Source organism: Anaerorhabdus sp. (genome assembly GCF_036641015.1).
GTDB lineage: Bacteria > Bacillota_I > Bacilli_A > Erysipelotrichales > Erysipelotrichaceae > Anaerorhabdus.
The window spans coordinates 1-57,671 of the sequence record NZ_JAVWFO010000004.1; the positions used below are offsets into that span (position 1 = coordinate 1).

A 57,671-nucleotide genomic window follows, 5' to 3' on the forward strand; every position below is an offset into this window, starting at 1 on the left:
AAAACTCTCTTTTGCGAGCCTCAGCAAGGGTTCCGTTGCGAGAAACTTGACGTTTAAAACGACGTAAAGCGTCATCTAGTCCTTCGTTCTCTTTAAGTACAACTCTTGGCATTTGTTAACCCCCCTTCTGATGCATGCATTGATATTATACCGAATCACATATTAAAAAGCAATATTAATAAGCATTATTTTGAACTTTTTCACCTTGTAAAAGACTTACACCGCTACTTGTTCCAATTCGGTCGGCACCAACTTCAATCATTTTGATTAAATCATCATAGCTACGAACTCCACCTGCAGCTTTAACTTTACATTTATTTTGAACCGTTTCTTTCATTAATTTAACATCTTCAATTGTTGCGCCTGATGTTGAGAATCCAGTAGATGTTTTAACAAAATCTGCTCCAGCTTCAACTACAGCATTACAAGCTTTCACTTTTTCTTCATCAGTTAATAGGCATGTTTCAATAATAACTTTTAAGCAATGATTTCCTACTGCTTCTTTAATTACCCTAATTTCATTAACTATATAATCCATTTTATTATCTTTTAATGCCCCGATATTTAAAACCATATCCACTTCATCAGCACCAATTTCCACTGCATTTTTAGCTTCAAATACTTTTGATGCGGTAGTCATAGCTCCTAAAGGAAAACCGATAACTGTACATACACCAACATCTGTTCCTGCTAATTCTTTTTTACAAAATTCAATCCAGCATGGATTTACACATACTGTTGCAAAATCATATTCCTTTGCTTCTTTACATAATTGTAATAATTGTGATTCAGTACTGTTTTGTTTTAATAATGTGTGATCAATTGTTTTATTCAATTTCATTTGTAATATCTCCTTCACCATAATAGTATTTTTTTATCATTTCTCTTGCAACTCGATGATCACCTAAATAAGGTTCTCGTCCAAACTCTCCGTACATGAATATTTCATCACCCTTACCAAGAATTAATATTGTATCATTTCTATTTGCCATTTCAACTGCTTGTCGTATTGCATCAAATCGACTTTCAACAATAATATAGTTTGTTTTCTTAATACCCAATGCAATTTCTTGCGCTATATCATATACTCTTTCATCACGAGGATCATCTTCCGTTAAGATAATCATATCGCAATACTTGTCAGCAATCTCACCAAATACTGGTCGTTTCTTGAAATCACGTTTACCAGCAGAGCCAAACACCGCAATAATTCGATTTTCTTTTGGGGTGATTCTAGCACCATACTCCATTACTTGCATAATACCATCTGGTGTATGAGCAAAGTCAACAATTACATTATAGGGTTGTCCCTCATCAATTCTTTCCATTCTACCTTCAATTTGCTCAAAGCGATTTAGTTTTGGTAGAATCGCATCCATAGCAATCCCTTTCGAATGAAGTGCTGCAATAGATGCCAATAAGTTATAAATATTGAATGTTGCAACTAAATTAGTTTCAACACGATATTCATCATTGTGATTTTTTAATGTAAAATTCGTTCCATTCTTTAGTATTTGAATATCAACAGCTTGATAGTCAGCTTCTTTATTTATACCATACGTAATTACTTTACCCTTAGTATCTTCTACAATTGCAAGTCCATATGGATCATCAGCATTTGTAATAGCAACTCCAGATGACTTAAGTTTATCAAAGAAGCTTTTCTTAGCAGAAAAATAGTTTTCCATAGTACCATGATAATCTAAGTGATCATGTGTTAAGTTAGTAAAGATAGCAACATCAAAATCAATTGTATCAACTCTTCGTTGTTCTAATCCAATACTACTTACCTCAAGTGCACAGGCTTTCATACCTGCTTCTACCATATCATGCAGTACACCATGTAAATCATCTATTTCCGGTGTAGTTAATAATGGAGGTAGTTTTACATTACCATATTCTATTGAAATAGTTCCAATATATCCAGTGGGTACAGTGTCATTTAATATATTACGAATTAAATTGGCAACTGAACTCTTTCCATTTGTACCTGTTATTCCAAAAATAACAAGTTTTTCTGATGGTCCATCATAAAATATATTAGCAATTTGATTATATGCTGTTAATACATCTTTAACCCTTACATATGTTATTGATGGATCTATATTTTCAATTGGATCACTATACACAATACATACTGCACCATTTTTAATTGCTTGATCAACAAAGCGATGCCCATCATTCATCATTCCTTTAACGCAAAAGAAAATTGAATTCGGTCTGCGTTTTCTACTATCAGACATTAAACCTTGTATTTCTAATTCTGGTGCATTTTCAAATATTGAATTTAATTTCATGCAACAGTCACCCCTTTACTTTTCCAATAAGCTCATCATTTATTAAATGAGTTACTACTACATCTACAAATTGATTATGCGGATGTATACCTTCAATCGTTATTGGTAAATATTCACTTGAATGCCCAAACGATTTATCTCCCCTATGTTCCTCAATTAATACTGAAACTTCCTTATTTATAAACGAAGCCTTATATGTATAGTATAAATTTTTTGATAGGTTACTACAAGTTTGTACTCGCTCTTTTTTAATTTTATCTATTACTTGACCCTTCATTTTCTCAGCAACCGTTCCAGTTTTACTAGAAAATGGGAAAACATGCATAAAAGAGAATGAACAATCATGAATAGTTTTTATAGTCTCATTGAATTCTTCCTCACTTTCTTGAGGAAATCCTACAATTAAATCAGTACTAATTGATACATGTGGTAGTTCATTTCGAATTTCATTTACTCGCGCAATAAACTCTTCTTTCGTATATGGTCTATTCATTCTTTTAAGTGTTTCATTACATCCAGATTGAATCGGTATGTGTAAATGCCTTGCAATCCTGTTATCTTGCTTCATTAATTCAATTAACTCATCTGTAATTTCAGTAATTTCAATCGATGATATTCGAATGCGCTCTAATAATGGTGCTTGTTTTAATACTTCCTTTAAACATTTTGTTAAAGTTAAATCTATATCATGTCCATATCTACCAGTATGAATACCCGCTAATACTATTTCTTTATGATTAACTGATAATTTTCGAGCTGTTTCTACAACTTTTTCTAAAGGATATGAGCGTTCTTTCCCTCTAGCATATGGAATGATGCAATAACTACAAAATTGATTACATCCGTCCTGTATTTTCATATATGCACGTGTTTGATGTTCAAAATGCGATAAGCTTAATGTTTCAAAATCTGCATTTTCTCTTACATCTTCTACTAATACATGTTTTTCTTTCTTACTTAATGTTTCTTCTATTAGTCTTGGTATATCTTGTTTATGGCTTGAACCAACAAGAATATCAATGTGTTCATTTTCCTTCATGTTTTCGGCATTAATTTGAACATAACATCCAACAACACAAATAATAGCATCCTCATTTAAGCGAATAGCTTGATTTATCTTTTGTCGTGATTTGCTTGCTGCCGTATTCGTTACTGCACAAGTAAATATTAAATATACATCTGCTGTTTCTTTAAAACCCACTTCAATATATCCCTTTAATTTTAAAGACTGACTAATACTCTCAGCTTCATATGTATTAACCTTACATCCTAAACATGATATGGCATATCGTATCATTGGTTCACCTTCCATACTATTCTATAATTGCATCAATAGCACTAAGTGCATATGTTGCCGCAGTTTCCGCTCTTAATATTCTTTTCCCTAATGAAATACAATGAAATCCATCCTTTACTAATGAATCTATTTCATTTTGATCAAAACCACCTTCAGGCCCAATAACTAATGTCACTGAACTTGTTTCTTTTAATAAATCTCTTAATTTTTCACCAGTGTATTTTGCATCTTCATATGCAACACAGTTTAAAGTTTGTTTATATTTTTTAATATCTTTAAATGATATTGGTTCTACAATTGTTACGATACCATTGCGTTTCGATTGCTCTGATGCTTCTTGAACAATTTTATTCCATCGTTCTAACTTTTTTGATACTTTCTCATCTTTTGCTTTTACAACCGTTCTACTTGATTCAAATGGCACAATACAACTTACTCCTAGTTCTGTACATTTTTGAAGTAAGTAATCCCACTTTTCTTTTTTAATCAATCCAACACAAAGTGTTACCTTGCATTTCATTTCAGTATTATTAGGATCAACTTCATAGACTGTACCCATAACTTGCTTATTTTGATATTGTATCTTAGCGAATCCTGCATCTTGTTGTTGATTTACAAGGCGTACTATTGTACCCTCTTTCATTCTTAAAACATCTTGAATATGATGGCTTTGTTCCTTATCAAACTCAAAAGTCGAATTAACAGTTATTTCTCCTTGTACAAAATATTGTTGCATACACTTCTCCGCTCTTTTATTACCTGTATAGTGTACCAAATTTACTACAAAATAAAAAGCACGAGGTTTCCCCCGTGCCACAAAATCATTATTCTTTTGGTAAAACTAGGTTTAAGATAATTCCAATAGTTGCAGATAAAGCAGTACCACTTAGTGTAACAAACTTACCAAGAGGAAGTAATGCCCCGCCTAAACCAATAACTAACATTGCACTTGCAATGATTAAATTTCTTTGTTTTGTAAAATCTACATTATTATCAATCAACACGCGTAAACCATTTGAAGCAATAACACCATATAATAGAATGCTCATACCACCTAATACAGCATTAGGTATAGTTTGAATAAACGCCGCAACGATAGTACAGCAAGATAATACAATTGCGATACATGCTGCCCCAACTGTAACATAAACAGATGCAACTTTTGTCATTCCAATAACACCAGTATTTTCACCATAAGTAGTATTTGCAGGTCCGCCTAAGAATGCTGATATACTTGTCGCAATACCATCACCCATTAATGTTTTATCAAGTCCTGGATCTTTCAAGAAGTTACGTCCGCAAATTTTACCTAATACAGTGTGATCCCCTATATGTTCAGAAATAGTAACTATTGCTACTGGTAAAATTGCAAATGTTTCAGGTCCAAAATACAAATTATATGTTCTAAAATTACCAAATTGGAATGGTAAGATGAAATCTGGTAAAGCAAAGAACTTACCTGATTCTAAAACTGTTGTTACTTGAGAGAAATCAACAATCCCCAAAGCGCAAGCAATTAAATATCCACAAATAATTCCACAAAGAAACGGTATTATTTTAAAGAATCCTTTTGCTTTAGTACTAATAAATGCTGTTATTACAAATGTAAGGATTGCAACTAACATTGCTTTCCAATCCCCACCTTCAACAAAACCTGCATTACTTACAGCATTACCTGCTAACCCTAATCCGATTACCGCAATCATAGGTCCAATAATAATTGGAGGTAGTAATTTATCAATCCAATCTTTTCCAACAAATTTAATAATAATTGCTACAACAACATAAATTAACCCTACTAACATCAATCCCGTTTGAGAAGCATCTACACTTCCACCCATTGCTTCTACCGCGATTACAACCGCACTAATATAAGCAAAACTTGATCCTAAATAAACTGGTACTTTAAACTTTGTAATAATTGAATAAATAATTGTGCCAATTCCTGAAGCAAATAAAGCTACCGAAATTGGAAATCCTGTAAGGATAGGTACTAAGATTGTTGCTCCAAACATTGCGAATACATGTTGAAAACTAAGTAGTGCCCATTGTGCTGGTTTTGGTTTCTCGTTTACATCGAGAGTCATTTCTACTTTTTGTGACATTTTCTGTCTCCCCTTTCAAATGGTCTTTTTTTTCATGAAAAAAAGACCCCTAAGGATCTTTAGATTGTGCAAATTTTGCTTTATCTTTCTGACATCTCGTGTCAATTTAAAGAATCCTTGCGCTCATTATAGCACAAGCTTATTCAACGAAAAAGCCTTTACTTGTTTTTTTCTTCTCTTTTTCATCTTCATCTACTATTTCATTTACCGTAACTTGAACTTCAATTACTTTTCTAGCATCAGATCTAGTCACTTCGATATCTAAATTCATATAGCTAAACTTCTCTCCAATAGTAGGAATATGTTCAAGTTTATGAATTACCCATCCTGAAACAGTAATCATTTCAAACTCTTCTTCTGTTCTCACATCAAATCTTTCAAACATATCTTCAAGTTCCGCATCACACTCAACAAGGTATACGTTATCACTTAATTGTTTATAATATTCAACGACTACATCATGCTCATCCCAAATATCACCAACTAATTCCTCTAAGATATCCTCTAAGGTAATAATCCCTGATGTCCCACCGTATTCATCCAACACAATCGCCATATGAGTTTTAGAACTTTGTAATTGTTTTAATAGACCAGATATTTTAACGTGCAAGTTCGTAAATATTAATGTCTTAATAATAGATTTTAATTGACCTTTTTCATTGTAATACAAATTATAAAAATCTTTCTCATGAATAAATCCAACAATATTATCAATTGAATTTTCATATACTGGTAAACGTGAAAATGAATTAAAACGGAATACTTTTTCAATTTCATTAAGAGGACTTTTAATATCAACCGCAATTAAATCAACACGTGGTGTCAAAATATCTTTAACATCCAAATCATTGAATTCGATTGCAGCACTAATAAGATCACTCTCATGAGCCTCTAAATTACCTTCACTCTCTGCTTCTTCCACCATTGTCAATAACTCATCTTGAGTATCTGTATCTTCTTGTTTAAATTTAAACAACTTCTTAATTAAATTTTTCCAACATGTAAATAGTATGTTTAACGGAACAAAAATTACAATTAACACTTGTATAAAACTACTACTGAACATTGCGAATTGTTCAGGATTTTCTTTTGCCATACTTTTAGGTGTAATTTCACCAAATATCAATACAACAATTGTCATTACTAAAGTTGAGATTGACGCTCCTGTATCTCCATAAATTTTAGTAAAGATAACTGTCGCTATAGTAGCACTCGCAATATTTACAATATTGTTTCCAATTAAAATTGTTGATATTAAATTATCATAGTTATCCAATTGTTTTAAAACACGACCAGCAGTTTTATTACCATTATTCAACATATTTTTTAAACGTATTCTATTTGAACACGAAAAAGCTGTTTCCGTAGCACTAAAAAATGCAGAAAACATTATTAAAACGATTAAAATTATTAATAAAAATTGTACATGACTATCCATTTTTTCTCTCCTCTATGTAACCTCAATACTAAATAACGTACTTAATTAGGCACGCATAAAATGCAATCTTTGCTTTATATTGAGTTTTTCAAGGGAAATAACAAGATAGTTTTCCCTAAGCCTAATGGGTATAGGTGAATCGTCCAATTTTCACACATCCTTTCAAAATACTGGAATTATTATAGCACCCCAGTTACTTTAGTGCAAATTTGTAATGATTTAAGCCTTTGATTATAGTATTTTGCTGCAACATCTTCCACTCTGTTTTGCTTCATATAAAACTTTATCCGCACGATCAAATAATTCCAAACTTGACTTATCAGTATCACGTTTATATGTTGTTCCAACACTTATTGAAGTCGTAATTATCTTGCCATTATACTCTAGTTTAATATCCTTAATTGCTTTAACACATTTATTCAATATTTCTTGAATTTGATTTTCTGTTTTATTTATATGCAAAATTAAAAACTCATCGCCACCATATCTACCTAGCATAACTTCAGATGGTAATATCGATTCAATGGTACTAGCTACTGTCTGTAACATCAAATCTCCAGCAGTATGGCCATAGTTGTCATTAATCGTTTTAAAATAATCAATATCAAAAATTGATAAAGCAAGACTCTCATTCGTTAAATGCAAGAAATAGTTATCCAGTTTCTCCATAAATCGAATTCTTGTCGAACATCCTGTTAATACATCTTTATACGCAATATTAGACAAGCGTTGATTTAATTCAAGTGTTTTGTTAAACTCTCTTAAATCTCGACTATACGCTACAATAATATCTTCAGTCTCAAGTTTAAGTTTTACTAATGTTACTTCCGCTGGAATTTTATCCCCATTCTTTGAGTTATATACCCACTCAAAATTGTTAACACCTTTACGAAGAACTTCTTCAAACATCTTGTCCTTCTTAATTAAGCTATATTCGCCATCAGGTTGTTTCATAGGCATAAAACTTTCAAAATTATCCAATACATCTTGCTTACTATCAGCGCCAAGTAACTCTATTATAACTTTATTACAGTCAATTAGTTTTAAATCAATAGTCCATAATATACAGGCAAGAGGCATAGAATCTAATACCGCTCTAATTCTTTCTGAAGTTTGTTGTTGTATTCTCTCTACAGCTACTTGAGTTCTAATATCACGCGTAAATCCAGCAACTAATATGCCTGACTCATCATCTATTGCCTCCATACGAACTAGAGTAATTTCAGATTCAATTATTTCTCCATTTAACTTACAATGATGCCACTCAAATCGTGAAAAACCATATTCAAAAGCTTCCGCTATTTTTTCAACGGCCATTTCATCGCTTAATCTACCATTTTTTTGATATTTTGGTGATAAATTAAAGAAATTATCAATATATTCTTTCTCACTATTTAAATCAAATAATTTGACTGCTTCTTTATTACACATCGTGTTTTCAAACTTCGTGTTCCATAAATTGATACATAACGGTGTTGCATCTAAAATAGCCTTAAGTCTCAGATTAAACTTTGCATTCTTTTCTTCTAACTCAATTTGTTTACTCATGTCTCTAGTAAAACCAGCTACTAGAGGTTCACCATTATCTCCTAAGCCATCAATTCTCACCAAATTGATCTCAGCAGGTATTTTCTTACCAGACATATTTTGATGCATCCAAAAGAAATTAGAATAACCTGTTTCAAATGCCTCTTTAATTTTTCTAATTGATTTCTCATTTGTATCTGACCCATCTGGTTGAATTGGAGGTGATAGTTCAAAGAAATGCTTTGTATACGTTTCTTCATTATCTAAATCAAATAATTTGACCGCTTCTTTGTTACACATTGTATTTTCAAAATTTTGATTCCATAAATTCAAACATAGCGGAGATGCATCTAAAATTGCTTTTAATCTACTACTAAATTTTTTAATGCTTTCTTCCATTTTACTTTGCTCACTCATATCACGAGTATAGCTTAGTACAACGTAATCATTCATATATGGAATCCTAACAAAACGAATCTCCACTGGAAATTCTCTTTTACATTTATCTAAATGTTTCCAATAAACTTGAACAGGCTCGCCATCAAAAGCGCGAGTAACATACTCACCCATCTTATCTATACTTAACTTACCATCATCTTGATATTTAGGAGATAACTCAAAATAATTAGCGCTAAATTCTTGATAAGAATCAACATTGAACATATCAAGAACACGAATATTACACGCCATTATTCTTGAATCACGATTCCAAAAAATCAATGATAATGGTATTGAGTCAATCATCGCTAATAGAATATCTTTATCTTTGATTAATTGTTCATGAAATAATTTAGTATCTGGTGTAACAACTAATTTATCGTTTGCCATTGGTTGTAAGATATATTTCTCATAGAATTCAGCCTCAACTATTGGCTGAGCAACATAAAATCCTTGAATAAAATCAGAATTTAATAAACATATATACTCCTGCTCACCTCTTGTCTCTACACCTTCGATGCATACTTTCATACCTGCGTTATGACATAGTCGTATAACCGAATCAACAAAATCATAATTATACTTACTCTTATTTAATGATTTGATAAATGAGCGATCAATCTTAACAACATCTACATTAAAACGTGCAAGACTCGCTAAGGATGAATAACCAGTACCAAAATCATCCATCGCTACTTGTAAATGTAAGTTTTTTAAATCTTCCAATACTTCATTCACTTTTGATGCTTCAGTAATAAAGTAACTTTCCGTTAATTCTAATGTTAAATGTTTAGAATCTAATTCATATTTATCAAGTAGAGACTTAACATTTTCACAAAAATTCGAATCATAAAGTTGTAGATAAGAAACATTAACATTCATCACAAAGTTAGGTAAAAAAGCAACCCACAACTTGCATGTTTGAATAGCTTTCTCCAAAACCCATAAACCGACTTTACTTATTAATCCGTTCTCTTCTAACACTGGAATAAATGTGGTAGGACTTACTACTTCTTTTCCTGGTATTTCATATCTTAATAATGCTTCTGCACCTTTAATTTTTAAATTCTGTGCAAAACAGATTGGTTGATAAACAACATTAAAACCTTCAAAGTCATGATTAACACTGTTTGCCAAATCATTCTTTAAAGATTGTTCAATCATACGTTTAATTAGCATTTCATTTTTAAAGATTGTACATTGATTTTTTCCATTACGCTTAGAATACTCAAGAGCGGTAGATACAGCTTTTTCTAACTCTGCCCACGTATCCCCATCATTAGGAAATGATGCAATCCCTGATGAAAGAGTAAATCTATATGATAAGTTATCTAAATTATGTGGAGTATTTGTATATTTATTTATTTTTTCATAAAGATCTACGAAATCTGTTATTGAACATTTACTAGAAAACAAAATTAATTGATCTCCATCAAATCGATAAATTAAAACATCTTCTGGTAATAAATTCATTAATTCTTGAACTGTAATCCTTAATACTAAATCACCAAAATTATGATCATTTAATGTATTGATTAACTTAAAATTATCAATACCAATTAACATTACCGTTCCTGTTAAATCAACTCCATTTTGCTTTAACAAATCAAAATGTTCTTCTAACTTCTCATGCATTAATAACCCTGTTACATTATCAATTATTCCTTCTCCTGATAAACTATGCAAAATACCGATAATTAAAACAGGTTCTTGCTTACTATTATAATTAATAAAAGTAGTTTCCTTTAACCATATTTCCATTCCTTGGTTAGTAGTAACTTGATAAGTGCATTCCATTTTATCTCTTTTATTAGTTACACCATTTTCAATATAATTATCAAGAATACTTAAATCCTTTTTATGTATGAAAGAACTCCATTTATCATAAAAATCTTTTCCTTTTTTATCTATTGCAAAATCTTCAATCATATTATCTGATAAGTAGTAATCATTATCTAAAAGATTAACAATATAAATATAGTCAGAATTATTACCTATTAGTGTTTGGAAAATGAATTCAGGAAGTAAGTTTAATGTGTTTTCCCCGTCCAAATAACACACCTACCTTTCTATTAGAAACAAGATATCCTTTTAACTTCTTCTTTGTATATTGTAAATATACAACATATTGTATTCATTTTAAACACCATAATAAGGATATACCTCTAAAAAGTGAAAAAATGTTGATTAGTCAACATTTTCTTCGTATTTATTTAGTAGTTTAATAAATCTAGGTTCTTTAAGCAAATCCACTTCATTTATTTCACTTGCATATTTAAGTAACATTGATTGGATCATTTTTTTATCAAATTTACCATCTTTTAGTGGTACATGATCATAAATTATTCTGTTATAAACAACAGGTTTTTCAAGATTTTCAAAATATTCTTCTAATTGAGACATAAATGCTTCCATATCATTTATCTGCATCCCTTTAGAAATCTTTGCGGTCAGAATTATAAGATTGTTAATCCCTAATAAATCATTAAAATCATTAAGTAATTTTTTATAGTATTCAGCTTGTTCCAAATCATTTAATTCTTGTTTTATTTGATATCCCATAAATATATAGTTTTCAATTTTGTTGGCTAATAACATGATTTCTTTTTGAATGATCTCAGTTGCTTCATCATATTTCTTTTGATTTGTATAACATGTTATTTCTAGTGGTTTTGAATCAATCCGTTGTTGTGGTAAACGCTTCAAATGTTCTTCTACTTGTTTGTATTCCTTATTTTTTAGCGCATCTACTGCAAGCATATGTGATGCATAAATTTTAATTTCCGCATCATTGCTTTCTTCAAGCAACCTTAATAAGTCGTAAAGATGCTTATCTTTATCTTTTTCAATTTCTTGATTACTCAATGATTTGCCACCAATAAGCATTACTACAAGCATATATATTAGCTTATTACAATTTGGGTATTCACTAATCATATCCATAGCTTCATCATATGCTAAATTAAAATCTGTATAACATTTCTGAGCAATTTTTTCTGACATCGCAGCAATTTCTTTATCACTCAATTCTTCTTTAAATGATAATAATGTATTCAAATCTACTTTTAATAATCGAGCTAAAGGTGCAACTAAAGTAATATCAGGATAAGTAACTCCTGATTCCCATTTGTTAACAGCTGGTGTCGAAACATTTAAGCATTTCGCTATCTCTTCTTGTGTTAATCCAAGCTCTTTTCTTTTTTTCTTAATTACTTCATTTATTTTCATTTTTATTCTCCATTTAGTCAAAAGTCTTTTGATACTTAAATTATACTAAACATCTCCATTTATACAATTGAATCAAAATTAAGTTATAATAATTTTTATTAACTTCAAGTTAAAAGGATAAACGACCGTTTATCCTTCTAGATCAATATATCTTTTGACTTAAATTCACGATGAACGCTAGCTACTACTCCATGATAAATTATCTTATCATCAGTTTTTTCAGTTAATGTCGCAACAATAAACACAGGATGTAGTGAGCCATCATTAGCAATTAAGCGATAGAATATTTCTACCCTATCTTCTGCAATCTTCATTCGCTTTATACCTTCAATAACATCCCTTAAGTCATCTTCAAATACAATAGCATATGGGTTATTCTCTTCCATATTATTAAGTTCTAATTGAGTATATCCAAGAAAACGAGCAACCCAATTATTGCAATGCACTAACGATAGATTATTATCCGTAATGATGATTTCCAATACACCTGTCGGTATAGTGTCAAGCAAATTTGATAACCGTTTATGAGCTATTTCAATTTCTTGTTTTAGCTTAAACAATTCTTCTACATCTGTTTCAATACCATGAAATATAATTTCATTTTTAGTTCTTTCTGTCATCGAAGCATCAATTGCCACATGTACATAACTACTATCTTTTCTTTTCAATCTAAAAATCGAATGAACTTCATCTAAACCACCATAGATTTTACTAATAATTTCTTTTAACATCGGCTGATCATCAGGATGCGTAATACTCATAATATCATCTTTTTGTAAATCATTTAGTTCTTCAATTGAATATCCTGTAAATCTACTTGTCCATTTATTTACATGCATAATTCTAACTCGATCAGTAAACGAGAATATAAGTACACTGCCTGGTATGTTTTCAACAAGTACATCATAAGGAGTTTTTCCCTCAACTTTATTTATTTTACCATTATTGTCTATAAGAGTTTGTAAAGAAATAATATCATTTGAACTATCAAAAGATATTTGTTCAAAATTAGTATCTACATTAATTGCGTGATAACAACATTTTCCACTTTTTTTAGATCTATATAAAGCAGTATCTGCCATATGATATAGTTTTTCAAAAGTGACATGACTTTTTCCATATGCTAGACCTATACTAACTGACACTGGAATAATTTCTTTGTCTACTTCAATCGCTATTGATGATAATAATTCTTCTGCTTTGCGTTGCAATAAACGTTGCGAAAAATTACCATTTAGCATTACCATAAACTCATCGCCACCCATACGCCCAACAGCATCACTATTTCTAAATATTTTTTTCAATGTGTTCGCAACTTGTCTAAGTACTAAATCACCAATGGGATGTCCTAGATTATCATTAATTTGTTTGAAATCATCTAAATCAATCATAAATAGAGCTGTAACATTTTCTGGATTATAGTTTTGTAATAGTTTAGTTGCTCTCGCTTCAAAACCTTCACGATTTAATACTTCCGTTAATCCATCACTAAACATTTTATATCTAATACGATCTAAACCTTCATCAACACTTTGATAATCTATTTTACTCAATGAACCAAAACTTAATGGCATAATTTGTGTAAAAATTGTATCCCAATTATCATTCAATTTATACGTAATAATGGTTTGAGTTATGCTATGTTTATTAATCATTTCAAGATCATCAACATAATATAGTTCAACTTGCCCAGTTAATAATGCTGAATTATCATTTAAATAATTAATTTTATAATTAGAAATAGAATAATTTAAAAATCCAGGAGTTGTTGTTCCTTCATCATTATTTACAATTAAGATACCATCTTGGAAATTTTCTTTTAATCCACTGTCAATTATTTCTAAAATATTATCTTTATTAGAAGCTATATTTTTTTCTAAATTTTCTTTGAAAAGTGTTAAAAATTCTTGTTTACTAGCCATACATATAGCCTCCACTAGTTCCATCAAATAAAAATTAACTCTAATTACATAGTATTTATTAAGTTTCTACCGCTTTAAATATACTCAATTTAAAGCAAAAGGTAAACAAAAACATATAAAATCAACTATTTACTCTATAAAAAGAGTACTTTCCTATACGAAAAAATACAGTGTACACTAATGCACACTGTATTATGACTAACTATTCAGCTGGGATAACTGATCCATCACTATAAGTATCAAGGATGAATTGTTTAACTTCATCAGACTTTAATACTTCAATTAAAGTTTTAATTGCAGGATCATTTTCACGACCTTCTTGTACTGCAACGATGTTTACATAAGGATTTGTAGCATCAGCTTGTTCAAGAATTACTGCATCTGTAGTTGGATTTAATCCAGCTTGAATTGCATAGTTACCATTGATAGCAACTAAATCGCCTTCACCTTGTTCAAATACTGTAGTAAGAAGTTCAGGTTTTACTTCTTGGAATTTTAAGTTTTTAGGATTTTCAGTGATATCTTCAATTGTTGCGTTTTGTGCATCAACACCCTCAGCTAAAGTAATAACTCCTGATTTTGCAAGAATTGATAAGATACGTCCATGATCAGCGATAGAGTTAGAAATAATAACTGTTGCACCATCTTTAATTTCATCAACTGATTTTACTGTTTTTGAATAGAATCCAAATGGTTCAATATGAATACCAGCAGCGTTTACAATTTTGTAACCATTTGCTTCAACTTCTCCATCAAAGAAAGGAACATGTTGGAAATAGTTAGCATCTACTTCACCATCATTTAAAGCTTTGTTGAAAATATAGTAGTCATCTAATACTTGAATTTCAAGTTCAATTCCTTTTTCAGCAAGGATTGGTTTTGCGAATTCTAAGATTTTAGCATGTGGGTCTAATGTTGCAGATACAACTAATTTAGTTGTTTCACCTGTTGTAGGTTCAGTTGTTTCTGGTGTTGCTTCTGGTGCTGGTTTGCTTGAACAAGCAGCAAGTCCTAAAACTAGTAATCCAGCGAGTAATGTTTTTAATACTTTCTTCATTTTCTTTTCCTCCGATTTATCGTTTGTCAATTTTTTTGACGATATAGTCACCAACACCTTGTATTATAAATACAATAATGATGACAAGTACTGTTGCACTGAATAGCACAACATTATCTCTTCTAGCAAAACCATAGAGATATGCAAGATTTCCTAAACCTCCTGCACCAATGGCACCTGCCATTGCTGTATAGGAAACTAATGAAATTCCTGTAACACAAATACCTGAAACTAAAGCGGGTAGCGCTTCTGGAATAAGTACTTTAGTAATAATCTCTAACTTACTTGCTCCCATTGCTTTACTTGCTTCAATCGTTCCTTTATCAACTTCCGTAAACGCAATAACCGCAAGTCTTGCATAAAAGGGAGTCGCCGCAATGACGAGAGATGGAATTGCTGCTTTGGCCCCAAGCATTGTTCCAACTAACATCTTTGTAAACGGTATAACTAAAATCAATATAATAATGAATGGTATCGCACGCAGCACATTAATAATAAAATCTGTACCTGCATTCAATACTTTATTCTTGTATAACCCCTCCGATTGAGTACTGAATAAGAGAACACCAATAATTAATCCAAAGATGACTGATAGAATTAAGGATGTAAAGGTCATGAATAATGTTTCATTTAATGCTACAACAAATTGATCAATATTTATTTTTTGTAATAGTTCTGTCATAGAATATCAACTTTTACTCCTTCCTTTTCTAACAGTTCCACAAACTGTTTATATTCTTCATCACTTCCGTTTGATGCATGGGCATAGATGACGCCCATGGGTCCCACCTGTGAGTGAGTGATATTTGAATTTACGATACTAACTGGTAGTGTTGTTTTACGAATAACCGTTGCGAGTATTGCTTCATTACTAATATCACCAGTAAAGTTCAAACGTAACACTTGTCCATAAGGATATAATTTCTTTAACTCTCTACGTATAACATCAATATTTTTACCTTCTACAGTTTGTACAAATCGTTTTGTAACATCATCTTTTGGATGTTCAAATATTTCTTTCACTGTCCCCAGTTCAACAACTTTACCATCACTCATAACTGCAACTCTATGACAAAGTTTTTGTACAACTTCCATTTGGTGAGTAATCACAATAATTGTAATGTTGTATTGACGATTTATACGATCAAGTAATTCTAAGATTGAATCTGTTGTTTCAGGATCAAGAGCTGATGTAGCTTCATCACAAAGTAGAATACTTGGATTATTCGCAAGTGCTCTTGCGATACCCACTCTTTGTTTTTGCCCTCCTGATAATTCACTAGGATATGCTTTTTCTCTTCCTTCAAGACCCACAAGATTAATTAATTTTTGTACTCGTTCTTTTCTTTCGATTTTTGAAATACCTGCAATTTCCAATGGAAATTCAATATTTTCTTCAACTGTTCTTGACCACAATAAGTTAAAGTGTTGAAAGATCATCCCAATTTTTTGTCTTTTCTTACGAAGTAGTTTCGTACTCAATTGACTAATATCTTCTCCATCAATGATGACTTTACCACTACTTTGTTTTTCTAATTGGTTAATAATTCTAACTAAGGTACTCTTACCTGCACCAGAATAACCAATGATTCCAAAGATTTCACCATCTGCGATTTCTAAGTTTGCACCTCTTACCGCATGAATATCTTCACCTTTAGATGTAAATGTCTTTACAATATCTTGTATTTGAATCATATTCTAGACCTCCTTATATACAAAAAATCCCGTCCCTATACAAGGACGAGATATATATTCCCGTGTTACCACCTTTATTCGTAATTACCTCACAGTAATTACCTTATCAAGTACAACTATACTTTATCACGTTAACGGGTGAATCCGTCATAGCCTAAGTTTCCCTCGGTATGCAACTCCAAGACCATTTTCATCTCAACTTCCATTATCCCTTTTCAGCTACCAGGACTCTCTAAGAATTTAGGTTGACATTACTTTTCTCTTCAATGTCTTTAACAGTACTTTACACTCTCAAATGTAAGATGTCAATATCTTTTTTCTGAAAATGTTTACAGTTTGATATATTTACTTATTTTATCTTCGTTGTAATTTAATACTAAATCATTTGGAAAATCAACTTCTGCTAATAATGCATCTGTATGATCAGTATTACCAACATCAAATGAAATATGCGCATCACTATCTAAAACTATCATACAGCCTACTTTTTTACATGCTTCTAATATCTTACGACAATTTTCTATTCCATTCACACGACTTGATATTGGACGTAATGAAGAATTATTAATTTCTATTAACGTATTTGTTTCTAGTGCCATTTTTGCCAATTGATCAAAGTCACATGGATAACGATCATCATCTGGATGTCCAATAACTTGAATGTATGGATTATTACATATCGCTTTATATGCACTCATATTATCTTCCAACGTATGTGTTGTGCTATAGCAAGGTGTATGAAAAGAAGCAACGCAATAATCTAGTGACATAAGAACATCTTCATCTAAGTCAACTATTCCATTTTCATCTATTATATTTAATTCGCATCCTCTTAAAACTCTTACCCCATCAATCATCGGTGGAATTACAGATAAGTTTTTAAAATGAAAAAAGTGTGTACCACCAGGAATCCCTGGAGCATGATCACTCATACCATAATATTTTAATCCTTTATCTTTAGCTGCTTTTATATTCTCTTGTAGTGTACTATATGCATGACCGCTACTTATTGTATGTGTATGTAAATCCAATATATTCTTCATCTTATCCCCCACTTAACTTAACTATTATAGAACTTTACTATTTTAATTACAAGGATACCTAACTCATCCATGTACAAACAAAATAAAATAATTAAAAATTAATTATGATATAATATTCAAGAAAGGTTGATGATTATGAAACTAAATACAACTTGTAATAGTATTGATTTTGATGATTTTGTACTTAAGCATAATTTAGTGCATTATACAAAAACATCAATGTGGGCACAAAATAAAAATAATGAAGGAACCCCTGTTTATCTTGGGTTTGTAGATAATAATCAACTAATTGGTACTGCCCTTGCATTTAAACGGAAATGGCATAACAAGACTTATTTTTATATCCCTTGGGGTCCATGTTTAAATACCAACAATCTTGAACAATTTAAAGAAGCCCTTCAATTATGCATCCAATATGCGCGCAAAGAAAATGCTTTCTTTTTAAGAACTGACTTTAATATCCAAAGAGTATCTAGAGATATTGATGGTAATCAAATAGATGGAATTAATAATGAACATATCACTGAATTACTGAAAGAAATTGGTTTTAAACATAAGGGATATGGTTATGCATATAATGGTAGTTGGGTAAATCGCTATACCCTAATTGCTAATTTAGATAAGCCTCTTGATGAAATATTAAAAAGCTATCATAAAGCTAGACAAACCGCTATTAAAAGACATTCAATCATTGGTGTTACTACCCATTTAGCAACGCAATCAGAAATATCTTACTTAATGGAATTTGAAAAAGAACTTGCCGAAATACAAGGATTCAAACCACACACACGCACATACTTTGAAAATATCATGGATAGTTTTAAAGATCATGCTAGATTTTACATTACCGAAATAGATTTAAAACAAATGGTTGCTGGTTTAGACGAAGAAATACATTCCAAAAAGTATGCAAAGGATAAAGAAGCCCTCGCATCAAAAGAGAAGGAATATAACGAAGCTGTTTCTCTTCATTCTAAATATGGTGATAATGTAGTTATTGCAGCTGGATTGTTCTTGTATGTTGGTAACACATCTTATGATTTATATACTTATAATCGTAAAGAATTTAATTTTGTTAAACCAGTAGATAACTTACATTACTTTGCTATGAATGATATGAAAAATTTAGGTGTACTTAAATATGATATGTGTGGTTTTTCTGGAGTCACTAATTCTGATGATCCTTATTATGGTTTATATAGCTATAAGAAATCATTTGGTAGTGAGTTTACCGAATACATCGGTGAGTTTGATTACATATTAAATGTAAAAAACTATACACATTTTATTAAATCAATAAAACTAAAAGGAAAAATTAAGCGTAAACTTAATTCCATCCTATATAAGAAAAAGAATTTGAAGTAATTTTCAAATTCTCTTTAAAATATAAATGATAATAAAGCAAGTACAATAATTCCTAACACAAAATACAACCAAAAGTTACCTTTTCTTTTACCACTAGAATAATTATTTTGATCATCTTTATAATTGTTATCTCTTAGATTTCTCGCATCATCTCTTTTGATATTGTTCATCTGTTGATTTTTAAATAGATCCATTATTTGTCCTCCTCAATTATGTCAAATCTTTCGCAAGAAGTATTAAATGAAAACCTACCTCATATGCATTTGATTGAATCCCTATCACTTTAAATCCATGTTCAAGATACCATAGATAGTCAACACGGTCACATTGTAAGTTTTTAATAGCGTGTGAAATATCCATAATTTTTTGATTATGAATGTTAAACCCTATTGAGCTAATCCCACTGCGTAATGTAAGATAACCTTTACTTTTAGCATATTTTTCTGCAGTTTCAATCAAATCACCTAATTTATGTTCAAGTTTAAATTCGCCATGATCATCATATCCACAACACTCAAGTTCTAAGGTGCGATAACCAATTAATTCTCTACACAATATCCATCCCCTTGGATGTTGCCTATCTTCACCTATAACCCATCCCACAGTTTTAATTGCTTCATTTATATCATAGAGTTGTCCATAGGCTTCTTCCCTAGTTGGCCACCATTCAGGTTTAGAATGAGTCATTAAAGTTGCTACATAGTTAATTGAATCATTATCCAACTCAAATATTTCCATGTAATCACCTTTCTTTCTTACTTGAATTATAGCATAGAAAAAAAACATCCTCACGGATGTTTTTGCTATTTAGCGTAATTTGAAGAATCCAGGAATTTGGTTATCTTCTTCTTCAACGATTACTTCTTCCTCATAATCGCGTGCTGCATATCCAGATTGTGGAGTAACTGGCTTACCTTGTGTTGGTATTTTTGCCTTTGGTAAATCAAATCCAGTAGCAATAACAGTTACAATAATTGCATCACCAATTTTTTCATTGATAGCAACCCCAAATATAATATCGATATCATTACCTGCAGATTCACGAATGAATTCAACAGCTTCACTTGCATCATATACTGAAATTGAAGCACCACCAGTAACGTTTACAATTGCATTTTTAGCACCTGTAATTTGAGCTTCTAGTAATGGTGATTGAATAGCCTTTTGAGCAGCTTCTTGTGCTTTGTTGTCACCTTGTGACATACCAATACCAATTAATGCAGATCCTTGACCTTCCATAATAGAACGAACATCAGCAAAGTCTAAGTTCATTAATGCAGGAACAGCAATTAAGTCAGTAATTGTTTGTACACCTTGACGTAATACATTATCAGCTTCTTTGAAAGCTTCTTCAAATGGAATATGACCAATAACTTCTAGTACACGATTATTTGATACAATGATTAAACTATCAACGTATTCTTTTAATTGTTCAAGCCCTTCTTCAGCTTGAATCATACGACGTTTACCTTCAAAACTAAATGGTTTAGTTACGATACCAACTGTTAAAGCACCCATTTCTTTTGCAACTTTTGCAAATAATGGTGCAGCTCCAGTACCAGTACCACCACCAAGGCCTGCAGTTAAGAAAATCATATCTGCGCCTTCCATAGCTTTTTTAATGTCTTCTTGACTTTCTTCAGCTGCTTTACGTCCATTTGCAGGATTTCCGCCAGCTCCAAGACCATCTTTACCTAGTACTATTTTATTTTCAACAGGTGAAACTTCTAATACTTGTAAATCTGTATTTGCGATAAAGAATTCAACTCCTTGAACTCCCTCTTGAACCATTCGGTTTACAGCATTATTTCCAGCACCACCGATACCGAATACTTTAATTTTTGCAACTTGATTATAAGCTAAATCTGCCATCTCTATTCCCTCTTACTTTCTTGCTTCAAAAAGCATACCTTTCAAACGTTTTGTAATTGATTCTTCTTCTGAATCAGGATTTTGTTCTTTATAGTGAACAGTCTTACTAAATTGCTCCATATCAATACTATTTTCATTTTGTCCATTAATAGGAAGCTGATCTTTATATGCAAAGAATAAACCTAAACATGTCGATAAACCACTGTATCTAACACCTAATGTTTCTGGTGTATAATTCTTTACTTCAACACCTAGTTGTTTCGACAGTAAAGTAGCTAAACCTTGAAGTTCTCCACCTTCTCCAGTAATCATAACAGTCGTCTTATTTGAATTCAAGATAGGAAGACAAATAGATTTCATATCGCTCAACCACTTTTGAACATCTTTTTCAATACAACCACATAATTCTTTCTCAGACATCGTGAATGTTTCACCATGATTTGCCCAAATATAAATAGGCGAATTTGTGTATGATGTCTCATCCAATCGAGCATTATATTTCAATAAACGAGAAATAGTCTCATTGGGTAGGTCAAATTTTTCTTTGATTGAATCAATCCATGTATCTATACCATTCTCAAAGATATCACTATTCATTAGTTTTCCTTTTGATAGTAAACCAAGTGTTGTAGTTTGTCTTTCAAGTTTAATAACAATTACATTTTGATCCATTGTTTGTTCGAATAACGCCGCTTCTTTTGCAAGTGCAAACGTATCCAAATAAATATCCATAACACTTAATCCTGTTTCTTCTACACAGCGTACTAAGTCAAATGCTACATCACGATCAACACATAATAAATCAATATCAATTGTTAAATCCGAACATTTTTCATTTAGCGGCATACGTCTTGTTGAAATACCATTGCATGTGTATTTCACGCAAACTGCTTGTACCATAGCCAAAGAATCATCAATTTTAGTAGCCATTGCCTTTTTTACAGAACGACGAATATCTTGAATAGTCACAACATTCTCAATTGATTCTACTCTTGTATTCACTTTAAGTGGGTAACGATGCATATTAACTGAAGGAATACACAATAAAACACGCTCAATTTTTGCTCCTACTGTACGAGTAGCATTATCAACCGCTTTTTTAATTGACTCTTGAATCGCTTCAGCGTCAGATATTCTGTTATTGCTTATCCCAAATGCTGGCACTCTTTCCACTTTGATAATATTAAAGCGAGTATTAAAAAATTCGCCTAAAATTAATCTAATTTCGTGATCTGCTATTTCTAGGGCAGCAAAGATTTGTTTATCCATGTCCTTAGGAGACCCCCTTTTCAAATTCACAATGTTATAATAACACATATATTCCATTATAAAAAGAGATTACGTAATAAAATGAATAATTTTCATAAGAAAATGTCGTCCAAATACTTGCAAAGAATGAATAGGTATGTTATAGTTTACAAGCGAATTACGAAATTAGAGAGGGGGTCTACGGTATGTCAAGAGTTTGTGCCGTATCCGGTAAAAAAGCATTATCAGGAAATAAACGTTCACATTCATTACGTGCAACTCGTCGTAAATGGAATGTAAATTTACAAAAAGTTAAAGTGATGATTGATGGGAAACCGCAAAGAATCCGTATTTCCGCTCGTGCATTAAAAACATTAAAAGCTGAGCAAGCAGGAAAATAAAAAGAACTGAAAAGTTCTTTTTTTTAATCATTTGTTTGCATCGCAAGCAATCTACCATTTTGAACATGAATAATACATGTTTCACCCAGAATCTCATTGGATAAACCGATGAGATTTTTTGTATCCATAAAATAATCCGTTAAAACATACTTAACATTTTCAAATGTAACAATTGCATCCTCAATAGCAAACAATGATAAATACTTATAATTATTTTTACTAATTGAATGTGTACCTACATCTAAGCAAAATATTTTATTGCGATCATCCATCAATACTAATTCAATGCCATTTTCTTGAATGCACATTTGTTGATTAACATAATGATGATCAAGTCGTCCACCAATAGAACCAAGGAATAATAGTTTTTCATATCCTCTTTTTTTACACTCATCAATCGCTGCTTGACTATCACTAAAATCTTTCATTGCTTCAAGTTGAATAACATCATCACTCATTTGATAAATAAGATTGCGTTCTTCAATTGATACCGAATCAAAATCACCTACCGCAAAAGTCATACGTATACCAGACGAAGCTAAGTACAAAGCTCCCCTATCAACACCAACAACATCACCTACAACTTGCGATAGTGATGTTTTAATATTCGCAACAAGCGTAACTTGTTTTAACATAAACTAGCTACTGCATCCTTAATATTATTTTTAAATACGTAACTACCTGCAACTAAAACATCTGCACCAGATTCTTTACATAACTTACCTGTTTCTTGATTTATACCACCATCAACTTCAATAAGTGTTTCATAATGATTATTAACAATTACATCTTTAAGTTTTTTAATTTTATTTAATGCTTCTGGAATAAATGATTGTCCTCCAAAACCTGGTTCAACAGACATAACTAAAACTAAATCAAATTCATTAACAATATCAAGAATTGATTCTACATTTGTATTAGGTTTAATACTAATTCCCGCTTTACAACCTTTTGAACGTATACTACGTGCTAATTCAATACATGCTTCTTTATCTTTGCACGCTTCATAATGAAAAGTAATCATATTAGCGCCCGCATCAATAAATACATCCGCAAAGAAAACTGGATCACTTACCATGATGTGAACATCTAAAAATAGATCTGTCATCTTACGAAACGCTTTTAAAATATCAGGACCAAATGTTAAATTAGGTACAAAATGTCCATCCATGACATCAAAATGAATCCACTTTGCATTTGCATCTTCCACTTCTTTAAGTTGTTGGTTTAAATTACAAAAATCAATTGATAATACCGATGGTGCTATAATCATATATTTTTCCTCCTATTTTTTCATTAATGGTAAACATTGTAGATAATTTTCATAGCGGATAGAAGATACCACATGATTCTCTACTGCTTTTTTTATCGCACATCCAGGTTCATTTAAATGAATACAATCTCTAAACTTGCACTTACCTAAATAAGGTTTAAATTCAAACATTGAATTACATAATTCAGTAGGTGTTGTTTTAGAAAAATCAAGAGAAGAAAATCCTGGTGTATCAGCAACCCATCCCCCTGCAACCTCATGAAGTTCGGTATGTCGTGTCGTATGTTTTCCTCTACCCAGTGCTTTTGAAGTCTCTTGTGTTCGTAACTCAAATGTAGGATCCAGCGTGTTAAGCAAAGTGGATTTACCAACACCACTTTGTCCTGTTAATACCGTTATTTTATCACATAAAACTGCCGCAAGCTCTTGATCTACATTATCTTTACCACAAAGTAGTACAACATAACCTGATTTACGATAATCATCAACAATTGTATAAATCCCATCGTCGCTTGCTACTAAATCCATTTTAGTAATACATATTACTGGTTGAATATTAGCAATTTGAATTAGAAAAGAAATACGATCCACTAACGTAGCACTAAATTCTGGATCTTTACTAGACATCACAATAATAGCTTGATCAACATTAGCAATCGCTGGACGTAGTAAAGAGTTCTTTCTTTCAAGAACTCTTTCAATACCAACCTTATCATCATAAAACTCTATTTCTACTAAATCACCTACTACAGGAGTAGTTTGAAGACGTACCTTCCCCATAGCTACACAAAGAAGTCTTTCTTTGTTTTCAGTTAAAACAGTATACTGATTTGAAACTATTTTAATAATTCTAGCTTTCATCACATCTCCTAATAGTAATATAAGATAATATACGATCCTTCTTCTTGTGTATATGCACTACCTAATACTGGTGATGTATCAATTACAACACCATATGATAAACTAGCTTTTTCTTCATCCGTTAGTGAACTAGTATCTAATGTTCCCAATCGAACATCCGCACCTAATTCTTCCATCATGCTTTGAGCTTGATCAATTGGCATGTTTTTCAAATCAAATGGGATAACAATAGTTGGATAATTAGAGTAAACTAAGCGAATCTCTGTTGCTGATTCTGGATTGAACTGTTGCCCTGCTTGAAGTATTTCTTGTCTAATTACTTGTCCTGCAGGAACATCAGCATTTTCCTCTGATACTGTATAAATACGCATATTCTTATACTGACTTAAATCCGCTTTTGCTTCTTTTTGATTCCATCCTGTATAATCTTTTACCTTTACTCCAATACCACTTGAAACTGTAACTTGAACGCGTGACCCCTTTTCAACATCAGTTCCAACCTCTGGATTAACTGCAATGATTTGTCCTTTAGGTGTATTATCTGTTAATTGATAAGTTATATTTGACGTATCTAAATTTAAGTTATTCTCTGCGCAAATATCATTAGCTTCCGTTATTGTTAAACCAACTATATTTGGTACTTCATAATTTCTAATAATTGGATCTAATACTCCTGTTAAGGTAATCAACATATAACCAACTCCAAGAGTAAGCAAAATGATTAGTCCTGCAATTAACTTTGGTAAAATTGATTTCTTTTGTTTAATTGGTTTCTTTTTCTTTGTTACTTTTTTATTTGGTTCTTCTTCAAGTTGATTAAATGCCATTGTTCTATTGTCATCGGCTTTAGATGTAAATACTAATTTTTTATCTGCAGCATGATCTGGCATTAAACATTGATTCAAATCATTCAACATTTCCAAACATGATTGATAACGATACATTTTATTTTTAACAGTCGCTTTAATAATAATATTTTCAATTGATTGTGGTAATGAAGGATTAAATTCTCTTACAGATGGAATTTCATTACGCATATGTTTAAGTGCTACTTGTACTGGTGCATCAGCTTGGAATGGTAATTCTCCTGTCAACAATTCAAAGAATACAATACCTAATGAGTAAATATCACTTTGATTTGTTGCGGATTCTCCCCTAGCAAGCTCTGGTGCAAGGTAATGTACTGAGCCCATAACTGAGTCAGACTGTGTTAACTGCAATGCTCCTTGAGCTAAAGCGATACCAAAGTCCAACATTTTTACTGTTCCATCCGGTTTTATAATTACATTTTGTGATTTAATATCACGATGGATAATCCCTTTACGGTGTGCTTCTGCGGTTGCACCAATTAATTGTTTCATAATCGCAATAGCCTCTACTTTATCAAGAGCCCCACGTTGATTTATTAATTGTTTTAAAGTCCTACCACGGATATACTCCATAACAATGAAGTGTTTTCCTTTATCTTCCCCAACATCATATATATCTACAATATTAGGATGAGTTAATGCTGTCGAGGCACTTGCTTCACGTTGAAAACGCAATAAATTTACAGGATCATTGCTTAAATCACCACGAAGTATTTTAATCGCAACTTCTCGATTGAGGATAATATCAACCGCCACAAAAACATCAGCCATTCCACCCTGACCAATATGTTTAGTTAATATATATCGATTTGCTATAGTTTCATTCATCGGTTGTCATTTGCCTCCAATTCTATCAAGATAATTGTAATATTATCAAATCCACCTACTTTTAATGCTTTATTAAGTAAATTTCTAACTTTTAAAGTTGTGCTTAATTCTTTACTAAGCATTATCTTAGTAATGATTTCATGTTCAACATATCCATACAAGCCATCACTACAGATTAAGAAAGAATTAATTCTCTCAGGATGTTCATCAATATCAATTCTAACATTGTCCCAAACACCTAAAGCATTTGTTAAGACATTTTTCTTAGGATGAAACTCTGCTTCTTCTTGTGTAATTTCACCAGATTTAACCAAATCATTTACTAATGTATGGTCTTTTGTAATTGGAATAAACCTTCCATCAGGATAAGCACAATAAACCCTACTATCTCCTATGTTAACAATGAATCTTCCAATCTTACATATTAGAACTCCCACAAAAGTTGTTCCCATACCTTTATAAACATTAGATGTAGTAGACTTAGAAAATATTAAATCATTCGCTTTTAATATATGGAAACGTATCCAACGAATTACATCTTCTTCATCAACAAATCCTTTATTTTCACTAAATACTTTAGAAAAATAGTCAATGGCAATTTTTGAAGCAACATCACCAGCGCGTCCTCCACCAATTCCATCACAGACAATAGCAAAAACATCACCCACCTCGTTTGAAGCGATGACATAATTATCTTGATTAGTTTTGCGAACTAGCCCTTTATCTGTTACTCCATAATAACGCATCGAGCAATTAACCCCTTTCGTGTTTTGCGCGTAATTGACCACATGCTGCATCAATATCATCACCGTGTTTTGCACGTAGTGTTGCTTTTACTTTATTCTTCATTAAACTATCATAAAATCTTAATGCTGATTTTGAATCACATGTCTTAAATCCATGTTCATCTACTTGATTGTATGGTATTAGATTTACATAAGCATTCATACCTCTTATTAAATTTGCTAAGGTACGAGCATCTTCATCACTATCATTAACACCTTTCAATAATACATATTCAAATGTTAATCGGCGATTATTTTCTTCACTATATTTACGTAAAGCTCCCATTAATTCTTTCAATGGATAAGCATGATTAATTGGCATTATTTGATCTCGCAATTCATCACTTGGTGCATGTAAAGATATAGCTAAGTTATATTGTACATGTTCTTTAGAGAACTTTTCAATCATTGGAACAATACCACATGTACTAATTGTAATGTGTCTTGCACCCAACGCTAATCCTTTGTCATGATTTATCGTACGACAAAAATTCATTACATTGTCGTAATTATCAAACGGTTCTCCAGTTCCCATAATTACTAGATTAGAAATTCGTTTATCTTCTAAATCTAATTCTTTTTGAACATATAGAACTTGAGCTACAATTTCACCACTTGTTAAATCTCTTTGTTTTTTTAGTAATCCAGAAGCACAGAATTTACATCCCATGTTACATCCTACTTGTGACGTAACGCAAATGCTTTCTCCAAATTCATAATGCATTAAAACAGTCTCTATTAAAGCCCCATCTTGAAGTTTAAACAAGTATTTAGCGGTTTTATCTTTCGCAACTTGTTTCGCAACTAATTCAAGAGGGTTAATACAATATTCTTGTGACAATTTTTCAATTGCTTCTTTTCCTAAGTCTGTCATTTCATTAAAATCAGAAATACGCTTACGATAAAGCCATTGAAAACATTGATCAGCTCTAAATTTTTTCCATCCAAAACTTAAAAATAATTCTTCTAAGCCTGCATAACTATAATCATAAATTGTTTTCATTTTTTCACCACTGTACTATTCTACCACAAAATGCTAGTTTTTTAACATCTTCGCCACATAGAAACCATCTTTTGTTGTTTCTGTAGGCAAGATAGTTTTTTCACAAATTAACTCGAATTCTGGATGAGTTTTTATAAACCCTTGTATTTGCTTATCATTTTCTTTTTTATTAAGGGTACAAGTACTATAGACCAAATAGCCACCCTTTTTCAATAAATTACCAGTTGAATCTAAAATATCCTTCTGCAATTGCACTATTTCATCAATGTTTTCTGGTTGAATCTTTTGTTTTATCTCTGGTTTTCTACGTAAGACCCCCAGTCCTGAACATGGTGCATCAACAAGAATTCGATCAAATGATTCTGGTGGATACTTTTGATTTAATTCCATAGCATCCCCTACAATAACATTGGTATTGGTAACTCCTAGTTTTTTCATTAAATCTTCCACTAGTTTTGCTCGATGTTCATGAATTTCATTAGCAATGATACTCCCTGTATTATTCATCATCATTGCAATTTGAGACGTTTTTGTTCCAGGAGCACTACACGTATCTAATACTTTCAATCCTTCAACTAATTCTAATTCTTTGGCAACTTGTTGAGAGGATTCATCTTGAATAATAATCTTACCTTCTCTAAATAAATCATTTTGTACTAAGTTAAAATCCGCAACAAATGCTACATCGTCTAAAAAATGTATTCCTTCAACTTTTTCTAATTCTTCCTTACTTATTTTTAAGGTATTTATTCTTCCAACTACTAAAGCATCTTGGTTATTTGCTTCTACAATTTTTTCCATTGTTTCAGAACCATAATGAGATTTCCATAAATTGATTAGCCAATCTGGATGACTGGTGCAAATACCTAAATCATCACTTTCTAATTTACCACGACTTACCACTTTTCTTAAGACTGCATTAACTAATCCTTTAACAGATTTTGGTGCAAGGTCTACTGCTTCATTAACAATTGCATACGTAGGTACTTTATCCATAAAGAATAATTGATATACACTCATATCTAACAAAATAGCTACTTCTTCACTACACTTCTTTTCCATCAAATCTACCCATTGAAAACGACAATAGCGATAATTTCTCAACGTACCATATACAATTTGAGTAACTAATCCTTTGTCTTTTTCTTCAACATCCTCTATTGCCTTGCGCATCATTAAATTAGCGTATTGACCCTCAATACCTATTTTACATAAACATGTATACGCTACTTTTCTTGCGTTCATTCATTTATCTCCTCATTCCAATATCATTGGATTTACATCTACTTTAACTTGTGGACATCCACTTTGCTGAGTAATTTTTTTAACTACACTACCTACTTCAATTTTCATTTGTTCTAAGTTTTTACCTTTAATTAAAATACGATAACGATATGTATCTTTTATACGAATCAATTCAGATGGACCCAATACTTTGTAATCACCATTTAATTCTTGTCGTATTTTTTTAGTCCATTCTTTTGTTTTGTTTTTATCTTTATCTAAAACCATAACTGAAATCATATAGTTGTATGGAGGATATCCTCCCACATGTCTAAATTGCATTTCATAACTAAAGAATGCTTTGTAATCTTGTTGTAAAGCTGTTTTAATCGCATAATGATTTTCATCAAACACTTGAACTACAACCTCACCCGGTTTATCGCTTCTTCCGCTTCTACCCGATGCTTGTACTATTAAATCAAAAGTTGCTTCAACACTACGATAATCACTACGATTTAAGCCCGTATCTCCGTTGAGAACTCCTACTAACGTAACATTAGGATAGTCTAATCCTTTTGCTATCATTTGAGTACCAACTAAAATATCTGCATTGCCATTTGCAAATGTTTCCAATAAACGTTCATGACTATTTTTACGCATTGTTGTATCAGCATCCATACGAATAATTTTTTTATTTGGATAACGCTTAGTTAATTCTTCTTCTAAACGCTGTGTACCAAATCCAAAATTAGAGAATCCTGATTTTGACTTACATGATGGACACTCATAAATATTTTGGATTACCTCACCACAAGTATGACATTTTAATGTTCGATCACTTGCATGATATGACATCGCTAAATCGCAATGAGGACACATTACTACCTCTTGACAAGCATTACATCTAAGAGTAGTGCTATACCCTCTACGGTTCAACAATAAGATTACTTGTTGTCTATTCTCTAAACACAAGTCAATTTTCTTAAGTAATAAGTTACTAAGAATATAAGATTCGCCCTTTTTCATCGTATCTTTTAAATTAACACAATGAATAATAGGCAAATTGTTGTTGATTCGTTCATTCATTTCCACTAATTCATATACCCCTTTAACAGCACGCGCATATGATTCTAATGATGGGGTTGCACTTCCTAATATGACTTTACAACCAAATGTATTAGCACGATGTATCGCAATCTCTCGGCAATGATATTGTGGCGTATTGTCTTGTTTATAGGATGGATCATGTTCTTCATCCATGATAATTAAGCCAAGTTTAGTAAATGGCATAAATACAGCAGATCTAGTACCAACAACTACATGAACTCTATTTTCCTTAACAAGTTTAAACTGCTCATATTTTTCCTGAGGATTTAAACCTGAATGATATATCGCAACATAACTACCAAAACGGCTTTTAACACGTTCAACCATTTGTGGAGTTAAACTGATTTCAGGAACTAAAAATAATACTTGTTTACCTTCATTAACAACATCTTCTGCAAGTTGTAGATATATTTCAGTTTTTCCACTACCCGTTAACCCATGCAACAATGTTACATTTTTATCACTCTTTTTAATTGCTAACATCGCATCATTTTGACATGTGGATAACTCTAGTTTAGGTTTAAGTAAAACTAATTCATCTAATACTGCGCTAGCTTCTTTTTCAAATACTATTAACGCTCCTTTATCAACACAAGTTTTTACTGCTGAACCAAATTCCTTACGTAATTTAGATGCTGACATTTCTTTGTTTTGTTTTACTACTTCTACCAATTGATTCTGTTTAGGTGTCAATACGCACACCTCATCACTAACCTTAACCCATTCTTCCATTTTTATAGTTTGTTTATTAGTTGAAGGTTTAACTTTTGATGGAAGCATTGTCTTAAAACAAGTTATTGTTGGTGATATAGTATCACAAGCCATCCATTTAGCTAATTCTAGTAACTCATCTGTAAGATACGATTCATCATCTAACACGCTTAAAATAGGCTTACAATCAAAGCCTTTTATTTTATTTATCTGATTTAAATCATCATACTTAGTAACTGACTCAACAAAGCCAATTATTTCTCTATTATTAAAATTAATACACACTCTAACACCAGGAACAATCGAATCATCTTCTGATACATAAGAATATGTTTTATCAAGTTGCAAAGTAGGATGTTCTATCCAACATTCAATAAGATTCATAAGACTATCCTCCTAGTTTATTAATTTTAACATAAAATAAGCAAGCCACCCAAAGAAAAAAGACACCGAAGTGTCCAAATTAATTCTAATTTGAATATTGTTCAACTATTTGAAGATATTCATCTACAACTACAATATCGTCAAAATAGAATCCTTCTAAAACTTTATCGAATGGTCCAATAGGTTGAACCCTAGTATGTTTAGCTAGATCAATCATTGTTTCCGCTTGATCCATTTGATAAATAGACAGTCTCATTGATACTACCAATTTCTCATTTTCTTTAAAGGAATTACAATGATCCATAATGAAATCATTAGAAACATTCATATCATCACTACTAATAGTTGTTAATAACTCACCCTGTGGTAAATCCACAAATACTTTATCATTTAATTCTAATTTATTTTGTGTATAAACTTCAAAATAAATATGATTATCATCCATTGGTCGAACAAGTGCACAAGAATTCAACGAATTGTTAAATACATCATTAGTCAAATAGATTTCATCATGTAAAATGACGTAGTCTTGTATAACACTATTTACACTGTCACTTTGAGGATGTAAGGAATACAATAATTTACCATTTTTTGAATATTCTTCTGATAATCCATGATGTTCATTTGTTGTATAAATTAAATCCAACAAGATATCTCCTGTTTGCTTATCAACAAAACTAAAAACTATATCACCCTTTAAATAATCATCTCTATCTTCAAGGATAATCTTAGGTGCAGACATTTTAAATAAGTCATTATCTAAAACCTTTACACCAAATTCTTTATCATAGATTTTAAAGTAATACTCAGTCCCCTCTGTTGTCTCAAGTTTATCAATATCGTGATTAGAAACTCCACCAGAAATCTTACCATTTGAACATGATGCAAGTAAAAAACTACTTATTATAAGGAGAATACTATTTATTAATATACGTCTTTTTAATTTAGCTAAGTTTATATTCACAATAACTCACTACTTCCTTTTTCTAAATTCAATTTTATCACTTAGATACAATTTTTGTTCATGATGAATCTCTGATTCTTCTTCACTATAATAGCTCAAATCATAGCTTAAATCACCATTAGAGTTTACAATACGATAACCATTGTCAAAAGAAGCAACTAGATTTCCAGTATATATATTGCTTTCACAGCACGAATACGCTGCATTAAATCCTTTATCTATAACAAAAGGATAAATCTCCTCAAAGAATCCAGGTTCAACAAAACTCTTAAAATAAATCCCAAAGGTATTATTATTACCATTTTGCCCTACCACAACATGTTCATTTACTTCATCGGGAATTAAGATTTGAGCAAAATCATATTCACCTTGTAAAGTATATACTCGTTTACCATCTTCAACTATATAATTTAACTCTTGTACATTCGGATAACCTGGCCATTTTTCAAAGGGTGCTGCATTTTCATATTCTGAATCAACAATAACATTTGAAATCAAAAATGTTTCTCTTTGTTTCAACTGGTTATAAATACTTACTTCGATTTTTTTAAGTTGATTCACTAACTCGTCTATATTTGTATTTTCAAGTGATACATATGTTTGATATGAACTAGAATCTTTATCTATTGTATCAATATTACAATTCTTATATATTTCTGTATCAAATTCAAATACATTATTATAATCTCCATATCCCAATGTATCACTAAAGTTTCTAAAATCAAAATTATAATTCGCCCATGAAGTATGTGGGTATGCCATAAGTATTCCTATGAATGCTTTATTATCATCACTAGGTATAACCACTGTACAACTTTCAACTTTCTTTAAATCATTTTTAACAGATTGTAATTGGTTATGAATTCTAACTTCCAAACTTCCAAATACTTTTCCAACATTTTCCTCACTTAGTTCATTTGATACATCTAACGAAATTGTTGCATCATCATATACAACTAAATATTGAAAATAGGATGCCGCTATATATCCCCTAGAAACAATAATTCTAGTTATCTCCTCCTCGGTATTTTTATCTAAAATTGTAACTAGTTTTGATCCCATTAAATTATCATCATATCCTGTTATTGTTTCATCATAACTTTCAATATTGAACATTTCTTCTTCACTTATTGTATGAACTTCTCCAATCTTTATTGGATTATCTTCATTATATGAAAGTGTAACTAATCCATCAAAAAAATCATAAATACTTCTATTTTCTTCACTTATCATTACAACATCATGATCTATTTGTATTCTGTTTTCATCTATTTTTTTACTACAAGATACAAGTGTTGAAACAAGACATGTTAAAACTAAAGAAATTATTATAAAGCTTCTACCTTTTGATTTCTTTTTCATATCTACTAAGTTCAATAATCGTTCTTTTAATGTTTTCTTATCTTGATTAAATCTTGTTGATAAAACAGTATTACTATTTTTTATTTGACTACGCAAAACTTGAAGAATTGTAGCGCCATAATCTTTGCGATAAACTAAATCTTTATTTCTTAAAACAATTTCATCACAAGATAATTCAATATCTTTGTCTGCTTCCTTAAGCATTATATAAACTAATGGGTTAAACCAGTGGATACAGCAATTTAACATGAGAATCCATTTAAACAAAATATCATGTCTTAAGTAATGCACATATTCATGCTTTAAAATCATGTTCATTTGATAATCATTTAAATTAAGATCATTAATAATTATTTTAGGATGTATTAGTCCCACTAACATCGGACTCGATACAAGCTTACTTTGAACTATTTTTATTTTATCTTTTTTATCAATGTTCTTTAAAATTGCTAATACATTTTCTTCTATACTTTCTTCACTGGTTCGAATTAGATGTTTAAAGCGAACATATTTAACTATTTGTACAGTAAGCATCCATGTAAATCCAACTAACCAAATTAGTATTACTGATTCCATTAAAGTTATCGTTTTACTATTTGTATCTATTTCCAAATCAACTGGTGCATCAACAAAAAAGGAAGCTCCCATACTTGTTGTCTCAGAACGACTTAATTCATTTTGGGTATTATTCGCATTCAAATAAATTGTTTTATTTGGTATTTTTACTTGATAGGAACTAGGCAAAGAAATATTAAATGGAAGTAATAGCCTAACAGCGATAAATAACCAAATAAAATAACGTACACTAGTTGCATAATGATGTTTACACAATGGTTTGATTAACATTAAAAAACCAATACATATTGCCATCGTAACTGAAACCTCAATTAACATTAAGAACATTTTTTCCATAGTTGGTCTCCCTTTATTATATACAGTTATTTTCCCGCTTTTTTAAGTATTTCCTCTAATTCATCAATATCTGACTTACTTAACTTAGTCAAATCTATTAATGAAGTTACTAAACTCTTTACTGAATTATTATGTACTTTTGTCATAAACCATTCCGTTTCACATGATTTATAATCCTCTTCTTTTACTAAGGGTTCATATAACTTTAATCGACCTTCTTTTTTTAAAATTACAAAATTACGCTCATATAATCTAGCAAGTAAGGCTTGTATTGTAGACATAGTCCAATTATTATCTTGGCAGAATTCCGCAATTTCACTTGTTTTTAATGGTTTCCCTTGTTGCCATAGGATATTCATAATTTCTAATTCTGATTCTGGTAATCTTTTTAGATTCATTCTTCATCACTCCTTTAAATAATTTAGTTATCTACATTTGTCAATTTAAATATATATTTCTTCTCTACGTTTGTCAATATAGAAATTAAAACAATAGAGATTGTCATTCGACAATCCCTAGGAAGTTACTTCATTTTACTTAAAATAGATTCTAATTCATTTAACTCATTATCATCTAACTCTTCTGTTTCAACCAAAGATAATATAAGTGATTTAAGTGATCCATTATGGATTTTATTATAAAGCCAAGTAGTTTCTAACTTCTTATATTCTTCCTCTTTTAAAATACTATAGTAATATTTTAATCTTCCCTCTTTCTTACTACCTACATATCCTCTTTCTTCTAACCTTGTTAATAACACTTGAACCGTTGACATCGTCCAGGACTTATCAAGTTTCTCTAGAATTTCACTAGTTTTAATTGGTTCTTTTTGTAACCACAAAACATTCATAACATCAAGTTCAGAATCTGGTATTTTTTTTATAGCCATCATTATTTTTACCTTTCTAATTAATCTTGTGAAATTGATATATTAATTACACCATTTATAAAGTCACTTGCAATGTCAAAATATGCATCTTTATCATCTTGATTAGTTAATAAATTATTCTCATATCTATAAGTTTTCATTTCCTCTGACTCACCTTTAAATTCAAAATAATATGTTTGTAATAAATCATTAGGATTTTCTTGCTTAATATAAACTAATTGTTGTTTTGTATTAGCAACACTACTCTCATAGTATACATAAATACCATTACTATTATCTACCGCTATTTTAAGTCGAGGATCATAATTTGCTGGAACATTGATCGATATACCATTGACTCCTGTCTCATATATAGTGATATCTTCTTTTTGTAACATTGTTTCTTTTCCATCTATCACTTTTAATTCATTTGGAACTGAATAATAGTATCCAAAATCAGGTTCAATTGGACTAATATTAAATTTATCATCTTCATTTACAATAATTTTGCTTGTATTAATATTATTCACATTCATATTAATTCCATAAAATTGATAATTAGTTTTGTTTATTTTTTCAATTACATTTTCTAATGAATCATAATCTGAAACTTGAATAGTTGTAGAGTTATATCGATTAACATCAACCTGAAATCCACATTCTTTGCTTACTTCTTGATTTAATTCATAATTCTTTAAACTTATTTTTCCATTAAGTACATTTCGAATATAACTATCATCAACACTACTCATATAATATGAATTAAATTCCTTGTTATTTAATTTATTATCAGTAGAAAAAGTAGTAACATCCAAATTATTTTCATCTATTGGTGTTATTAATGTACAAATATTTTTTAAATTCATTAACGTATCATCATTTATTAGAGTACCATTAAGTTTATACTGCACATTTGAATACACACGGTTTATATCAAGTGTTTCAAATGAAATTATACCAATCGCATAATTTCCATAATTAAAATAAGTCTGATCGGGATAACCAATGTTTAATTGTTGATTTACATCATTTGTTTTTGTTATAAATGATTTTGTGGATAGAATAGCTCCATCATCATATTTAAAATTCATTGCAAACTCTACTTTATCATAATCATTTGTTGAAATTAAATTAAAATCATCTATATAGTAGTAACCATCATCTGTTGAAGGATTCAATACTAATTCAATTTCATTAAAGAATTTATATACAGTCCTATTATCATTCTCTATTTTAGTAACGACATCATTTATTTTTAATGTATTACTACACGATACAAGGGACGTGGTAACCGCAATTAATAGAAGTGATATCACTATAATTTGTACACCTTTTGACTTTTTCTTTGTATCTGCAAGTGTTATAAATCTTTCTTTAATATTTTTCTTTTTACTACTAAAACTCGTTGTTAGTATTGATGTTTGTTTTTTAGTGTTACTTTTTATAAGTGAAAGAATTGTATTCCCATATTCTTTTCGGTAATTCAAATCCTGTCCTTTTAGTACTTCTTCATCACATGAAAATTCAATATCTTTATCTATTTCTTTTTCCATTAAATATACAAAGGGATTAAACCAGTGCAAACTTCTTGTGATTAGAATTAGTACTTTGAATAATAAATCATGACGTTTATAATGAACAAATTCATGTTCAAGTATCATCTTAATTTGCTTATCCGTTAAATTTACTTCTGTAATTATGATTTTAGGATGAATAAATCCAATCAACATCGGACTAGGTAAAAATTCATTTTGATAAACTTGAATATTAGTATTGTATTGGTACTTACCTTCTATTTCTGATAATAACATTTGAATATGATTATCACATTTAACACTTGATTTAGAAACCATTCTTGAGTAATAACTATATCTTATTATTTGATATATAAGAGTTATCAATAGAACACTTATCCAAATAACAAACATAACTTCAAATAAAGATATCGTTTTAGAATCCTCAATTACCAATTCTTTTGTTTCCAAATTCGTTTCTGTAAAATCCTGATTTAACACTCCCTCTGGATGCGAAACCATTTTTGTATCTGGAATGATAAATACCGTTCTATTTTGAGGTGTGTTTATATCTATTGCTTTAGGAAAAGAAATGTTAAATGGTAATACTAAACGAATAACTATAAAAAGCCATATGAAATAACGCATTTTAATGCCATATCGTTTATTAAATAATGACTTCAATAATAACATTAACAAAATTAATACCGTCATTGATAGTGATACTTCAAGCAACATCATTAATATTTTTTCCATATTTCCTCCTTCACCTACATTTGTCAACATCATCGTATTACCTTCACCTACATTTGTCAATATGAAATATACAAAAAACAAGAACTAATCTGTTCTTGTCTCTTCTTTATCTATAAACATTGCGGTAAAACCCACTAATAATAATATTGTACATATTATTATTGCATGTTGCCCAAGTCCTTTAATAAATATATTGCCTATAATTGCTCCTGACACAAAGAATACTATCAGTATTATAAACAGGAATCCCTTTTCTAGTTCTTGCGCATTTTTTGAATAAAAATACTCACAAAAATATGTAGTTGCGCTTCTAAGATTTCCGATACACATCGTAGTTGATGCTCCTAAACCATGAATTTTTTTAAAAGATTCTACTTGTAATCCACATCCTAATGAAATTAAACTATTAGCTAATAAATTACTTGATTGAGGAATAAATGAAACAACAAATAGTACTATTGCTTCAATTAGTATAGCTACCTGGCGCCAATGAACTTTACTACTATCTAGAAATTTTTTTCTTAAAACAAAGGCACAAGCAATTCCAATCATAAATGCAATTATTGGAACTATGTAACGTATACAATCATTCCATTCTCCTTCGAACATATGCATTCCTAACAGTAATAAGTTTCCAGTTTGAGCATTCGCAAATACTTTTCCACGGAACACATAAGAATAAGCATCCATAAAACCACCATTTATCGCTAACAGTAACCCAAGTCGTACTGAATCTGATATTTGAGTCGATTTATTCATGAAACTACCTTCTAGAATTCAGAGTATTCAGTAATAATTTTATCCATCGCAACATCGTGTGCTGAACAAATAAAGTTTTCAACTTGTTGGTTTGCAAATGCAATACCAATATGAGGTGCTGATACTTTATCTAATATTGAATCATAATATCCCTTGCCATATCCAATACGATGTTTAAGTGAATCAAATCCTACCATTGGCACGATCATAAGTTCTACTTTATTTAAATCAAATTCTTCATTTGAAATAGGCTCTAATAGTCCAAATATACCCTTTTCTAAATCATCAAATGATTTCATTTCAACAAATATTAATGATTTCTTAATTACTTTTGGAACAATTACTGTTTTTCCACTATCTATTAATTCTTGAATTAATTCTTTTGTATCTACTTCATCTTTGATACTTACATAAAGTCCAATCACTTGCTTATCTTGACAAAGTTTTTTAACTTCAGTTTTAATTAATCTACTTTTTTCTAATCTTTCTTCACTACTAATTTCACTACGTTTTTTTAATGCAATTTCTCTTAGTGTATGTTTCTCCATATGTTGTCCCTCACTTGACTATATTATAACACATACAAAAAAATAAAGGACCAATCTTAACCGATTGATCCTTCCATATCTAATTTTAATAATTGATTTAATTCAACTGCATATTCCATTGGTAATTCTCTTGTAAATGGTTCTAAGAATCCCATGATAATCATTTCTGTTGCTTGTGATTTAGTTAAACCACGAGACATTAAATAGAATAATTCTTCTTCTGATATTTTCGATACCGTTGCTTCATGTTCAATTGTACTTGTACGATTATTAGCAACATTTGTAGGGATAGTATCACTTGCAGATATCTTATCTAGAATTAATGTATCGCATTCTACTTTAGATTTCGCATATTGGGCATTCGGTCCATGAGACACTAGACCTCGATAGTTTACAGCACCACCACGTCTTGCAACTGATTTAGATACAATTGTACTTGATGTATGTGGAGCTAAATGAATCATTTTTGCACCCGCATCTTGTATTTGGTTTTCACTTGCAACAGCAATCGAAATTGTCATACCTCTTGCGTATTCACCAGCTAAAATACATGCTGGATATTTCATTGTAATTTGTGAACCAATGTTTCCATCAATCCATTCCATAGCTCCATATGCTTCAACTTTAGCACGTTTAGTTACTAAATTTAAAATATTACTTGACCAGTTTTGAACTGTTGAATAACGACATTTAGCTCCTTCATCGACAAATATTTCAACTACAGCAGCATGTAATGAATCTTTAGAATAGTTTGGCGCTGTGCATCCCTCAACATAGTGAAGATCTGCTCCCTTATCCACAATAATCATAGTTCTTTCAAATTGTCCCATTCTTTCTGAGTTAATTCTAAAATATGATTGTAGTGGCTTATCTAAGGCTACTCCTGGTGGTACATAAATAAATGATCCACCTGACCATACAGCTGAGTTTAGTGCAGCAAATTTATTATCAGCGCTTGATACAATAGTACCAAAATACTTTTTGAATAAATCAGGATATTCTCTTAATGCACTATCAGTGTCTAAGAAAATTACTCCCTTATCTTCTACTTCTTTTAACATATTGTGATAAACAACTTCAGATTCATATTGAGTTGATACACCTGATAAAAACTTTTGCTCAGCTTCAGGTATACCCAAACGATCAAAGGTGTTTTTTATAGTTTCTGGAACATCATCCCAGTTGCTTTCTTTTTCATCACTTGGGCGAATGTAATAAGTATAATCATCAAAGTCTAATTCTTTTAGACTAGGACCCCATGTAGGCATAGGCATCTTCTCAAATAAGTGGAATGCTTTTAAGCGATATTCTAACATCCATTCAGGTTCTTTTTTAATCTTAGAAATTTCTCTTATTGTATCTTCAGTTAAACCTTTTTTAGTTTTGAAGATACTTACATCTTTATCTTTAAAGCCATACTTATACTCATCCTGTGTTTTTAGTACATCATCTTGGCTCATGAATTATTCTCTCTTTCATCAATCATTTGGCGGATAGCCTTCCAACCTATGGTTGCACACTTAATACGATTAGCTTGTTTAGATACACCTTTAAGTGCAATAGCTTCTTGTATTATTTCTGGATCATATTCTTTTTCATCAATCATTGCATAATAATTATCAATAATTAAAATAGCTTCTTCAATTGTTTTACCAACCAATAATTCAGTCATCATTGATGTTGATGCAGTGGCAATAGTACAAGCTACCCCATCAAAACAAATATCTTCTATTTTATCATCAACAATTTTTGATTGAACGGTAATATCATCAATACACGAATCTGACGCCATATGCAAAGATGCATACGTGCTATCTTCTTTTAATGCATGATGCCTTGGATATTGATAGTGATCCATGATAAGTTCACGTAGAACTTGTGGATCATCAAGTAAACCTGCCATAGTTACTCCTCCTTTTAGAAAAAGATTCCCACACAGTTTTCAACTGTAATCTCTTTACATGCTTCTACAAAACGATCTACTTCATCCTTTGTATTATAGAAATACAATGAACAACGAATTGTTTCTGATGCTTCAATTAATTCAATTAATATTTTTGCGCAATGATTTCCTGATCTTACTGCCATCCCTTTAGTATTAAGGAAACTTGCAGCATCTTGTGCAAATACATTCTTAACATTAAATGTAATAATTCCGGTTGATGCATTTGGATTATAGATAATTAGATTATCTAATTCCCTAAGTTTATCAATAGCATATACACGTAATTCATGTTCATATTTATATACATTTTCCATACCTATTTTTTCTAGGTATTCAATAGCTGCACTTAATCCTAAAACGGCTTCGATTGCAGGAGTACCCGCTTCAAATTTATATGGTGCATCTTTTAGTAAGATATTGCCACATATATCAAATCGAGCATTACTTCCACCACCTAACATGAATGGATCCATTGCTTGTAGTAAATCAAAACGACCATAAAGTACACCAATACCGGTAGGTCCACACATTTTATGTCCACTAAATCCTAAGAAGTCTACTCCCCACTTTTTAACATCAGTTGGTACATGTGGTACTGATTGAGCACCATCACAAACAACTATTGCTCCATATTCATGAGCAATTTTAGTAACTTCTTCAATCGGTTGAATATATCCCAATACATTTGATACATGAGCCATAGCAACTACTTTAACTCTATCATGCATTGCTTTTTTAAAATCTTCTACACTCATTTCACCTTCACTTGAAAGTGGAATATATTCAATCTTAGCACCTGTTTCTTCACATACCTTAAACCAAGGTAAAATATTAGAAGCATGTTCAGCTTCCGTTGATAAAATAACATCGCCTTCTTTTAGGAATTTACGTCCATAACCATAAGCAACTAAGTTTAAAGACATACTTGCTCCTGAAGTAAATACTATTTCTCTAGTATCGGCATTGATAAAGCGCGCTACTGTTTCTCTTCCCTTTTCATAATCTTCTGATACTTGATATGATAAATCATAATCTCCACGATGAACATTTGATGTCTCATGGGTATAGTAATTAGTAACTGCATCTATCACGCATTGTGGTTTGAATGTAGTTGCTGCATTATCTAAATACGCAACATCATTGTTTTGAATCATTGGAAAGTCTGTTCTTACTTTATTTACATCGAACATGACTCGACCACCTTACTTTCTATTTCTTTCTTCAATTTTTCTTGCAACTCTTCATTATCAATAAATTGTGCTACTGGCATTAAATAACCAATTGTAATTAAACTTAAAACTTGTTTTTGTGTTAATCCACGTGATTGTAAATAAATCATTTGGTTTTCATCTATTTGTCCAACACTTGTCGCATGACTTGCTTGTACATCGTTTTCATCTATTAATAATTTGGGAATAATCGTTGCTTTTTGATGCTCATCAAATGTTAATGCACGAGATGTTTGATGTGATGATGAACCATAGGCACCTTTTACAATTTTGCCTGTAGCCTCCATTTTATAATGTGCACCTTCAAGTACCACACCATAGTTTTCCATATTACCAGAAGTATTAGGAGCATGTGAGGTACATGTAATATTAAATAGCTTATCATTTTTACAAAGACTAGCACTTTTAATAACTGCTGTAGCACCTGATTCTTTTAATGATACATTTGTATCTCTAGTACTGTTTGCTGCATTACATTCACCATACGCAAGATTCAAATAGGAATTCTTATTAACAATATACTTTTCATTAAATGTAATACTTGTATTTGTATTATTCCAAACAAGCATTGTACATCCAGCATTCTCAAGTACATTCATCGTAATTGAAAGAGTAGATGATTGCTTTACATTAATAAAAACACTAGAAAAGCCATCACAAGTTAAATCCAGTGTTAATGGGTCGCTTGTATCGATTATCCATTCCAAATATCCATCAGAAATGACTTCGTTAATTCTTCCACCAACATCGATTAATTTCATACTTGAGTTCCCTTTTTAGGTGCAGCACAAGTTCCTAGAGTAAATGTTTTATTTTCTTTTACTTCTAATACTGGTTGAATATTATATTCTTTATATAACCAGTCATAACCTTCAGTATCAATCTTTGTTACTAATTCTTCATTGCCTTCAGCAACTATTTTACCATCAACTAACACATGAGCATGTGTTGGTTGTAATAATTGATAGAATCTTTCATAATGTGATACCGCCAAAACACCACAACCAATTTCTTTTTGTAATGCTACAACACTACTTGCTACTATTTTAAGTGCATCTACATCTAATCCACTATCTATTTCATCTAACATTGCCATACTTGGTTTAAGCATTCTCATTTGAACAATTTCATTACGTTTCTTTTCTCCACCAGAAAAACCCTCATTTAAGAATCGGTGAGCTAAATCTGGTTTCATTTCCATATCTTTAATTGTCTTTTCCATTTCTTTTATAAATGAAAATAAAGGAATTGGTGTATCACGGCGAGCATTAATAGCTGCACGTAAAAAATCACTGTTTGTAACCCCTGGTACTTCTTGAGGATATTGCATTGCTAAAAATAAGCCTGCACGACTTCTTTCATCAACACTCATTGTTAATACATCAATACCATCCAATGTAATACTACCACTAGTTACAATATATTTAGGGTGTCCCATAATTGCAGACAAAAGTGTACTTTTCCCATTACCATTAGGTCCCATTAAAGCATGTATTTCATTTGACTTTATTGTAAGAGATACCCCTTTTAGAATCTCTTTTTCTTCAATACTTACATGTAAATCTTTTATTATTAATTCTGACATATAGTTCTAAACCTCCTCAAAGATTATAGCATATCTTCATCTTTTTGGAGGAAAATAAGCACTTTTTAGCCAAGATATGCGTATTCACATAAAATTCAGCTAAGCATCACACATTAGAAATTGCAAAAACGTTTGAAATACCCTATAATTAGTAAGCGTTTCAAAGGAGGAAAGACATGAAAGACATGTTCAAAAAATACGGAGTCGTAATTCTTATCAGTGCATTTTTTATCGGAATTATCGTTTACTTCGGTTATGATCAAACAAAAAACGTAATACAAGGTAAAAAATCAAATGGTGAAGATGTTATCTTTTCAATTAATAATGAAGATGTAACAGCAAATGAATTCTATGATTTATTATATAGTGATTTAGGAATTCAAGCAGCGTATTCACAATTCGAAAAAGCTGTAGTAAATGCTGGAGTAGAAGTAACAGATGAGATGAAAGCTGAAGCAGATGAATATTCAGCTAATATTATCGCTAACTTCCAACAACAATATGGTACAGGTTATGAAGAACAATTAGTTACTGCTTTAAAATCATTAGGTTATTCATCAGCTAGTGATTTAAATACTTATATGCTAGATGGTTTAAAGAAAAACGCTTTAATGGAAGATTATGTAAATGCCAATAAGGATGCTGTTTATACTCCTTATGCAGAAGCTAAACAACCACGTGTAGTTAGTCACATTTTAGTTTCTATGGCTGATGTAGAAAACCCTACGGATGAAGAAAAAGCTAAAATGGATTCAGTAAACGCTGCTTTAGCTGAAGGTAAAGCATTCACTGAAGTTGCTACAGAATTCTCTGATGATACAGGTTCTGCTGTAAATGGTGGTGCTTTAGGTTTCATGGATGCTGATACACAATATGTACCAGAATTCTTACAAGCTGCTTTAGCTCTTGAAGCAGGTCAAACAAGTGAATGGATTAAGTCACAATATGGTTACCATTTAATCGTATGTGATGCTACTGACTATGAAACACTTGCAACATACCCTGATTTATTTACACAATTAACAACATTTGCCCCTGAAACTCAACCTAAAGCTGTTTGGGCTAAAGCTCAAGAATTAGGCGTAGACTTTAAAGAAAACGCAGAATTAAAAGCAGCATTACTTGAATACATGGGAATTAGCGAATAGGAGGACTAATCATGAAGAAAATATTACTTAGTTTATGTGCCCTACTCCTACTTGCAGGTTGTAGCGACGCTTATGGAAAATTAACTGATGGAAACACTGAATTATTTACAATTGGTGAAACATCAATTACAAAAGATGACTTATTTCAAACAATGAAATCTCAAGCATCAGGTTACGCTGCTTTATCTGAAGCAACACGCGTAATTTTAGAAAATGAAGTACCTGTTACTGACGAACTAAAAGCAAGTGCAGATGCTAGCTTACAAACTTATAAAACAACATTTGGTGAAGGTTTCACAACAGCAATCCAAAGTTATGGTTTTAAAGATGAAGAAGACTTCTATAACAACTCATTATTAGTTAATGCTCAATTAGTAGAATTAACTAAAAAATATGTTACTGACAATTTCGATGCTTTAGTAACAAAGTATGATCCAAAAGAAGTAATCGTCTTAACATTTGCTACTGAAGAAGATGCAAAAGCAGCAAAAACTGATTTAGAAAATGGTACTGATGCATTAACAGTAGGAAGTAACTACAATTCAACATCTGCCGGTGCAGAAAGAATCGTAACTACTGAAACAGATTTAGATACTAATGTTAAATCATTTATCCAAAATGCTACTGAGCCTACTATTTCTGATGTAATTATTGGTGCTGAAGCTGAAACATTCTCAATTGTTCAAGTTACTGAAGCAGATGCTAATAACATTAAAGATGAAATAACTACAGTATTAGCAAATCTTGATACAATGGCATCAGAAAGTGATGTATATTACTTTAAGAAATACGGTTTCAAAATCTATGACAAAGATTTACACGATAACATCGAAGTAAATTATCCTGATTATTTATTTTAATCACTAAGGTGCAAGCAATTGCACCTTTTCTTTTGCCTTAACAAACCCTATAATATAAGTTATAAGGAGATAAACAAATGACAAAATCAAAAGTATATTTTACCGATTTTAAAGCAAATCTTGAAGATAGCCATTTAAAGAAACTAACGCGCTTAGTTACTAAAGCTGGAATCAATACTATCGATATGAAAGATAAGTTTGTAGCAATTAAGATTCATTTTGGAGAACCAGGCAACTTAGCATTCCTAAGACCGAATTATGCTAAAACAATTGTAGATGTAGTAAAAAATAATGAAGGTAAAGCATTTTTAACTGATTGTAATACACTTTATGTTGGTGGACGTAAAAATGCCTTAGATCATATAGACAGTGCTTATTTAAACGGATATAGCCCTTTTAGTACTGGATGTCATGTAATTATAGCGGATGGTTTAAAAGGTACTGATGAAACACTAGTACCTATTAATCAAGAATACGTACAAGACGCTAAGATTGGTCGTGCTATTATGGATAGTGATATCTTAATCTCACTCACTCATTTTAAAGGACATGAATCTACTGGATTTGGTGGTGCATTAAAGAATATTGGTATGGGATGTGGATCACGTGCTGGTAAGTTTGAAATGCATAGCAATGGCAAACCTGTAGTTGATGAATCAATATGTAAATCATGTGGAATGTGTATTAGACAATGTGCACATGATGCATTACATTTTAATGAAAACAAAAAAGCTCATATAGATGTTAATAAATGTGCTGGATGCGGTCGTTGTATTGGCACATGTGGATTTGATGCTATTTCAACACTTGAATGGGAAGCAAATGATATCTTAAATAAGAAGATTGCTGAGTATACTTTAGCGGTTGTTCAAGATAAACCTTGTTTCCATATTAGTATAGTGTGTGACGTATCACCTAACTGTGATTGTCACTCTGAGAATGATATTCCTATTATCGCTGATGTTGGAATGTTTGCATCATTTGATCCAGTTGCATTAGATCAAGCCTGTGCTGATGCTTGTTTAAAGTCACCTATCATTGATGGTAGTGTTCTATCTCATCAAGATCATCACCACCACGATCCATTTAAAGATACTCATCCTGATACAAACTGGGAAGTATGTTTGGAACATGCTGAAAAAATTGGTCTTGGATCTCGTGATTACGAATTAGAAATTGTTAAATAAGGTATATTATGTGTATATTTTGTAAAATAATAGCTGGTGAAATACCTTCAGCTAAAGTTTATGAAGATGAATATGTTTTAGCTATCTTGGATATATCACAAGTAACTTATGGACATACTTTAGTACTTCCTAAAAAACACTGTACTGATATTCTTGATGTTGATCAAGAAACAATGATGCATATTGCTTCAATACTACCTAATTTAAGTAAGAAAATTGTTTCTAATACTAAAGCACTTGGTTGTAATATTCTTAGCAATCAAGGGGAAGTAGCTGGTCAAACAGTTAATCATTTACATTTTCATATTATCCCAAGATATGGTAGTGATGATTCAATTGTAATTAACTTTAATGAATCAAAGAAACAAGACTTAGATGAAGTCCTAAAAACGATAAAAGGTTAAGCACACGCTTAACCTTTTATTTATAATCTTCCCCTGTAATACTTCTATTTGGGTTATCGATACATAATTTTCTTGCAACCTCAGGTGATATCTTCTTTTCTAGTATCTCATAGATGTCATCTAATGCATTAATACGCATTCCTATATAAGAATGAGCATCACTTGCAATTACATCACAATATCCCTCTTTAACCATGCGCCAAGCTACATCTTGGACATATGCCGCTTCTCCAAATTGAATTAAGCTTGTACGGTTAACTTGAAAAGCACACCCCATTTCACGCCATCTTTTCAATGTTGTGAAATCCTTTTGAACACTTTCATATCTTTCAGGATGTGCTACGATAACACGATATCCTGCATCGATTAGTGCTTGTAGATAATACTCTTCACTATAACTTGTCTTTCCCGCATAATGCCAAGGTAATTCCACAAGTACGCGATTTGTATGATTCAACGTAACTATTTTATGTTCAGTAATCCATGGTAGTGCTGTATCAGATACTTGAAACTCAGATCCTAAGTATATTTCAATTGGTAATTTTAATGCTTCAACTTTAGCTTTTAATACTTCAAAATTCGAATTTAAATATTCGAATGTATTTCGTTCAAATCGATGCCCTGGAATTGAGTGTGGAGTACATAAAATTGCAGTAATACCATGTTTAATTGCAACTTGAATCATGCTTAATGATTCATCAATATTATGTGCTCCATCATCCACCCCAAAAACAACATGACAATGCGTATCAATCATTTTTAGGTTTATAGAACGAACGATTTTCCATCGCGAAAATACGCTGCGTAAATTCTCCTGGTTGTACTGATTCTAAAGCTGATTCCAATGTATTTAATCTAGCATCAAGATTATCAATGAAGCTTAATACTTCTGCTTCCTGTACTAATGGTAATACAGGTGATCCATATTCTAATTGTCCATGATGAGATAAAATACAATGACGAAGTAAAATTGCTTCCTCAGATTCACCTAGTCCACATTGATCAGCAATTTGCATTAAACGGCCATGTAAAATAGAAATATGTCCTGTAAGTTTTCCTTCTAAAGTATATTCTGTTGTAATAGGTCCTGATAATTCAATCATCTTACCCAAGTCATGCGCAAGCACACCCGATACTAATAAATCTCGATTCAATTGTGGGTATAATTCACAAATAGAATTTGCTAATTTAACCATCCCAACAACATGTGTTGCTAGACCTCCTAAGAAACTATGATGATTTTTACTTGCAGCAGGATATTCATAAAATCCCTCTCCTACCATTGTAAATAATCCTTGAATAAGTGCTTTGTAATTATCATTTTTAATTGACGAAATAGTATCTTCAACTACTTCTTTCAAGTCTGCTTTAGCAACTTTTGATGCAATTACATATTCACTCAAATCAATAAGTGATTGATCAATAGGTTCAATTTTATGAATACGTAATTGTAAAGCATTATTGTATTTCAATACTTCGCATGATACTTTTTGTACTTGTCCAAGTTGAATAATTTCTTCCTGTTCAGGTTTGATGTCCCACATTTTACCATCAATTGTACCTGTTTTATCCTGTAACACAACAGAAGCATAAGGTGCTCCTTTTTGTGTGATTCCTTTAGTTAAACTTTTTACTAATAATGGTTGTTCCAAGCTATCTTTATCTTGAAAATCACTTACGTATTTATTACTCATCTTTCCACTCCATTTCATCTAAAATTACATAGATGTCTTCCATTTCAAATCCCATTGTTGCGCAATAGCGATACACTGTATTTCTTAATTTAAAACCACTGTATTTTCTTTCATATCGTTTTTTAGCTTTTGCAGCTACTTTTCTAAGATTATCAATTTCTTGTCTTTCATCTTCTGAAAAACTAATTGAAGACATAACATCACTTATAACTGATTCATTAAATCCTTGAATCATTAATTTTTCACGAAGAATTTTCTTCTTCATTTTAACTGACTTTTCTTTAATCGTTGGCTTAATCTTTTCTGCCCATTTACATGCATTGCTTAATTCTGAGTCATCATTCTCACTCATAACTTCTTCAATCATATCAACAGGAATACCTTTTTTCTTTAGTGTACGAACAATTTTATTCTCACCTGTCAATGTAAGTTTCATTGTATATACTGCATTCTTAGTATATTTTAAATCGTTAATAAATCCATGTTCTTCTAGTTTTTCAACAATCTTATTAATTACATATATCTCACATTTAGTATTTTGTGTTAGCCAATCATAAATTTCTTTTCTTGTTCGATCTTTAACTGTGATTTTGCGCATACAAGATTGATAAGCTTTAACACCCTCTTCTTCTTTTTGAAGAGATGCTATTTCTTCATGTGTTAATTTAAATCCTTTACGATATCCGCAATTAAAATAACGTTCTAATGAAACTAATATTTTAATACTTTCAGAATTAGGTGAATCTAAGTAAATTTGAATAAAATCATTTTTAGGTTTGATTTGTTCAATAACATACATGTTACTGTAGTTAGCAATTGCTGACTCATACACATGCATTATTTTACGATAGAACTCTTGTGAATCATAAGGTTTTGCTTTGGTTAAAGCGCGTACAGCCATTTGTTTCTTTGCTTCATCACTAAGATCCATATATTCTTTAATCTTCAATGCGAGCTCTTCTGGTGTTTTAAAGTAGAATCCTGTTTCTCCTTCGACAACTAATTCTTCTAACACGTCATCAGGTCTTGCAAATAATGGTAATCCACTTGCTAGAGCTTCTACATATGTCATTCCTTGTGTTTCAGTTATACTTGCTGATACAAAACAATCAGAAGCATGGTAAAAACTAGGAATATCTTTAGCTGGTTTTTTACCTGCAAATAATACTGTATCTTCCAAGCCAAGTTTTTTAGCTTGTTCTTGCAATATTTCTACATCAGGACCAGATCCTACTATTAATAATTTACATGGTAAACCCATTTTTTTAACATAAGAAAATCCATCAATTACAAAATCAATACTCTTTTCTTGTGCAATTCTTCCCACAAAAGTAACTAATACTTCGTCATCTTTAACATTAAAGTCAGATCTAATTCTTTTAGCAATATCCTTACTTGTATTTTTAGGATTAAACCGATCAAGGTCAAGTCCTGTTGGTACTACGTAAATTGACTTCGTAATACCATAACGAATTAGCATATCTTTAGTTTTTTGACTTGGAGCAATCATCTCCGTACTTGAATCACCATAAAGTCTGCTTAAACTAGCTACCGCTCTTTTAGCAATCTTATCAATCGCATCAGAGTGAATAATGTTTACATAGTGAGTGTAATCCTCATAAGTAGTGTGATATGTACTTACAAGTGGTAATCCTTGTAATTTAGCCACAATACGTGCAAAAATGCCCACACTAAACTCAGTATGTGCATGAACCAAATCTAAATTACATTCCTTTATTCGATTATATGCTGATATATGGATAGGACTTGTCAGTACATAACCATATAACTTCTTTAATTCTATCCCCGATAAACGTATTACATATGGATCTTCATCATCAACTCCACCTTCTGGTTTTGTGGTAATGACATAGACTGTGTGACCATTTTTAATTAATTGTTCACGTAAAATATGAACACTTGAAGCGACTCCATTAATTTCAGGTAAATATGTATCCGAAAATAATCCAATCCTCATTTTAAATTTCTCCTACTCTACTAAATCAGGTTTAGCTTTAGCGTAAATAAATGTTAATCCACCCAATATCATTACAAAATAGTAAGTGATAAAACGCCACAATAACATTATACTTGATGCCCCTACACTACCAAAGATGGTAGAAAACATAAGAATGAACGTAGCTTCTGTTCCACCACTTGCTCCAGGTATTGGTATAAAGCAATTAATCATAGAAACAAACGACGAAAGAGCTAATATATCTAATAAGAAATTCATATCTACAGGTATATTAAGTGCCAATGCACAGAAATATGGAATACTGTAATACACAAGTAAACGAATAAAGTTTGCAATAACAACTTGAACAATTGTTTTGCGATGTCCTTTTAACTTTTTAGTCTCGGAAGCAAAACGTTGTAATTGAATATCTAAGTTAGCTAATGATTTTTCTTTATCTTTTACTATATGTAACTTAACCCCAATTAAAATACCTTTAGTACTAATCCAAGTATATATTTTAGGAAATGTAGCTAATGCCCAAAGTCCAACAATAATAGCCCCATTAATTAAGAAACCAATAAGTACTAGTAAAAAAAACTGTGAATAGTGTTGATAGAAATAAGTAAATCTTAATAAAATTAAGATAAATACCGATGCAACCATTGTTGTTTGATAGATAATAAAATCCATCCACAATATACTTGCAGAATCACTTACACGAACTCCCTGTTTCTTAAATATATATATCTGTGCAAATTGTCCCCCTGATGCACTTGGTGTAACCCCGTGGAAGAAACTCGCAACAAATGCATTTATAACACCTTGTGAAAGTTTATATTTTGGATTACTTAATAACGTTAACTTCCTTAGAATCCAACCTATAATGACTTGATAGAAAATTGCTAATAGTGGTACAGTGATTAACCAACCTACATTAGCATTTAAAATCATTTCTAATATTTCTTTATAGTTATCTTTAAGTGTTAGCCATAATACTAACCCCGTAAATAATACAACTAATGTAATGTTAAATGCATAACTTTTAAATATCTTTTTCCATGTTTTCATGCGCTTATTATACCATTTGTATAGAGTAGAAACAATAAACGGTCGTATTGTTAAGATTTTCTTTAGAATTTAAGCATATACATTGATTATATCAATCATTTTAACCCTAAATACAACACAAAATAATAAGTATTTTTATACTTAACTTAATGAATATATCTTCAATAGATAATAAGAAAAGGTACTACAATGTAGTACCCAATGAAGTCTAAATTCTATTTATGCTTTTTTTCTTTTTACTTCATAGAAACAATATCCAACAAATGCAACTAAGATTACTACAATACCTATTGTAGGATTCTTTAATAATCCCATAGTAACCATGACATCAATACAGTCATGTCCTACTCCTGCTGCACCATATGCAGCATAATCAAATATTGTGAATAATAAAGCTGAACCAAATATTAGTAAGAATCCATAAATTAATCCTGAAATAACTGCACCTCTTCTACCACCAGCTGCATTACCAAATATACCAGCAACACCTCCAGTGAAGAATGCACCAATAATTGATACTAATGGTACAACTTTAAATAATGCACTTGATACAAACATTGCTACGATCATACCAATTACAGCAGTTATAAAACCAATCATTAAACTATTTGGAGCAAAAGCAAATAATGCTGGAACATCAAGTGCTGGAATAGCCCCTGGAACTAATTTATCAGAAATACCTTTAAATGCTGGAACTAATTCTCCAAGGAACATACGTACACCTTGTAATAACACTAGAATACCAGCTGTGAATCCCATTGCTTTTAGTAATCCATAAACGATATAGTTTGTAGTGCCGGCGTATGGTGCAACAACTTCTGGTCCTGCTAAGATAACAACTACAAGATAGAAGATACCCATAACTATTGAAACTGACATTGAAGTATCTTTAAAGAATTCTAATGATTCAGGTAACTTAATATCTTCTGCACTCTTAGTCTTATCACCAAGTAAACCACCAATATATGCTGCTGGAACAGTTCCTAGTGTTGTAAGATGAGCGATTGCAAAATTGTCATTACCAGTAAGTTTTCTAACCATTGGTTGACCTATAGCTGGGAATAGAACCATTAATACCCCTTGCAAAATGGAACCAACCACTATAGTCATTGTTTGATCATAATTAGCAACATATAAGCTACCAGCGATTGCTACTGATAATATCCACATCATATGTCCTGTTAAGAAAATATACTTAAGTGGACTAAATCTAGCAATTAAAACATTTACTAAGAATCCAATTGCCATAATTAATGCACTTGTTGATGCAATTACAGGTACTGCAGATTGCATAGCACCAACTACTGCTTCTGATGATGTAGCAAATCCTTGTAAACTAAATACTGTTGAGAATAAATCAACAAACGGTAAAATTTCTGTAACAATTAAGCCTGATCCTGCACTTAGAACTAACATTCCAATTGCAGTTTTAACAGTTCCCGAGAATACCTCCCCAACTGATTTCTTTTGAAGCATTAATCCAATTAAAGCCACAAGTGCTAATACAATAGCTGGTGTCTTTATTATATTTAATATAAAATCTAACATATTTTATCCCCTTTCTTATATTAAATTGTGTTTCTTAAAATACTCTTCTAATCTGTTCTTTGTTTCCGCGACATCAACAATATTATTGATGAAAACAACATTTTCTTGATCTGCAAAGTTTTTTCTAAAACCCTCTGTAGTTACAATCAAATCGCATTCACGCCCTTTGACAGTTCCCATGTCCCAATGTTCAATGGAACTTTTAATACCTAATTGTGACATAGCTGAATCTACAGTCATTTTCATAATTAAGCTTGATCCAACACCTAAACCACAAACAGTTATAATTTTCATATGGACCTCCTCTCTTTTATAAGCAGTCAATCATGTTGGAGTATTGATTAATATATTCAGCATTGATTGCATCACCTTTGTCCAAATTTGAACTTACATATACTGGTGGAACAGTACCTTTTTCAATACATAATTCAATAGTTCTTGCCATTATCATATCCATGATAGTCATACCTAAGATTGTTGATGTTCCTGTAAACTTAGCTTGCATTTTTTCATGTTCTAAGCAAGCATCCCCTTCAACACATTTGATATCAATTACTACATCAGCAACATCAATTAGTTTCTTTCCACTTGAATGACGACTTGTCACACCATCTGAGAATTGTCTTGAAGTTAGTGCTATTACTTTCATACCAATCTCTTTAGCAGCAAGTGCCATATCAACAACGCCACCATTTCTTCCTGATACTGAAACAATAATCATAGTGTCATCTTTATGCACATCGCATAAATTTAAATATCCATTTGAAAATCCTTCCATTCTTTCTTGCATAGTACTTAATTTAGCTTTAGGAAATAAAGCCAAATGTGGTACCAATAATGCATTTACTGGAACTAAACCCCCAGCTCGATAAAACACTTCCATTGCAAACATTTGAGAGTGTCCACAGCCAAATACATGAATTAATCTTTTAGACGCAACTGAATTAGCACAATACTCTGCAGCTTGTTCAATAGTTGCATCTTCCTCATTAACTTGCTGCTCTAGTTGGTCTTTTAGAATTTCATAAAACTCCTTATGTTTCATACTTCCATCCTCCTTAATAGTTTTGTATGATTTCTAATATTTCTTCTTTACTACCATTGTTAGTTATTAAATCAACGAACTCTTGGTTCTGTAAAAGTGAAGCTACATTTTTTAACATCTCCATGTGACTATCAGAATCAGTTGCACCAAATGCAAATGCACACTTTATTTCTTGATTATCAAAATCATCAAAATAGATTGAATCCTTAAATACAATCAACGATAAGCAAGGTTCAATAACGTTATCACCAGGAGGCCCATGAAAGAAGCAAACCTTTGGTAATAAAATCATATAAGGACCCAACTCCTCAACTACTTTGATCATTGATGGAATAAACTCAGTTTTAATTTTTCCATTTTCTAGCAAAAGCTTTCCAGCCTCACCTACTGCATCTCGCCATGTTTTACAACATACGTTTGTTAATACCAGTTCTTTTGTTAAAGTGTCTTTAATCATATATTTTCCTCTCTTTTGGGAAGGGGACAGTGGTTATGTTGTCATAACCACTTAGCCTTAAAAGAATGAGATAGTCACCTATCTCTATTCTATGATTCGAGTTTTACTGTAAATTCAAATACATCTCCTTTTGAAACAATTGTTGAATAACAAACTATTTTATCATTACTATATGATGTTCGCTTTACTAATAACCCATATTGTTTCTTTGGACAATTTAGTAATCTACATTCTACAGTATTCAATTCTGTTGCTTTAAAGGTTTCTATAGCTCGATTAATCATAATTTGATAATCTTCTTCTAAAGTTTTGTATAAACCCTTTACACTAAAATCAATGTTTAGTAGAAATTCATATTTCTCTTTTACAAAATATGTTTTTTCCAACATGATTGCTACATCTTCTGCACAACGCAATCTTTCAATAAATACTACTTGCTCTCCTTCAGTTATACCTAAGTGTGAAGCTATCTTCGCATCAGCAGAAACTATTGATCTATTAATAATCTTATTTGAAGATATTTTCCCTTGCTTATCCATTTCTTTAGAAAATGAGTATACATTTCCTAAATTTTGAATAATGCTCTTACTAAGTACAAATGTTCCCTTACCTTGAATTTTTTCTAATTTACCTTGTCTTACTAATTCATCAATTGCCATACGTACTGTAATACGTGACATTCCATGTATTTTACACAGTTCTCTTTCAGAAGGTATCATTTGCCCTTTTTTAAGTATTCCTGAATTTATTTGTTCCTCAATTAATTCAGCTAATCTACAGTATAATGGTATCTTGTTAAACGATTCATTCATGTCATAACCACCTTACACCTATAATATAACTGGTCATAACCATTAAGTCAACAACAATTTAAAATATTTTTCTAAAAAAAAGAAAAGGTACTACATAGTAGCACCCCTAAATTTCCATTTTGGTAAAATTCGTTGCAATCTTCATTCTTACTTCATCAACTGATAAGCCATGGAACACTGTCATTACAAAGTCTTTTCCCGCAGTGTATTTATACCAGGAGCCTCCATAATATACTAATTGAGCGCCACTCCAATTTCCAGTAGCAACATTACTTTGATTTACAAATATAAGCGGATCTTGAGACGCAGTTGTAAAATACGCTCTTAAATAATAGTCTTTATTAGTATCCATTCCAGCTGCATTTAATACTGCAGGATCAACCTTATCCCATGTATGCCCTCTTTCTTCAAACAACGTTCTAAGAAGTAGGTCGTTACTAAAAGATCCTCCATTACCATTTGTGACTAGGTTACCATATAAATTATTAAAACAAGTTTGACGTGCTGCGTCAGAATCCTTATCACCTTTAGGAAGTGCTGAACATCTATTAAATTCTGCATTTTGCGCTAACATTTGTTTATATAGTTCTGTTTCGTTAGGACTTACAACAGTCCCGCCACCACTTCCACCTGTACCATGGTGTTTATCACAAACAATTATATCGCTAACTACGCTATATGTACCTTCCCCTGGGCACTCACCTTTACCACCGTAAAACTTACCATTCTTATTAGTTAATACATCTTGGGCAGTTAGATTTTCATCTGACGCCTTTGCTGTTCTATAAATTCTGTTCAATGTGTTTTGATTACTGATACATACAACATCTTTGGAAGTACCAACATATCCATTAACTTGTGGCATTAAAAGTGTTCCTAATACAGATAAAATCGCAATTACAGTGATTAATTCAATCAGGGTAAATCCTCTTTTCTTTTTCATATACTAGTCTCCCTTCTAAACAAACTATTATTTTAATACACTTTCATATATCTTTTTAAGTTGTTGACCCACAGATGTTATACTTCTTTCCTCTGCTGTTTTTCTTCCCTCTACACTTGTTTTAG

At 31.3% G+C, this 57,671-nt stretch carries 55 protein-coding genes and 1 other annotated feature (1 of these 56 running past the window's edge); of the genes, 6 read left to right on the forward strand and 49 right to left on the reverse strand.

The window, feature by feature from the left end; translation table 11 throughout:
- From rpsU to RR430_RS01210, 14 genes are all read right to left on the reverse strand, one after another.
- On the reverse strand, positions 1-112 hold a 112-nt coding region (gene rpsU / locus RR430_RS01145; protein WP_332483147.1), incomplete at its 3' end, for a 30S ribosomal protein S21.
- 63 nt (positions 113-175) lie between these two features.
- The gene (gene deoC, locus RR430_RS01150; protein ID WP_332508571.1) at positions 176-841 is read right to left on the reverse strand and encodes a deoxyribose-phosphate aldolase; all 666 of its coding nucleotides are present in this window, start codon (positions 839-841) and stop codon (positions 176-178) included.
- Positions 828-2,297 (reverse strand): UDP-N-acetylmuramoyl-L-alanyl-D-glutamate--2,6-diaminopimelate ligase, encoded by a 1,470-nt coding sequence (locus RR430_RS01155; RefSeq protein ID WP_332486875.1) that lies wholly within the window; start codon positions 2,295-2,297, stop codon positions 828-830. The genes deoC and RR430_RS01155 overlap by 14 nt, the downstream gene beginning before the upstream one ends.
- A gap of 7 nt (positions 2,298-2,304) precedes the next feature.
- The gene (gene mtaB, locus RR430_RS01160; protein ID WP_332486874.1) at positions 2,305-3,594 is read right to left on the reverse strand and encodes a tRNA (N(6)-L-threonylcarbamoyladenosine(37)-C(2))-methylthiotransferase MtaB; all 1,290 of its coding nucleotides are present in this window, start codon (positions 3,592-3,594) and stop codon (positions 2,305-2,307) included.
- A 16-nt stretch (positions 3,595-3,610) separates the two neighbouring features.
- Complete coding sequence (locus tag RR430_RS01165; protein WP_332486873.1) at positions 3,611-4,330, reverse strand: 16S rRNA (uracil(1498)-N(3))-methyltransferase; 720 nt, start codon at positions 4,328-4,330, stop codon at positions 3,611-3,613.
- An 88-nt stretch (positions 4,331-4,418) separates the two neighbouring features.
- The gene (locus RR430_RS01170; RefSeq protein ID WP_332486872.1) at positions 4,419-5,699 is read right to left on the reverse strand and encodes a uracil-xanthine permease family protein; all 1,281 of its coding nucleotides are present in this window, start codon (positions 5,697-5,699) and stop codon (positions 4,419-4,421) included.
- Positions 5,700-5,838: 139 nt separating this feature from the next.
- The gene (locus RR430_RS01175) at positions 5,839-7,137 is read right to left on the reverse strand and encodes an HlyC/CorC family transporter (protein ID WP_332486870.1); all 1,299 of its coding nucleotides are present in this window, start codon (positions 7,135-7,137) and stop codon (positions 5,839-5,841) included.
- Positions 7,138-7,368: 231 nt separating this feature from the next.
- Positions 7,369-11,154 (reverse strand): EAL domain-containing protein, encoded by a 3,786-nt coding sequence (locus RR430_RS01180; protein ID WP_332486869.1) that lies wholly within the window; start codon positions 11,152-11,154, stop codon positions 7,369-7,371.
- A 135-nt stretch (positions 11,155-11,289) separates the two neighbouring features.
- Positions 11,290-12,330 (reverse strand): helix-turn-helix domain-containing protein, encoded by a 1,041-nt coding sequence (locus RR430_RS01185; RefSeq protein ID WP_332486868.1) that lies wholly within the window; start codon positions 12,328-12,330, stop codon positions 11,290-11,292.
- A gap of 137 nt (positions 12,331-12,467) precedes the next feature.
- A complete protein-coding gene (locus tag RR430_RS01190; RefSeq protein WP_332486866.1) occupies positions 12,468-14,252 on the reverse strand; it encodes a diguanylate cyclase domain-containing protein in 1,785 nt (594 codons plus the stop codon).
- Positions 14,253-14,454: 202 nt separating this feature from the next.
- Entirely contained in the window at positions 14,455-15,309 is an 855-nt protein-coding gene (locus RR430_RS01195; protein ID WP_332508572.1) for a MetQ/NlpA family ABC transporter substrate-binding protein, read from the reverse strand.
- Between the two features lie 16 nt (positions 15,310-15,325).
- Positions 15,326-15,991 carry a methionine ABC transporter permease gene (locus RR430_RS01200; RefSeq protein ID WP_332508573.1) on the reverse strand — a complete coding sequence of 222 codons (666 nt, stop codon included), beginning with the start codon at positions 15,989-15,991 and terminating at the stop codon, positions 15,326-15,328.
- Positions 15,988-17,004, reverse strand: a complete 1,017-nt coding sequence (locus RR430_RS01205; protein ID WP_332470190.1) for a methionine ABC transporter ATP-binding protein — start codon at positions 17,002-17,004, stop codon at positions 15,988-15,990. Before RR430_RS01205 ends, RR430_RS01200 begins: the two co-directional genes overlap by 4 nt.
- 38 nt (positions 17,005-17,042) lie before the next feature.
- Positions 17,043-17,280: a binding site (T-box leader), on the reverse strand.
- Between the two features lie 53 nt (positions 17,281-17,333).
- Complete coding sequence (locus RR430_RS01210) at positions 17,334-18,047, reverse strand: phosphatase (RefSeq protein ID WP_332486859.1); 714 nt, start codon at positions 18,045-18,047, stop codon at positions 17,334-17,336.
- Positions 18,048-18,182: 135 nt separating this feature from the next.
- Between RR430_RS01210 and RR430_RS01215 the strand changes: the two genes are divergently transcribed.
- Positions 18,183-19,412, forward strand: a complete 1,230-nt coding sequence (locus RR430_RS01215; RefSeq protein ID WP_332486857.1) for a lipid II:glycine glycyltransferase FemX — start codon at positions 18,183-18,185, stop codon at positions 19,410-19,412.
- Between the two features lie 14 nt (positions 19,413-19,426).
- On the opposite strand, the gene RR430_RS01220 is transcribed toward RR430_RS01215, so the two are convergent.
- The 4 genes from RR430_RS01220 to RR430_RS01235 all read right to left on the reverse strand — a co-directional run bounded on the left by RR430_RS01220 (position 19,427) and on the right by RR430_RS01235 (position 22,553).
- Positions 19,427-19,606 carry a hypothetical protein gene (locus RR430_RS01220; RefSeq protein ID WP_332486855.1) on the reverse strand — a complete coding sequence of 60 codons (180 nt, stop codon included), beginning with the start codon at positions 19,604-19,606 and terminating at the stop codon, positions 19,427-19,429.
- 16 nt (positions 19,607-19,622) lie between these two features.
- Entirely contained in the window at positions 19,623-20,150 is a 528-nt protein-coding gene (locus tag RR430_RS01225) for a hypothetical protein (protein WP_332486854.1), read from the reverse strand.
- Positions 20,151-20,219: 69 nt separating this feature from the next.
- A complete protein-coding gene (gene ftsZ, locus RR430_RS01230; protein WP_332486853.1) occupies positions 20,220-21,284 on the reverse strand; it encodes a cell division protein FtsZ in 1,065 nt (354 codons plus the stop codon).
- Between the two features lie 12 nt (positions 21,285-21,296).
- Positions 21,297-22,553, reverse strand: coding sequence for a cell division protein FtsA (locus tag RR430_RS01235; protein WP_332482218.1), 1,257 nt, complete (start codon positions 22,551-22,553; stop codon positions 21,297-21,299).
- Positions 22,554-22,738: 185 nt separating this feature from the next.
- Between RR430_RS01235 and rpmB the strand changes: the two genes are divergently transcribed.
- On the forward strand, positions 22,739-22,933 hold the full coding sequence (rpmB, locus tag RR430_RS01240) for a 50S ribosomal protein L28 (protein WP_332486851.1): 195 nt from the start codon (positions 22,739-22,741) through the stop codon (positions 22,931-22,933).
- A 23-nt stretch (positions 22,934-22,956) separates the two neighbouring features.
- Here the strand turns inward: rpmB and RR430_RS01245 are convergent, their stop codons facing one another.
- The 20 genes from RR430_RS01245 to sufC form a co-directional block, all read right to left on the reverse strand.
- The gene (locus RR430_RS01245) at positions 22,957-23,568 is read right to left on the reverse strand and encodes a thiamine diphosphokinase (protein ID WP_332486849.1); all 612 of its coding nucleotides are present in this window, start codon (positions 23,566-23,568) and stop codon (positions 22,957-22,959) included.
- Positions 23,562-24,206 carry a ribulose-phosphate 3-epimerase gene (gene rpe / locus RR430_RS01250; protein WP_332486848.1) on the reverse strand — a complete coding sequence of 215 codons (645 nt, stop codon included), beginning with the start codon at positions 24,204-24,206 and terminating at the stop codon, positions 23,562-23,564. Before rpe ends, RR430_RS01245 begins: the two co-directional genes overlap by 7 nt.
- Positions 24,207-24,218: 12 nt before the next feature.
- Complete coding sequence (gene rsgA, locus RR430_RS01255; RefSeq protein WP_442878263.1) at positions 24,219-25,070, reverse strand: ribosome small subunit-dependent GTPase A; 852 nt, start codon at positions 25,068-25,070, stop codon at positions 24,219-24,221.
- A gap of 5 nt (positions 25,071-25,075) precedes the next feature.
- Positions 25,076-26,764: a Stk1 family PASTA domain-containing Ser/Thr kinase gene (pknB, locus tag RR430_RS01260; RefSeq protein ID WP_332486845.1), complete on the reverse strand. Its 1,689-nt coding sequence runs from the start codon at positions 26,762-26,764 to the stop codon at positions 25,076-25,078.
- On the reverse strand, positions 26,761-27,510 hold the full coding sequence (locus RR430_RS01265; RefSeq protein WP_332486844.1) for a Stp1/IreP family PP2C-type Ser/Thr phosphatase: 750 nt from the start codon (positions 27,508-27,510) through the stop codon (positions 26,761-26,763). Before RR430_RS01265 ends, pknB begins: the two co-directional genes overlap by 4 nt.
- Positions 27,511-27,517: 7 nt before the next feature.
- Positions 27,518-28,552: a 23S rRNA (adenine(2503)-C(2))-methyltransferase RlmN gene (gene rlmN, locus RR430_RS01270; protein ID WP_332486843.1), complete on the reverse strand. Its 1,035-nt coding sequence runs from the start codon at positions 28,550-28,552 to the stop codon at positions 27,518-27,520.
- A gap of 33 nt (positions 28,553-28,585) precedes the next feature.
- A complete protein-coding gene (rsmB, locus tag RR430_RS01275; protein ID WP_332486842.1) occupies positions 28,586-29,797 on the reverse strand; it encodes a 16S rRNA (cytosine(967)-C(5))-methyltransferase RsmB in 1,212 nt (403 codons plus the stop codon).
- A gap of 12 nt (positions 29,798-29,809) precedes the next feature.
- Positions 29,810-31,978, reverse strand: a complete 2,169-nt coding sequence (gene priA, locus RR430_RS01280) for a replication restart helicase PriA (RefSeq protein ID WP_332486841.1) — start codon at positions 31,976-31,978, stop codon at positions 29,810-29,812.
- An 85-nt stretch (positions 31,979-32,063) separates the two neighbouring features.
- A complete protein-coding gene (locus RR430_RS01285; protein ID WP_332486840.1) occupies positions 32,064-32,942 on the reverse strand; it encodes a hypothetical protein in 879 nt (292 codons plus the stop codon).
- Between the two features lie 9 nt (positions 32,943-32,951).
- Complete coding sequence (locus RR430_RS01290; protein WP_332486838.1) at positions 32,952-35,216, reverse strand: M56 family metallopeptidase; 2,265 nt, start codon at positions 35,214-35,216, stop codon at positions 32,952-32,954.
- 26 nt (positions 35,217-35,242) lie between these two features.
- On the reverse strand, positions 35,243-35,614 hold the full coding sequence (locus tag RR430_RS01295; RefSeq protein WP_332486836.1) for a BlaI/MecI/CopY family transcriptional regulator: 372 nt from the start codon (positions 35,612-35,614) through the stop codon (positions 35,243-35,245).
- Between the two features lie 125 nt (positions 35,615-35,739).
- Positions 35,740-36,108 (reverse strand): BlaI/MecI/CopY family transcriptional regulator, encoded by a 369-nt coding sequence (locus RR430_RS01300; protein WP_332486835.1) that lies wholly within the window; start codon positions 36,106-36,108, stop codon positions 35,740-35,742.
- A 17-nt stretch (positions 36,109-36,125) separates the two neighbouring features.
- Positions 36,126-38,354 (reverse strand): M56 family metallopeptidase, encoded by a 2,229-nt coding sequence (locus tag RR430_RS01305; protein ID WP_332486834.1) that lies wholly within the window; start codon positions 38,352-38,354, stop codon positions 36,126-36,128.
- Positions 38,355-38,438: 84 nt separating this feature from the next.
- On the reverse strand, positions 38,439-39,113 hold the full coding sequence (locus tag RR430_RS01310; RefSeq protein ID WP_332486832.1) for a YoaK family protein: 675 nt from the start codon (positions 39,111-39,113) through the stop codon (positions 38,439-38,441).
- An 11-nt stretch (positions 39,114-39,124) separates the two neighbouring features.
- Complete coding sequence (locus tag RR430_RS01315) at positions 39,125-39,661, reverse strand: 5-formyltetrahydrofolate cyclo-ligase (RefSeq protein ID WP_332486831.1); 537 nt, start codon at positions 39,659-39,661, stop codon at positions 39,125-39,127.
- Between the two features lie 56 nt (positions 39,662-39,717).
- Complete coding sequence (sufB, locus tag RR430_RS01320; protein WP_332486830.1) at positions 39,718-41,121, reverse strand: Fe-S cluster assembly protein SufB; 1,404 nt, start codon at positions 41,119-41,121, stop codon at positions 39,718-39,720.
- Complete coding sequence (gene sufU / locus RR430_RS01325; protein ID WP_332486829.1) at positions 41,118-41,564, reverse strand: Fe-S cluster assembly sulfur transfer protein SufU; 447 nt, start codon at positions 41,562-41,564, stop codon at positions 41,118-41,120. The genes sufB and sufU overlap by 4 nt, the downstream gene beginning before the upstream one ends.
- 14 nt (positions 41,565-41,578) lie before the next feature.
- Positions 41,579-42,796 (reverse strand): aminotransferase class V-fold PLP-dependent enzyme, encoded by a 1,218-nt coding sequence (locus RR430_RS01330; protein WP_332486828.1) that lies wholly within the window; start codon positions 42,794-42,796, stop codon positions 41,579-41,581.
- Positions 42,784-43,596: a SufD family Fe-S cluster assembly protein gene (locus RR430_RS01335; RefSeq protein ID WP_332486826.1), complete on the reverse strand. Its 813-nt coding sequence runs from the start codon at positions 43,594-43,596 to the stop codon at positions 42,784-42,786. The genes RR430_RS01330 and RR430_RS01335 overlap by 13 nt, the downstream gene beginning before the upstream one ends.
- The gene (gene sufC, locus RR430_RS01340; protein ID WP_332486825.1) at positions 43,593-44,420 is read right to left on the reverse strand and encodes a Fe-S cluster assembly ATPase SufC; all 828 of its coding nucleotides are present in this window, start codon (positions 44,418-44,420) and stop codon (positions 43,593-43,595) included. The genes RR430_RS01335 and sufC overlap by 4 nt, the downstream gene beginning before the upstream one ends.
- 176 nt (positions 44,421-44,596) lie before the next feature.
- On the opposite strand from sufC, the gene RR430_RS01345 reads away from it, so the two are divergent.
- From RR430_RS01345 to RR430_RS01360, 4 genes are all read left to right on the forward strand, one after another.
- The gene (locus RR430_RS01345) at positions 44,597-45,568 is read left to right on the forward strand and encodes a foldase protein PrsA (protein ID WP_332486823.1); all 972 of its coding nucleotides are present in this window, start codon (positions 44,597-44,599) and stop codon (positions 45,566-45,568) included.
- 11 nt (positions 45,569-45,579) lie between these two features.
- A complete protein-coding gene (locus RR430_RS01350) occupies positions 45,580-46,428 on the forward strand; it encodes a hypothetical protein (RefSeq protein WP_332486822.1) in 849 nt (282 codons plus the stop codon).
- Between the two features lie 77 nt (positions 46,429-46,505).
- Positions 46,506-47,615 carry a DUF362 domain-containing protein gene (locus RR430_RS01355; protein ID WP_332486821.1) on the forward strand — a complete coding sequence of 370 codons (1,110 nt, stop codon included), beginning with the start codon at positions 46,506-46,508 and terminating at the stop codon, positions 47,613-47,615.
- Positions 47,616-47,623: 8 nt separating this feature from the next.
- Positions 47,624-48,019 (forward strand): HIT family protein, encoded by a 396-nt coding sequence (locus RR430_RS01360; protein WP_332486820.1) that lies wholly within the window; start codon positions 47,624-47,626, stop codon positions 48,017-48,019.
- Positions 48,020-48,035: 16 nt separating this feature from the next.
- Here the strand turns inward: RR430_RS01360 and RR430_RS01365 are convergent, their stop codons facing one another.
- The 11 genes from RR430_RS01365 to RR430_RS01415 form a co-directional block, all read right to left on the reverse strand.
- Positions 48,036-48,776, reverse strand: a complete 741-nt coding sequence (locus RR430_RS01365; RefSeq protein ID WP_332486818.1) for a tyrosine-protein phosphatase — start codon at positions 48,774-48,776, stop codon at positions 48,036-48,038.
- The gene (locus RR430_RS01370) at positions 48,769-49,713 is read right to left on the reverse strand and encodes a 3'-5' exoribonuclease YhaM family protein (RefSeq protein ID WP_332486816.1); all 945 of its coding nucleotides are present in this window, start codon (positions 49,711-49,713) and stop codon (positions 48,769-48,771) included. Before RR430_RS01370 ends, RR430_RS01365 begins: the two co-directional genes overlap by 8 nt.
- Complete coding sequence (locus RR430_RS01375; RefSeq protein ID WP_332486814.1) at positions 49,706-51,691, reverse strand: glycosyltransferase; 1,986 nt, start codon at positions 51,689-51,691, stop codon at positions 49,706-49,708. Before RR430_RS01375 ends, RR430_RS01370 begins: the two co-directional genes overlap by 8 nt.
- 12 nt (positions 51,692-51,703) lie before the next feature.
- On the reverse strand, positions 51,704-52,741 hold the full coding sequence (locus RR430_RS01380) for a lysylphosphatidylglycerol synthase transmembrane domain-containing protein (protein ID WP_332486812.1): 1,038 nt from the start codon (positions 52,739-52,741) through the stop codon (positions 51,704-51,706).
- A 219-nt stretch (positions 52,742-52,960) separates the two neighbouring features.
- A complete protein-coding gene (locus tag RR430_RS01385) occupies positions 52,961-54,289 on the reverse strand; it encodes a PTS ascorbate transporter subunit IIC (RefSeq protein WP_332486810.1) in 1,329 nt (442 codons plus the stop codon).
- A 15-nt stretch (positions 54,290-54,304) separates the two neighbouring features.
- Positions 54,305-54,583, reverse strand: a complete 279-nt coding sequence (locus RR430_RS01390) for a PTS sugar transporter subunit IIB (protein WP_332486809.1) — start codon at positions 54,581-54,583, stop codon at positions 54,305-54,307.
- Between the two features lie 16 nt (positions 54,584-54,599).
- Entirely contained in the window at positions 54,600-55,334 is a 735-nt protein-coding gene (locus RR430_RS01395; protein WP_332486808.1) for an SIS domain-containing protein, read from the reverse strand.
- 13 nt (positions 55,335-55,347) lie between these two features.
- Positions 55,348-55,791, reverse strand: coding sequence for a PTS sugar transporter subunit IIA (locus tag RR430_RS01400; RefSeq protein WP_332486807.1), 444 nt, complete (start codon positions 55,789-55,791; stop codon positions 55,348-55,350).
- A gap of 89 nt (positions 55,792-55,880) precedes the next feature.
- Complete coding sequence (locus RR430_RS01405) at positions 55,881-56,603, reverse strand: GntR family transcriptional regulator (protein ID WP_332486806.1); 723 nt, start codon at positions 56,601-56,603, stop codon at positions 55,881-55,883.
- A 106-nt stretch (positions 56,604-56,709) separates the two neighbouring features.
- A complete protein-coding gene (locus RR430_RS01410; RefSeq protein ID WP_332486805.1) occupies positions 56,710-57,546 on the reverse strand; it encodes a type II secretion system protein in 837 nt (278 codons plus the stop codon).
- Positions 57,547-57,573: 27 nt separating this feature from the next.
- Positions 57,574-57,671, reverse strand: the final stretch of a protein-coding gene (locus RR430_RS01415; protein WP_332486803.1) for a glycosyltransferase family 4 protein. Its footprint extends 904 nt past the window's final position; 98 of the gene's 1,002 nt are visible here — the last part of the coding sequence; its start codon lies beyond the right edge, outside the window — the gene reads right to left on this strand; it ends in the stop codon at positions 57,574-57,576.

Excerpts from the sequence above, each read along its gene's own strand:
- rlmN (WP_332486843.1), bottom strand. The coding sequence starts at position 28,552 with ATGAAAACAATTTATGATTATAGTTATGCAGGCTTAGAAGAATTATTT.
- RR430_RS01335 (WP_332486826.1), bottom strand. The coding sequence starts at position 43,596 with ATGAAATTAATCGATGTTGGTGGAAGAATTAACGAAGTCATTTCTGAT.
- RR430_RS01185 (WP_332486868.1), bottom strand. The coding sequence starts at position 12,330 with ATGAAAATAAATGAAGTAATTAAGAAAAAAAGAAAAGAGCTTGGATTA.
- RR430_RS01310 (WP_332486832.1), bottom strand. The coding sequence starts at position 39,113 with ATGAATAAATCGACTCAAATATCAGATTCAGTACGACTTGGGTTACTG.
- sufU (WP_332486829.1), bottom strand. The coding sequence starts at position 41,564 with ATGGCAGGTTTACTTGATGATCCACAAGTTCTACGTGAACTTATCATG.
- RR430_RS01215 (WP_332486857.1), top strand. The coding sequence starts at position 18,183 with ATGAAACTAAATACAACTTGTAATAGTATTGATTTTGATGATTTTGTA.
- RR430_RS01245 (WP_332486849.1), bottom strand. The coding sequence starts at position 23,568 with ATGTTAAAACAAGTTACGCTTGTTGCGAATATTAAAACATCACTATCG.
- RR430_RS01380 (WP_332486812.1), bottom strand. The coding sequence starts at position 52,741 with ATGAAAACATGGAAAAAGATATTTAAAAGTTATGCATTTAACATTACA.
- RR430_RS01300 (WP_332486835.1), bottom strand. The coding sequence starts at position 36,108 with ATGATGGCTATAAAAAAAATACCAGATTCTGAACTTGATGTTATGAAT.
- RR430_RS01330 (WP_332486828.1), bottom strand. The coding sequence starts at position 42,796 with ATGTTCGATGTAAATAAAGTAAGAACAGACTTTCCAATGATTCAAAAC.
- RR430_RS01200 (WP_332508573.1), bottom strand. The coding sequence starts at position 15,991 with ATGACAGAACTATTACAAAAAATAAATATTGATCAATTTGTTGTAGCA.
- deoC (WP_332508571.1), bottom strand. The coding sequence starts at position 841 with ATGAAATTGAATAAAACAATTGATCACACATTATTAAAACAAAACAGT.
- RR430_RS01295 (WP_332486836.1), bottom strand. The coding sequence starts at position 35,614 with ATGAATCTAAAAAGATTACCAGAATCAGAATTAGAAATTATGAATATC.
- RR430_RS01385 (WP_332486810.1), bottom strand. The coding sequence starts at position 54,289 with ATGTTAGATTTTATATTAAATATAATAAAGACACCAGCTATTGTATTA.
- RR430_RS01390 (WP_332486809.1), bottom strand. The coding sequence starts at position 54,583 with ATGAAAATTATAACTGTTTGTGGTTTAGGTGTTGGATCAAGCTTAATT.
- RR430_RS01365 (WP_332486818.1), bottom strand. The coding sequence starts at position 48,776 with ATGATTGATACGCATTGTCATGTTGTTTTTGGGGTGGATGATGGAGCA.
- RR430_RS01175 (WP_332486870.1), bottom strand. The coding sequence starts at position 7,137 with ATGGATAGTCATGTACAATTTTTATTAATAATTTTAATCGTTTTAATA.
- RR430_RS01315 (WP_332486831.1), bottom strand. The coding sequence starts at position 39,661 with ATGGAGAAACATACACTAAGAGAAATTGCATTAAAAAAACGTAGTGAA.
- pknB (WP_332486845.1), bottom strand. The coding sequence starts at position 26,764 with ATGAATGAAACTATAGCAAATCGATATATATTAACTAAACATATTGGT.
- RR430_RS01210 (WP_332486859.1), bottom strand. The coding sequence starts at position 18,047 with ATGAAGAATATATTGGATTTACATACACATACAATAAGTAGCGGTCAT.
- rpmB (WP_332486851.1), top strand. The coding sequence starts at position 22,739 with ATGTCAAGAGTTTGTGCCGTATCCGGTAAAAAAGCATTATCAGGAAAT.
- RR430_RS01205 (WP_332470190.1), bottom strand. The coding sequence starts at position 17,004 with ATGATTCAAATACAAGATATTGTAAAGACATTTACATCTAAAGGTGAA.
- sufC (WP_332486825.1), bottom strand. The coding sequence starts at position 44,420 with ATGTCAGAATTAATAATAAAAGATTTACATGTAAGTATTGAAGAAAAA.
- RR430_RS01350 (WP_332486822.1), top strand. The coding sequence starts at position 45,580 with ATGAAGAAAATATTACTTAGTTTATGTGCCCTACTCCTACTTGCAGGT.
- RR430_RS01290 (WP_332486838.1), bottom strand. The coding sequence starts at position 35,216 with ATGGAAAAAATGTTCTTAATGTTAATTGAGGTTTCAGTTACGATGGCA.
- mtaB (WP_332486874.1), bottom strand. The coding sequence starts at position 3,594 with ATGATACGATATGCCATATCATGTTTAGGATGTAAGGTTAATACATAT.
- RR430_RS01345 (WP_332486823.1), top strand. The coding sequence starts at position 44,597 with ATGAAAGACATGTTCAAAAAATACGGAGTCGTAATTCTTATCAGTGCA.
- RR430_RS01395 (WP_332486808.1), bottom strand. The coding sequence starts at position 55,334 with ATGAAACATAAGGAGTTTTATGAAATTCTAAAAGACCAACTAGAGCAG.
- RR430_RS01370 (WP_332486816.1), bottom strand. The coding sequence starts at position 49,713 with ATGAGTAATAAATACGTAAGTGATTTTCAAGATAAAGATAGCTTGGAA.
- RR430_RS01410 (WP_332486805.1), bottom strand. The coding sequence starts at position 57,546 with ATGAAAAAGAAAAGAGGATTTACCCTGATTGAATTAATCACTGTAATT.
- RR430_RS01155 (WP_332486875.1), bottom strand. The coding sequence starts at position 2,297 with ATGAAATTAAATTCAATATTTGAAAATGCACCAGAATTAGAAATACAA.
- rsmB (WP_332486842.1), bottom strand. The coding sequence starts at position 29,797 with ATGAACGCAAGAAAAGTAGCGTATACATGTTTATGTAAAATAGGTATT.
- RR430_RS01265 (WP_332486844.1), bottom strand. The coding sequence starts at position 27,510 with ATGCGTTATTATGGAGTAACAGATAAAGGGCTAGTTCGCAAAACTAAT.
- RR430_RS01220 (WP_332486855.1), bottom strand. The coding sequence starts at position 19,606 with ATGGATCTATTTAAAAATCAACAGATGAACAATATCAAAAGAGATGAT.
- RR430_RS01400 (WP_332486807.1), bottom strand. The coding sequence starts at position 55,791 with ATGATTAAAGACACTTTAACAAAAGAACTGGTATTAACAAACGTATGT.
- RR430_RS01360 (WP_332486820.1), top strand. The coding sequence starts at position 47,624 with ATGTGTATATTTTGTAAAATAATAGCTGGTGAAATACCTTCAGCTAAA.
- ftsZ (WP_332486853.1), bottom strand. The coding sequence starts at position 21,284 with ATGGCAGATTTAGCTTATAATCAAGTTGCAAAAATTAAAGTATTCGGT.
- RR430_RS01355 (WP_332486821.1), top strand. The coding sequence starts at position 46,506 with ATGACAAAATCAAAAGTATATTTTACCGATTTTAAAGCAAATCTTGAA.
- sufB (WP_332486830.1), bottom strand. The coding sequence starts at position 41,121 with ATGAGCCAAGATGATGTACTAAAAACACAGGATGAGTATAAGTATGGC.
- RR430_RS01165 (WP_332486873.1), bottom strand. The coding sequence starts at position 4,330 with ATGCAACAATATTTTGTACAAGGAGAAATAACTGTTAATTCGACTTTT.
- RR430_RS01305 (WP_332486834.1), bottom strand. The coding sequence starts at position 38,354 with ATGGAAAAAATATTAATGATGTTGCTTGAAGTATCACTATCAATGACG.
- RR430_RS01190 (WP_332486866.1), bottom strand. The coding sequence starts at position 14,252 with ATGGCTAGTAAACAAGAATTTTTAACACTTTTCAAAGAAAATTTAGAA.
- RR430_RS01375 (WP_332486814.1), bottom strand. The coding sequence starts at position 51,691 with ATGAGGATTGGATTATTTTCGGATACATATTTACCTGAAATTAATGGA.
- RR430_RS01235 (WP_332482218.1), bottom strand. The coding sequence starts at position 22,553 with ATGGATAAACAAATCTTTGCTGCCCTAGAAATAGCAGATCACGAAATT.
- priA (WP_332486841.1), bottom strand. The coding sequence starts at position 31,978 with ATGAATCTTATTGAATGTTGGATAGAACATCCTACTTTGCAACTTGAT.
- rpe (WP_332486848.1), bottom strand. The coding sequence starts at position 24,206 with ATGATTATAGCACCATCGGTATTATCAATTGATTTTTGTAATTTAAAC.
- RR430_RS01195 (WP_332508572.1), bottom strand. The coding sequence starts at position 15,309 with ATGAAGAAAGTATTAAAAACATTACTCGCTGGATTACTAGTTTTAGGA.
- RR430_RS01225 (WP_332486854.1), bottom strand. The coding sequence starts at position 20,150 with ATGGAAATATTTGAGTTGGATAATGATTCAATTAACTATGTAGCAACT.
- RR430_RS01170 (WP_332486872.1), bottom strand. The coding sequence starts at position 5,699 with ATGTCACAAAAAGTAGAAATGACTCTCGATGTAAACGAGAAACCAAAA.
- RR430_RS01405 (WP_332486806.1), bottom strand. The coding sequence starts at position 56,603 with ATGAATGAATCGTTTAACAAGATACCATTATACTGTAGATTAGCTGAA.